At 66.3% G+C, this 54,224-nt stretch carries 58 protein-coding genes and 1 pseudogene (1 of these 59 running past the window's edge); 35 read left to right on the forward strand and 24 right to left on the reverse strand.

Going from position 1 to position 54,224, the window contains the following annotated elements:
- The 4 genes and pseudogenes from GM672_RS29740 to GM672_RS13230 all read right to left on the reverse strand — a co-directional run.
- Positions 1-604 (reverse strand): annotated as a pseudogene (locus tag GM672_RS29740) (hypothetical protein); the annotation flags it as partial.
- Positions 605-808: 204 nt separating this feature from the next.
- On the reverse strand, positions 809-1,660 hold the full coding sequence (locus GM672_RS13220; RefSeq protein ID WP_155471003.1) for a sulfurtransferase: 852 nt from the start codon (positions 1,658-1,660) through the stop codon (positions 809-811).
- Positions 1,661-1,678: 18 nt separating this feature from the next.
- Positions 1,679-2,602, reverse strand: coding sequence for a DMT family transporter (locus GM672_RS13225; RefSeq protein ID WP_155471004.1), 924 nt, complete (start codon positions 2,600-2,602; stop codon positions 1,679-1,681).
- A 67-nt stretch (positions 2,603-2,669) separates the two neighbouring features.
- Complete coding sequence (locus tag GM672_RS13230; RefSeq protein WP_155471005.1) at positions 2,670-3,800, reverse strand: aromatic ring-hydroxylating oxygenase subunit alpha; 1,131 nt, start codon at positions 3,798-3,800, stop codon at positions 2,670-2,672.
- Between the two features lie 332 nt (positions 3,801-4,132).
- Here GM672_RS13230 and GM672_RS13235 point away from each other — a divergent pair, with 332 nt between their 5' ends.
- From GM672_RS13235 to dxs, 3 genes are read left to right on the forward strand one after another with little or no spacing between them, the layout of a single operon-like run.
- A complete protein-coding gene (locus GM672_RS13235) occupies positions 4,133-4,384 on the forward strand; it encodes an exodeoxyribonuclease VII small subunit (RefSeq protein WP_155471054.1) in 252 nt (83 codons plus the stop codon).
- Entirely contained in the window at positions 4,381-5,277 is an 897-nt protein-coding gene (locus GM672_RS13240; RefSeq protein ID WP_155471006.1) for a polyprenyl synthetase family protein, read from the forward strand. The genes GM672_RS13235 and GM672_RS13240 overlap by 4 nt, the downstream gene beginning before the upstream one ends.
- The gene (gene dxs, locus GM672_RS13245; protein WP_155471007.1) at positions 5,278-7,146 is read left to right on the forward strand and encodes a 1-deoxy-D-xylulose-5-phosphate synthase; all 1,869 of its coding nucleotides are present in this window, start codon (positions 5,278-5,280) and stop codon (positions 7,144-7,146) included.
- 63 nt (positions 7,147-7,209) lie between these two features.
- Here the strand turns inward: dxs and GM672_RS13250 are convergent, their stop codons facing one another.
- A complete protein-coding gene (locus GM672_RS13250; RefSeq protein WP_211517361.1) occupies positions 7,210-8,412 on the reverse strand; it encodes an SGNH/GDSL hydrolase family protein in 1,203 nt (400 codons plus the stop codon).
- Between the two features lie 102 nt (positions 8,413-8,514).
- On the opposite strand from GM672_RS13250, the gene GM672_RS13255 reads away from it, so the two are divergent.
- The 4 genes from GM672_RS13255 (at position 8,515) to GM672_RS13270 (ending at position 12,080) form a co-directional block, all read left to right on the forward strand.
- Positions 8,515-9,444 (forward strand): LysR family transcriptional regulator, encoded by a 930-nt coding sequence (locus GM672_RS13255; RefSeq protein WP_155471055.1) that lies wholly within the window; start codon positions 8,515-8,517, stop codon positions 9,442-9,444.
- A 92-nt stretch (positions 9,445-9,536) separates the two neighbouring features.
- Positions 9,537-10,229, forward strand: coding sequence for a DUF4386 domain-containing protein (locus GM672_RS13260; RefSeq protein WP_170300053.1), 693 nt, complete (start codon positions 9,537-9,539; stop codon positions 10,227-10,229).
- A gap of 4 nt (positions 10,230-10,233) precedes the next feature.
- Positions 10,234-11,304 (forward strand): sensor histidine kinase, encoded by a 1,071-nt coding sequence (locus GM672_RS13265; protein WP_211517362.1) that lies wholly within the window; start codon positions 10,234-10,236, stop codon positions 11,302-11,304.
- On the forward strand, positions 11,301-12,080 hold the full coding sequence (locus GM672_RS13270) for a LytR/AlgR family response regulator transcription factor (RefSeq protein ID WP_170300054.1): 780 nt from the start codon (positions 11,301-11,303) through the stop codon (positions 12,078-12,080). The genes GM672_RS13265 and GM672_RS13270 overlap by 4 nt, the downstream gene beginning before the upstream one ends.
- A gap of 12 nt (positions 12,081-12,092) precedes the next feature.
- Here GM672_RS13270 and GM672_RS13275 read toward each other — a convergent pair whose 3' ends face one another.
- Positions 12,093-12,647 (reverse strand): cob(I)yrinic acid a,c-diamide adenosyltransferase, encoded by a 555-nt coding sequence (locus tag GM672_RS13275; RefSeq protein WP_155471010.1) that lies wholly within the window; start codon positions 12,645-12,647, stop codon positions 12,093-12,095.
- Between the two features lie 115 nt (positions 12,648-12,762).
- On the opposite strand from GM672_RS13275, the gene GM672_RS13280 reads away from it, so the two are divergent.
- From GM672_RS13280 to glcF, 3 genes are read left to right on the forward strand one after another with little or no spacing between them, the layout of a single operon-like run.
- On the forward strand, positions 12,763-14,253 hold the full coding sequence (locus GM672_RS13280) for an FAD-linked oxidase C-terminal domain-containing protein (protein WP_155471011.1): 1,491 nt from the start codon (positions 12,763-12,765) through the stop codon (positions 14,251-14,253).
- A 7-nt stretch (positions 14,254-14,260) separates the two neighbouring features.
- The gene (glcE, locus tag GM672_RS13285) at positions 14,261-15,310 is read left to right on the forward strand and encodes a glycolate oxidase subunit GlcE (protein ID WP_155471012.1); all 1,050 of its coding nucleotides are present in this window, start codon (positions 14,261-14,263) and stop codon (positions 15,308-15,310) included.
- Between the two features lie 7 nt (positions 15,311-15,317).
- A complete protein-coding gene (glcF, locus tag GM672_RS13290) occupies positions 15,318-16,577 on the forward strand; it encodes a glycolate oxidase subunit GlcF (protein ID WP_155471013.1) in 1,260 nt (419 codons plus the stop codon).
- Here the strand turns inward: glcF and GM672_RS13295 are convergent.
- Entirely contained in the window at positions 16,574-17,470 is an 897-nt protein-coding gene (locus GM672_RS13295; RefSeq protein WP_155471014.1) for an MBL fold metallo-hydrolase, read from the reverse strand. The two genes, glcF and GM672_RS13295, sit on opposite strands and share 4 nt — an antisense overlap.
- 119 nt (positions 17,471-17,589) lie before the next feature.
- Between GM672_RS13295 and GM672_RS13300 the strand changes: the two genes are divergently transcribed.
- Complete coding sequence (locus tag GM672_RS13300) at positions 17,590-18,564, forward strand: GlxA family transcriptional regulator (RefSeq protein WP_155471015.1); 975 nt, start codon at positions 17,590-17,592, stop codon at positions 18,562-18,564.
- Between the two features lie 10 nt (positions 18,565-18,574).
- Here GM672_RS13300 and GM672_RS13305 read toward each other — a convergent pair whose 3' ends face one another.
- Genes GM672_RS13305 through GM672_RS13315 form a run of 3 tightly spaced genes read right to left on the reverse strand, consistent with a single transcriptional unit; the run spans position 18,575 to position 21,265 of the window.
- Positions 18,575-19,081: a glutathione peroxidase gene (locus tag GM672_RS13305; protein WP_155471016.1), complete on the reverse strand. Its 507-nt coding sequence runs from the start codon at positions 19,079-19,081 to the stop codon at positions 18,575-18,577.
- Positions 19,081-20,217, reverse strand: a complete 1,137-nt coding sequence (locus tag GM672_RS13310; protein WP_155471017.1) for a PilT/PilU family type 4a pilus ATPase — start codon at positions 20,215-20,217, stop codon at positions 19,081-19,083. Before GM672_RS13310 ends, GM672_RS13305 begins: the two co-directional genes overlap by 1 nt.
- A gap of 4 nt (positions 20,218-20,221) precedes the next feature.
- Positions 20,222-21,265 (reverse strand): type IV pilus twitching motility protein PilT, encoded by a 1,044-nt coding sequence (locus GM672_RS13315; RefSeq protein WP_155471018.1) that lies wholly within the window; start codon positions 21,263-21,265, stop codon positions 20,222-20,224.
- 145 nt (positions 21,266-21,410) lie between these two features.
- On the opposite strand from GM672_RS13315, the gene GM672_RS13320 reads away from it, so the two are divergent.
- Genes GM672_RS13320 through GM672_RS13335 form a run of 4 tightly spaced genes read left to right on the forward strand, consistent with a single transcriptional unit; the run spans position 21,411 to position 23,606 of the window.
- Positions 21,411-22,118: a YggS family pyridoxal phosphate-dependent enzyme gene (locus GM672_RS13320; RefSeq protein WP_155471019.1), complete on the forward strand. Its 708-nt coding sequence runs from the start codon at positions 21,411-21,413 to the stop codon at positions 22,116-22,118.
- 2 nt (positions 22,119-22,120) lie between these two features.
- Positions 22,121-22,960 (forward strand): pyrroline-5-carboxylate reductase, encoded by an 840-nt coding sequence (proC, locus tag GM672_RS13325; protein ID WP_155471020.1) that lies wholly within the window; start codon positions 22,121-22,123, stop codon positions 22,958-22,960.
- 8 nt (positions 22,961-22,968) lie between these two features.
- Positions 22,969-23,358 carry a VOC family protein gene (locus GM672_RS13330; RefSeq protein WP_155471058.1) on the forward strand — a complete coding sequence of 130 codons (390 nt, stop codon included), beginning with the start codon at positions 22,969-22,971 and terminating at the stop codon, positions 23,356-23,358.
- Positions 23,355-23,606, forward strand: a complete 252-nt coding sequence (locus GM672_RS13335) for a hypothetical protein (RefSeq protein WP_155471021.1) — start codon at positions 23,355-23,357, stop codon at positions 23,604-23,606. Before GM672_RS13330 ends, GM672_RS13335 begins: the two co-directional genes overlap by 4 nt.
- Before the next feature lie 82 nt (positions 23,607-23,688).
- Here the strand turns inward: GM672_RS13335 and GM672_RS13340 are convergent, their stop codons facing one another.
- The 3 genes from GM672_RS13340 to GM672_RS13350 form a co-directional block, all read right to left on the reverse strand.
- Positions 23,689-24,063, reverse strand: a complete 375-nt coding sequence (locus GM672_RS13340) for an ElaB/YgaM/YqjD family protein (RefSeq protein WP_155471022.1) — start codon at positions 24,061-24,063, stop codon at positions 23,689-23,691.
- Positions 24,064-24,156: 93 nt separating this feature from the next.
- On the reverse strand, positions 24,157-25,038 hold the full coding sequence (gene ubiA, locus GM672_RS13345) for a 4-hydroxybenzoate octaprenyltransferase (protein ID WP_229427676.1): 882 nt from the start codon (positions 25,036-25,038) through the stop codon (positions 24,157-24,159).
- A gap of 23 nt (positions 25,039-25,061) precedes the next feature.
- Entirely contained in the window at positions 25,062-26,003 is a 942-nt protein-coding gene (locus GM672_RS13350; protein WP_155471024.1) for a hydrogen peroxide-inducible genes activator, read from the reverse strand.
- Between the two features lie 90 nt (positions 26,004-26,093).
- On the opposite strand from GM672_RS13350, the gene GM672_RS13355 reads away from it, so the two are divergent.
- Together GM672_RS13355 and GM672_RS13360 are read left to right on the forward strand one after the other, a co-directional pair.
- On the forward strand, positions 26,094-27,272 hold the full coding sequence (locus tag GM672_RS13355) for a PilT/PilU family type 4a pilus ATPase (protein ID WP_155471025.1): 1,179 nt from the start codon (positions 26,094-26,096) through the stop codon (positions 27,270-27,272).
- Between the two features lie 8 nt (positions 27,273-27,280).
- A complete protein-coding gene (locus tag GM672_RS13360) occupies positions 27,281-27,763 on the forward strand; it encodes an adenylyltransferase/cytidyltransferase family protein (protein ID WP_155471026.1) in 483 nt (160 codons plus the stop codon).
- A gap of 6 nt (positions 27,764-27,769) precedes the next feature.
- On the opposite strand, the gene GM672_RS13365 is transcribed toward GM672_RS13360, so the two are convergent.
- The 4 genes from GM672_RS13365 to GM672_RS13380 all read right to left on the reverse strand — a co-directional run bounded on the left by GM672_RS13365 (position 27,770) and on the right by GM672_RS13380 (position 30,438).
- Complete coding sequence (locus GM672_RS13365) at positions 27,770-28,228, reverse strand: DUF421 domain-containing protein (protein ID WP_155471059.1); 459 nt, start codon at positions 28,226-28,228, stop codon at positions 27,770-27,772.
- A 31-nt stretch (positions 28,229-28,259) separates the two neighbouring features.
- On the reverse strand, positions 28,260-29,144 hold the full coding sequence (locus GM672_RS13370) for a transposase (RefSeq protein WP_155471027.1): 885 nt from the start codon (positions 29,142-29,144) through the stop codon (positions 28,260-28,262).
- A 112-nt stretch (positions 29,145-29,256) separates the two neighbouring features.
- On the reverse strand, positions 29,257-29,727 hold the full coding sequence (trmL, locus tag GM672_RS13375) for a tRNA (uridine(34)/cytosine(34)/5-carboxymethylaminomethyluridine(34)-2'-O)-methyltransferase TrmL (protein WP_155471028.1): 471 nt from the start codon (positions 29,725-29,727) through the stop codon (positions 29,257-29,259).
- 18 nt (positions 29,728-29,745) lie between these two features.
- Positions 29,746-30,438 (reverse strand): ComF family protein, encoded by a 693-nt coding sequence (locus GM672_RS13380; RefSeq protein ID WP_371867065.1) that lies wholly within the window; start codon positions 30,436-30,438, stop codon positions 29,746-29,748.
- A gap of 94 nt (positions 30,439-30,532) precedes the next feature.
- Here GM672_RS13380 and GM672_RS13385 point away from each other — a divergent pair, with 94 nt between their 5' ends.
- From GM672_RS13385 to GM672_RS13410, 7 genes are all read left to right on the forward strand, one after another.
- On the forward strand, positions 30,533-31,459 hold the full coding sequence (locus GM672_RS13385) for a methyltransferase domain-containing protein (protein ID WP_155471030.1): 927 nt from the start codon (positions 30,533-30,535) through the stop codon (positions 31,457-31,459).
- A gap of 355 nt (positions 31,460-31,814) precedes the next feature.
- Positions 31,815-33,038, forward strand: coding sequence for a cytochrome c oxidase subunit II (coxB, locus tag GM672_RS13390; RefSeq protein ID WP_155471031.1), 1,224 nt, complete (start codon positions 31,815-31,817; stop codon positions 33,036-33,038).
- Positions 33,039-33,051: 13 nt separating this feature from the next.
- A complete protein-coding gene (ctaD, locus tag GM672_RS13395) occupies positions 33,052-34,671 on the forward strand; it encodes a cytochrome c oxidase subunit I (RefSeq protein ID WP_155471032.1) in 1,620 nt (539 codons plus the stop codon).
- A gap of 82 nt (positions 34,672-34,753) precedes the next feature.
- Positions 34,754-34,858 carry a cytochrome oxidase small assembly protein gene (locus GM672_RS28935; protein WP_211517363.1) on the forward strand — a complete coding sequence of 35 codons (105 nt, stop codon included), beginning with the start codon at positions 34,754-34,756 and terminating at the stop codon, positions 34,856-34,858.
- Between the two features lie 10 nt (positions 34,859-34,868).
- On the forward strand, positions 34,869-35,447 hold the full coding sequence (locus GM672_RS13400) for a cytochrome c oxidase assembly protein (protein WP_155471033.1): 579 nt from the start codon (positions 34,869-34,871) through the stop codon (positions 35,445-35,447).
- Complete coding sequence (locus GM672_RS13405) at positions 35,444-35,656, forward strand: DUF2970 domain-containing protein (protein ID WP_155471034.1); 213 nt, start codon at positions 35,444-35,446, stop codon at positions 35,654-35,656. The genes GM672_RS13400 and GM672_RS13405 overlap by 4 nt, the downstream gene beginning before the upstream one ends.
- Positions 35,657-35,675: 19 nt before the next feature.
- A complete protein-coding gene (locus GM672_RS13410) occupies positions 35,676-36,536 on the forward strand; it encodes a cytochrome c oxidase subunit 3 (RefSeq protein ID WP_155471035.1) in 861 nt (286 codons plus the stop codon).
- A 143-nt stretch (positions 36,537-36,679) separates the two neighbouring features.
- Here the strand turns inward: GM672_RS13410 and GM672_RS13415 are convergent, their stop codons facing one another.
- Complete coding sequence (locus GM672_RS13415; protein WP_155471036.1) at positions 36,680-36,880, reverse strand: twin transmembrane helix small protein; 201 nt, start codon at positions 36,878-36,880, stop codon at positions 36,680-36,682.
- A gap of 51 nt (positions 36,881-36,931) precedes the next feature.
- On the opposite strand from GM672_RS13415, the gene GM672_RS13420 reads away from it, so the two are divergent.
- From GM672_RS13420 to GM672_RS13440, 5 genes are read left to right on the forward strand one after another with little or no spacing between them, the layout of a single operon-like run.
- Positions 36,932-37,663: an SURF1 family protein gene (locus tag GM672_RS13420; RefSeq protein ID WP_155471037.1), complete on the forward strand. Its 732-nt coding sequence runs from the start codon at positions 36,932-36,934 to the stop codon at positions 37,661-37,663.
- On the forward strand, positions 37,638-38,252 hold the full coding sequence (locus tag GM672_RS13425) for an SCO family protein (protein ID WP_170300055.1): 615 nt from the start codon (positions 37,638-37,640) through the stop codon (positions 38,250-38,252). Before GM672_RS13420 ends, GM672_RS13425 begins: the two co-directional genes overlap by 26 nt.
- 15 nt (positions 38,253-38,267) lie before the next feature.
- Positions 38,268-39,398, forward strand: coding sequence for a COX15/CtaA family protein (locus tag GM672_RS13430; RefSeq protein ID WP_229417718.1), 1,131 nt, complete (start codon positions 38,268-38,270; stop codon positions 39,396-39,398).
- Entirely contained in the window at positions 39,398-40,291 is an 894-nt protein-coding gene (gene cyoE / locus GM672_RS13435) for a heme o synthase (protein ID WP_155471038.1), read from the forward strand. The genes GM672_RS13430 and cyoE overlap by 1 nt, the downstream gene beginning before the upstream one ends.
- A 4-nt stretch (positions 40,292-40,295) precedes the next feature.
- Positions 40,296-40,871 carry an SCO family protein gene (locus GM672_RS13440; protein ID WP_155471039.1) on the forward strand — a complete coding sequence of 192 codons (576 nt, stop codon included), beginning with the start codon at positions 40,296-40,298 and terminating at the stop codon, positions 40,869-40,871.
- 10 nt (positions 40,872-40,881) lie between these two features.
- Here GM672_RS13440 and GM672_RS13445 read toward each other — a convergent pair whose 3' ends face one another.
- Complete coding sequence (locus GM672_RS13445) at positions 40,882-41,856, reverse strand: alpha/beta hydrolase (RefSeq protein ID WP_155471040.1); 975 nt, start codon at positions 41,854-41,856, stop codon at positions 40,882-40,884.
- Positions 41,857-42,000: 144 nt separating this feature from the next.
- Between GM672_RS13445 and GM672_RS13450 the strand changes: the two genes are divergently transcribed.
- On the forward strand, positions 42,001-43,077 hold the full coding sequence (locus tag GM672_RS13450) for an AI-2E family transporter (protein WP_155471041.1): 1,077 nt from the start codon (positions 42,001-42,003) through the stop codon (positions 43,075-43,077).
- A gap of 12 nt (positions 43,078-43,089) precedes the next feature.
- Here GM672_RS13450 and GM672_RS13455 read toward each other — a convergent pair whose 3' ends face one another.
- From GM672_RS13455 to GM672_RS13465, 3 genes are all read right to left on the reverse strand, one after another.
- Positions 43,090-43,839, reverse strand: coding sequence for a DUF3108 domain-containing protein (locus tag GM672_RS13455; protein ID WP_155471042.1), 750 nt, complete (start codon positions 43,837-43,839; stop codon positions 43,090-43,092).
- A gap of 50 nt (positions 43,840-43,889) precedes the next feature.
- Complete coding sequence (locus GM672_RS13460) at positions 43,890-45,227, reverse strand: hemolysin family protein (RefSeq protein WP_155471043.1); 1,338 nt, start codon at positions 45,225-45,227, stop codon at positions 43,890-43,892.
- Positions 45,228-45,324: 97 nt separating this feature from the next.
- Positions 45,325-46,227 carry a LysR family transcriptional regulator gene (locus GM672_RS13465; protein ID WP_155471044.1) on the reverse strand — a complete coding sequence of 301 codons (903 nt, stop codon included), beginning with the start codon at positions 46,225-46,227 and terminating at the stop codon, positions 45,325-45,327.
- A 112-nt stretch (positions 46,228-46,339) separates the two neighbouring features.
- On the opposite strand from GM672_RS13465, the gene GM672_RS13470 reads away from it, so the two are divergent.
- From GM672_RS13470 to GM672_RS13490, 5 genes are all read left to right on the forward strand, one after another.
- Positions 46,340-47,389, forward strand: a complete 1,050-nt coding sequence (locus tag GM672_RS13470) for a DUF475 domain-containing protein (protein WP_155471045.1) — start codon at positions 46,340-46,342, stop codon at positions 47,387-47,389.
- Positions 47,390-47,570: 181 nt separating this feature from the next.
- Positions 47,571-48,146: a TerD family protein gene (locus GM672_RS13475; RefSeq protein WP_155471046.1), complete on the forward strand. Its 576-nt coding sequence runs from the start codon at positions 47,571-47,573 to the stop codon at positions 48,144-48,146.
- A 3-nt stretch (positions 48,147-48,149) separates the two neighbouring features.
- The gene (locus GM672_RS13480; protein WP_155471047.1) at positions 48,150-48,848 is read left to right on the forward strand and encodes a TIGR00266 family protein; all 699 of its coding nucleotides are present in this window, start codon (positions 48,150-48,152) and stop codon (positions 48,846-48,848) included.
- Positions 48,849-48,895: 47 nt separating this feature from the next.
- Positions 48,896-49,477 (forward strand): TerD family protein, encoded by a 582-nt coding sequence (locus tag GM672_RS13485; protein WP_155471048.1) that lies wholly within the window; start codon positions 48,896-48,898, stop codon positions 49,475-49,477.
- Between the two features lie 242 nt (positions 49,478-49,719).
- Positions 49,720-50,016 carry a hypothetical protein gene (locus GM672_RS13490; RefSeq protein WP_155471049.1) on the forward strand — a complete coding sequence of 99 codons (297 nt, stop codon included), beginning with the start codon at positions 49,720-49,722 and terminating at the stop codon, positions 50,014-50,016.
- Between the two features lie 48 nt (positions 50,017-50,064).
- Here the strand turns inward: GM672_RS13490 and GM672_RS13495 are convergent, their stop codons facing one another.
- On the reverse strand, positions 50,065-52,323 hold the full coding sequence (locus GM672_RS13495) for a PhoX family protein (protein ID WP_155471050.1): 2,259 nt from the start codon (positions 52,321-52,323) through the stop codon (positions 50,065-50,067).
- A 130-nt stretch (positions 52,324-52,453) separates the two neighbouring features.
- Positions 52,454-54,224, reverse strand: partial view of a CPBP family intramembrane glutamic endopeptidase gene (locus GM672_RS13500; RefSeq protein WP_155471051.1) — the 3' portion only. Its footprint extends 542 nt past the window's final position; only the last 1,771 of its 2,313 coding nucleotides appear in the window; the start codon falls outside the window, past its right edge; the stop codon is at positions 52,454-52,456.

The following is a 54,224-nucleotide window of genomic DNA, read 5'->3' on the forward strand; positions in this document are numbered from 1 at the left end:
TGCCGCGCACCGTCAGGTGGGCGCTGCCATTGCCGCCGGCGCCGCCGCCGGCACCGCCGGCGCCGCCCCGTCCCTCGGTCGTGACCAGCAGGCCTGCGTACGGAGAAGTCGTGCCGACGTCGGTAATGGCGGTGCCGTTGCCGCCTGCGCCACCGAGGGCCAGCGGACCGCCCGTGCCGGCCGTGCCCGTGCTGCCGCCGGCGCCGCCAAAGGCGCGCGTACCCACGACCATGGTTTCGAACCAGGCCGGATTGCCCGTGACACGCACGTTCACATCGGCACCGTTTCCGCCGGCCCCGGCCGCGCCGCCCGGTGCACCGTTTCCACCCGCGCCACCGGTCCCGCCGAAGCCGCTCAGGTCGAAACTGCGGCCGTCCTCGGTGTTCTGGTGGGTGGCGTCGCCGGCCAGCGTCAGGCCCGGAGCCGCGCCGCCGGCCGTGCCCGGTGCGCCCGGGGTGGTGCCATCGGTGCCCGGCGTGCCGGGGGCGCCGCGCACGGGCTCGGCATAGGCCTGGCTGACGGCGACCGCCAGCAGGAGGGGAATCAGGCGCAAGCCGTTTTTCGGGTGCGCAGCGGGGGAGAGGCGCGGCAAGGAGATTGGCATCTGGACGTATCCTGTAAGAGTATATGTGCCGGAAGGATCGCGCCGGCACTACGCAGCGGCACGATCATAGCTTGCCTTTATTGCATTGTCATTCGTACAATTTAACTAGCGTGATGCTAGTGACCGGAGCGGCGCTGGCCGCCGCGAGGGAAGGGAGCTGAAGACGCCATCCACCGGGCGGTGGATGGTCCAACTTGCCGGCGGCTATGCCCCGGTCGACACGGGGCGCGCCGGATCGGCGCACCACTCGGACCAGGAGCCCGGATACAGCGCGGCGCCCGGCAGGCCTGCCACTTCCAGCGCCAGCAGGTTGTGGCAGGCCGTCACGCCCGAGCCGCACTGCATCACCGCTTGCGACGGCGACGCGAACAGGGGCGCGAAGTCCGCCTTCAGCTGCGCGGCCGGCTTGAAGCTGCCGTCGGCCTGCAGGTTGTCCTTGAAGAAGCGGTTCCTGGCGCCCGGAATATGGCCGCCGACGGGGTCGATGGTTTCGTTCTCGCCCCTGAACCGGTCATTGGCGCGTGCGTCGACGACAGTGAAGGCCTGCGTCGACAGGTTCGCCAGCACGTCGCCGCTCGACACGGTGCGGGTCAGGGCAGGGCGGTCGGTCAACGTGCCCTGCGCACGGGGCGTCGCTTGCGTCGGCAAAGCCAGCCCCTGCGCCTGCCAGGCCGGCAAGCCGCCATCGAGCACGGCGACGGCCTCGTGGCCCAGCCAGCGCAGCAGCCACCACAGCCGCGCGGCGAACATGCCGCCGTGGGCGTCGTAGGCCACGACCTGGCTGTCGTCATCGATGCCGAAACGGCGCAGGGTCTCGACCAGGGCGGCCCGTTCGGGCAGCGGGTGGCGGCCGCGGAAGGTGGCGCCCTGGCCTGTTTTCGGTCCGGACAGGTCGTCGTCGATGCTGGCGAACTGCGCGCCGGGAATGTGGCCGGCCGCGAAGGCGTCGCGCCCGGACGCGGGGTCCATCAGGTCATGGCGGCAGTCGATGACGACCCAGCGCGGGTCGTCCACATGGGCCGCCAGGGTGGCGGCGTCGATCAGGGTCTGGTACATGCGCTCTCCTTACATGTCTTACACTTCGCTGGCGATGGGATCGGTGTCGGCAATGGCCTTGCCGCGTTCCGTGCTCTTCGTATTGTAGAACGTCGCGGCGATGCCGGAGGCGAGGATGATGCCGATGCCCAGCCAGCTGTGCCAGTCGAACACGTCGTTGAAGACGATCACGCCCCAGAAGCTGGAGAAGACGATGCCCGTGTACTGCAGGTTGGCCACCACCAGCGTCTTGCCGACGCGGTAGGCGCGCGTCATCGCCATCTGGGCCGCCGTGGCGCACAGGCCCATGCCCAGCAACAGCAGGAAGCCATGCATCGTGTTGAGCGAATGCCAGACCACGGGACCGCCGCCGGCCTGGGCCACGTGGCCGAACACGCCGGCCACCAGGTTGGTGGCGGCGAAGTAGAACACCACGCGGTATTCCGGCTCGCCCGCCAGGCCGAGCTTGCGCACCTGCAGGTAGGCCATGGCCGACAGCACGGAGGACACCAGCGCCACCAGCGCATCGAACAGCTGGTTCGCTTCGAACGCGGGGCGCAGCAGCAGCACGACGCCGACGAAGCTCATGCCGACGGCGATGATCAAGGGCCACTCGACCCGGTTCTTCGCATGCCACCAGCCGTGCGCGAACAGCCACACGGCGATCCAGATGGGCGCCATGTAGTTGAGGGTCATGGCGGTGGCCAGCGGCAGCTTGCCGATGGCGTAGAACCACAGCCACAGCGAGACCACGCCGATGAAGCCGCGCCACAGGTGGGCCATCGGCATGGTCGTCTTCAGGCTGCCGCCCTGGATGCGGATCATGATGAACAGGATCGTCATGCCCACGATACCCCGGTACATCACCAGCTCGGAGGTGGTATAGGTTTCCGAAGCCAGCTTGACGCAGACCCCCATGATGGCGAACATGAAACTGGCGAACAGCATCCACAGCGATTGCATTGACGATCCTTGAAATGAACAAGGGGACAGCTCGTATCCGATGCTGTCCCCTTGCTTGTATTACTGTTTATGGCTTGACACTGGTGAGATTGGCGTTGCCCGGCTCGATCCTGCTGCGGTACCACTCATGGAAGTGCTGCATGCCGTCTTCCATCGGCGACTGGTAAGGGCCGGCATCGGTCTGGCCTCGTTCCATCAGCGCGCGGCGTCCCGCATCCATGCGCAGGGCGATCTCGTCGTCCTCGACGCAGGTTTCCATGTAGGCGGCCCGCTCGGCGTCGACGAACTCGCGCTCGAACAGCACGATCTCCTCGGGGTAGTAGAACTCCACCACGTTCTTCGTGCGGTTCGGGCCTTCCGGCCACAGGGTCGACACCACCAGCACGTGCGGGTACCACTCCACCATGATGTTCGGGTAGAGCGTCAGCCAGATCGCGCCGTACGGCGGTGCCTCGCCGTTGCGGAACTTGAGCACCTGTTCCTGCCAGCGCTGGTAGGCCGGCGAGCCGGATTTCTTCAGGCCCCGGTTCACGCCCACCGTCTGCAAGCTGTAGTCCGCGCCGAATTCCCAGCGCAGGTCGTCGCACGTGACGAAGGCGCCCAGGCCCGGATGGAAGGGCTCGACGTGATAGTCCTCCAGGTAGACTTCGATGAAGGTCTTCCAGTTGTAGTCGCAGTGGTGCACCTCGACGTGATCGAGCATGTAGCCGGTGAAGTCCAGGTCCTTCGTGACGGACAGGTTCTTCAGCTTGTCCATCACGCTGTAGCCGTTCTGCTCGAACAGCAGGCCGTTCCAGCTTTGCAGCGTCGTCTTCGGCAGGTTCAGGCACGGCGTCTCGGGGAAGTGCGGCGCGCCGATCAGCTCCCCCTTCAGGTCGTAGGTCCAGCGGTGCAGCGGGCAGACGATATTGTCCGCATTGCCACGGCCATTGAACATCAGCGCCTGGCGGTGGCGGCAGACGTTGGACAGCACTTCGATGCCATTGGCATTTCGGACCAGCATGCGCCCCTCGTTTTCCGAAGCGAGGGTCGTAAAGTCGCCGAGGTTCGGCACCATCAGTTCATGGCCCACATAGCGTGGGCCGTTCTGAAACAATTGCTGCATTTCCCGCTGCAGGAGCGTTTCGTCAAAGTAGACGTGGACCGGAAGTTGCGCGTTCGAACGCGCCAGCCTGGAATGGGTACCCAGATCGGACATCCCAACCCCCCTTAATTAAAGTGCTGCAAACCAAGAAGAGACAGAATCCGCAAAGACCTGAATTCAGAGTATAAAAACGGTATTTCGGACAGAACCGGAGATTATAGCGCGGATGACGTAACTCTGCCGACAATTCTTCGCCCGAATCGCCATTGTGCCCCGTTCTCCACAGGGGGTGCGCCTGCTCCCTTGGGACTGGATAAAATAGCAACGGCGTTCCGCGCACGGCCGGTCTTTTTCGACCGGTTGGGAGAGTTTGTTCTAAAATAACGGGCTACACTGAGCGATTCGCTCGATACGAATCGAATTTATAAGTTTTTATGGTCAAGAAAATGAACGTCGACAACGGCGACAGCCCGGCCCGCCCGGCCAGCTTCGAGGAAGCGATGGCCGAACTGGCCCAGCTGGTCACGCAGATGGAATCGGGCCAGCTGCCGCTGGAAGCCTCGGTCGCCGCGTATGCGCGCGGCTCGGAACTGGTGAAGTATTGCGCCGGCCAGCTCGACAAGGTGGAATCGCAGGTGAAGATCCTCGAAGGCGACATGCTCAAGCCCTTCGCCGACGGCGACGAGGCGGGCCAATGAACGGCGCCTTCCAGGACTGGATGAAGAGCATCCAGGCCGGCATGGAGACCGATATGTCGGCCTACATGCCCGCCGCCGGCGTGGTGCCCGCCAAGCTGCACGAAGCGATGCGCTATGCACTGCTCGGTGGCGGCAAGCGCGTGCGCCCGCTGCTGGTGCACGCGGCTGGCGCCTTGACCGGTGCCGATGCGGGCGTGCTGTCGCGCGCCGCCGCCGCCGTCGAAATGATCCACGCCTATTCGCTGGTGCACGACGACATGCCGTGCATGGACGACGACGACCTGCGCCGGGGCAAGCCGACCGTGCACGTGGCCTATGATGAAGCGACGGCCCTGCTGGTGGGCGACGCGCTGCAGGCGCAGGCCTTCGACGTGCTGTCCGGCGCCGACACGGCGGCCGTGCCGCCGGCGCGGCTGGTGGCGATGCTCCGCCTGCTGGCGCAGGCCGCGGGGTCGGGCGGCATGTGCGGCGGCCAGGCTATCGACCTCGACAGCGTCGGCCTGGCCCTGACGCAGCAGCAGCTCGAACGCATGCACCAGCTGAAGACGGGCGCGCTGCTGCGCGCTTCGGTGGTGCTGGGCGCGCTGGCCGGCAAGGACCTGAGCGGGGAAGAACTGCATGCCCTGCACGACTACAGCCGCGCCATCGGCCTGGCTTTCCAGGTGGTCGACGACGTGCTCGACGCCACCGCCGATTCGGCCACCCTGGGCAAGACGGCGGGCAAGGATGCGGCTGACAACAAACCCACCTATGTCTCGATCCTCGGCCTGGAACCATCGATCGCCCTGGCGGAACAACTGCGGCAGGAGGCCCATGCGGCCCTCGCCCCATTCGGAGACAACGCTCTGCGTTTACGCGAACTCGCGGACCTGATCGTGCAGCGGAAGGCATAAATGAACCTGCTTGAAAACATCAATCACCCGGCCGACCTGCGCAAGCTGCCGCGCACCCAGCTCAAACCCCTGGCCGACGAACTGCGCGGCTTCCTGCTGGACGCCGTGTCGAAAACGGGCGGCCACCTGTCGTCCAACCTGGGCACGGTCGAACTGACGGTGGCCCTGCACTACGTGTTCAACACGCCGCAGGACCGCATCGTGTGGGACGTGGGCCACCAGACCTACTCGCACAAGATCCTGACGGGCCGGCGCGAACAGTTCCACACGCTGCGCCAGCTGGACGGCATTTCCGGCTTCCCCCGTCGCGTCGAAAGCGAATACGACACCTTCGGCACGGCCCACTCGTCGACGTCGATCTCGGCCGCGCTGGGCATGGCGCAGGCGGCCAAGATCAAGGGCGAGCACCGCCACGCCATCGCCGTCATCGGCGACGGCTCCATGACGGCCGGCATGGCCTTCGAGGCGCTGAACAACGCCGGCGTGCAGGAAGACGTCAACCTGCTCGTCATCCTGAACGACAACGACATGTCGATCTCACCGCCGGTGGGCGCGCTGAACCGCTACCTGGCGCGCCTGATGTCCGGCCAGTTCTACGCCGCCGCGAAAAACGTCGGCAAGTCCGTGCTGCCCGGCCCCGTGCTGGAACTGGCGAAGAAGCTGGAAGAACATGCCAAGGGCATGGTGGTGCCGGCCACGATGTTCGAGGAGTTCGGCTTCAACTACATCGGCCCCATCGACGGCCACGACCTCGATTCGCTGATTCCCACCTTGCAGAACATCCGCAACCTGAAGGGACCGCAGTTCCTGCACGTGGTGACGAAAAAAGGCCAGGGCTACAAGCTGGCCGAGGCCGAGCCGGTGCTGTACCACGGCACCGGCAAGTTCAATCCGGCCGAAGGCATCAAGCCGGCGCCGCCGTCGAAGATGACGTACACGGAAGTATTCGGCAACTGGCTGTGCGACATGGCCGCGTTTGACAAGCGCCTGGTCGGCATCACGCCGGCCATGCGCGAAGGCTCCGGCATGGTGCGCTTCCACGCCGAATACCCGGACCGCTACTTCGATGTCGGCATCGCCGAACAGCACTCGGTGACCTTCGGCGCCGGCCTGGCCTGCGAAGGCATGAAGCCCGTCGTGGCGATCTATTCGACCTTCCTGCAACGCGCCTACGACCAGCTGATCCACGACGTCGCGCTGCAGAACCTGGACGTGACGTTCGCGCTGGACCGGGCCGGCCTGGTCGGCGCCGATGGCGCCACCCACGCCGGCAACTACGATCTGGCCTTCCTGCGCTGCATTCCGAACATGGTCGTCATGGCCGCGTCGGACGAGAACGAATGCCGCCAGATGCTGACGACGGCGTATCACTACCCCGGCCCGGCCGCCGTGCGCTACCCGCGCGGCGCCGGCGTCGGCACTGCCATCGTGCAGGAACTGACCAGCATCGACCTGGGCAAGGGCGTTATCCGCCGCCAGGGCGAGCGCGTGGCCATCCTGGCTTTCGGCTCGATGGTGGCCCCAAGCCTGGCCGCGGGCGAACAGCTCAACGCCACGGTGGCCAATATGCGCTTCGTCAAGCCGCTGGACGTGGAACTGGTCAAGCAACTGGCCGCCGACCACGACTTCCTGGTCACGGTGGAAGAGGGCTGCGTGATGGGCGGCGCCGGCGCGGCCGTGGCCGAAGCGCTGGCCGAAGCGGGCATCGTCAAGCCGCTGCAGATCATCGGCCTGCCGGACAAATTCATCGACCACGGCGACCCGGCCAAGCTGCTGGCCAGCGTGGGCCTGGATGCCAACGGTATCGCCGCTTCGATCAAGGCGCGCTTCCTGAGCGGCGAGCCGCGGCTGGTGGTCAACAACGGCTGATGCGGTATCGGCCCGAAGAAAAGCGGCGCTTGCGCCGCTTTTTTTTCGGGCCGATTCCCTCGCTCAGCGCGCCAGCGCCTTCGCCGCCGTTTCGGCCATTGCCGCGTAGCCCGCATCGCCCGGATGCAGGTGGTCGCCCGAATCGTAGCGGGGCAGCAGGCGCGCCGGGTCGCGCGGGTCGCGCAGCGCGACGTCGAAGTCGGCCACCGCGTCGAACTCGCCGCCTTCGCGGATCCACCGGTTGACCTGCTGGCGTACCGCTTCCTTGGCGGGCTTGTAGTAGCCATGAAATGGCGTATCGGCCAGGGCGCCCCGGAACGGCAGCAAGGTGGCGCCGATGATCCGCACCTTGCGGGCCCGCGCCGCGGCGATCAAAGCGCGGTAGCCGTCGATCATGCGCTGTGCCGTCATCGCCGCATCGTGCGGCGCGAAAGCGCTGCCGGGCCAGCCGATATCGTTGATGCCGATGGCGACAACGACGGCCGTCACGCCCGGCTGGTCCAGCACGTCGTGTTCGAAGCGTGCGAGTGCCTTGTCGCCCATTTTCGCCGACAGCAGCCGCGCGCCCGAGATGCCGGCATTGGCCACCGCCACGCCGTCGCCCGCCAGCCGTTCGGCCAGCCGGTCGGGCCAGCGCCGGTCGCGCTCCGGCGTCGAGCCGTTGCCGTCCGTGATGGAGTCGCCGAAGGCCACCACGGTGCCACGGCCGCCGTCGACATGGACGGCACTGACGAAAGCGCGGCCCGTCAAGGCCCTGGCACCGGCCAGGCTGGCGGCGGCCGTGGCGTTGCCGGCGGCGATGCGGCCGGTCTGCTGGGCGCCCCAATGAAAGGTCGTCAGCGGGGCCCGACCGGGGTACCAGGCCGAGACCATCAGCCGCTCCAGTGGCGAGGTGGCGAAGTCCAGCGGGTCGGTGACGGCGTCCTGGCCGGGCGGGATCGTCACGCCGGCCTGGCCGGCAAAGGTCAGGGGCCGGCTGCCGGCCGGGTCGGCCTGACGCGCCACGCGCAGGGCACCCACCCGCAGCGGCGCGCTGCCGTAGCGGTTCGACAGCACGATGCGCAGCCGCGCGCCCCCTGTCGACAGGCGCAGGGTTTCGCGCACGGTCTGGCCGTCGACGGCGGCGGGTACGTTGGTGGGCAGCGCGAACGGGGCGTGCCATGAGGGCTGCGGCGCAGCCAGCCAGCTGGCTTGCCAGGCCGGCGCCGCCGTCGCGGTAGTGAATAGAAGCGCGACAAGCGCGGTGGCGAAATGGCGGATGAACATCGTGACCTCCTGATGAGTGATGCATTCATGGTCCGTCATTCCTGTTTGACGCGGTAGTGGCCGGATGCGACTATGCCTCATTCGAAAATGGAATGGGCACCGATGGATACGATGAAATCCCTGCGCTGGTTCGTCCGCGCCGTGGAACTGGGCAGCCTGTCCGCCGTCGCGCGTGAGGCGGGCACCACGCAGCCCACCGTCAGCAAGGCCATCGCTGCGCTGGAGGCGGAGCTTGGCGTGCGGCTGCTCGCGCGCACGACGGCCAGCCTTTCGCCCACCACGGAAGGGCAGCGCTTCCACGCGCGGGCCCAGGCCCTGCTGGCGGACTACGGCGAAGCCGTCCGCGACGTGCTGGGCCAGCAGGCGGCGATGCGGGGCCTGTTGCGGGTCAATGCGCCGGCCGCGCTGGGCCAGTTCCACCTGAACGCGCTGGTACTGGAATTCCTGGCCGCCCATGCCGGCATGGAGATCGAACTGATCCTGAACGACCGCATGGTCGACCTGGTGGAGGAGGGCGTCGACGTGGCCTTGCGCCTGGGCGGGCCGCTGCCGCCGGACGCGGTCGCGCGGCACGTGGCGGCGTCGCCCCGCTGGCTGGTGGCGGCGCCGGCCTACCTGGACCGGTATCGGGCGCCGGCCACGCCGCATGACCTGGCACGGCACAACCATGTACGCTTTGCCTGGCTGGCGCAGGGCGACGACGTCACGCTGACCGACGGCCAGGATGTCGTGACGGTGACGACCACCAGCCGCTACCGCGTCAACCATGCGCTGGCGATCCGCGACAGCCTGGCCATGGGCGCCGGCATCGGCCTGTGCCCGGCATGGCTGGTGCAGGACCTGCTGGCGGCCGGCACCTTGCGGCGCGTGCTGCCCCGGTGGCGCGGCGAAACCCAGCAGTTGCACCTGCTGTATCCGGGCCGGCGCTACCAGCCGGCGCGGGCGCGTGCCTTCGCCGATTTCGTCGGCGCGCGGCTGGCGGCCTTGCCCGGCTTCGAGGCGGCATCCGTGCTTCGTCCCATACCGCCGTGACTCGTCGCGCACCGCCGTGCTTCGTCGCATGGCGGATGCATCGTGGGCCCGCAGGGGCCATACTCGCCGCGACAACTGACGAAGGAGCGCATATGCATGAAGAAAAAAACCTGGGCCGGTTGATCGGGCTGATGATGCTGCTGGCGATGGCCGCCTCGATGGCCGGCTTCCTCGTCGTGCTGCCGCCGGCCTTTGCGGACCCGGGCTACCTGGCCAGCGCCGGCTCCCATGCAAGCCGGGTGCGTATCGGGGCCTTGCTGGTGCTGGTGCCGGCCGTGCTGATGCTGGGCATTGCGCTGGCCGGCTGGCCCACCTTCCGGCGACATGGCGAGCGCGCCGCCCTTGGCCTGCTGGCGCTGGCGGCCGCGGCGCTGGCCGTCACCATTGTCGAGCAAGGCCTGCTGCTGGCGATGCTATCCTTGAGCCAGGCCTTCGGCGCCGCCGGTCCGGCCGAACGTGCCGCCTTCGAGGCCGCCCGCGTGGTGGCGGGCCAGGCGCGCCATTGGGTGCACTATTTTTCCCTCTTTTCCGGTGGAGTCGCCAGCTTGATCCTGTATGCGCTGCTGTACCGCTCGCGCCAGCTGCCGCGTGCCTTGCCCGCCCTGGGCGTGGCAGCCGTGGCGCTGCAACTTGCCGCCATCCTGCTGCACGTGGGCGGGCAGGCCTTCGATTTCAACCTGGTGGCGCCGGCGGGCATCGGCCAGCTGGCCACCGCTTGCTGGCTGCTGGCAGTGGGCTTGCGCCCGCAGGCGGCAGCGCCGTACGCCGGTGCGGGGCTGGCGTAAAGCGATGACGGCCGCCCGTCTACCCATGCCGGCGACGCCGGCAGGCGTGCTGGCGCGGCGTCTTGCCGTCGCCATCACGGTGGCCTCCTTTGCCAGCATGCCACTGAGCCTGATCTGGGCGTCGCCGGCCACGCTGTGGCTGCGCGCGGTGGTGCTGGCCCTGGCGGCGGTGTTCGTGTTCACGGTGCTGGAGCGGTGGCCACGCCGCTTGCCGAAGCCCCTGGCACGGTGGGCGCTGCAGGTGGGCGGGCTGGCGCTGGCCATGCCCGTCACCACCCTGCTGATCTACCTGTTCTCCACCGCCGACGGCGCGCCGCCGTTCTGGACCCATTCCGAACGCGCCAGCGGCTTTTTCCTGCTGTCGCTGGCCGGCATGCTGGTGGCGCCGTGGACGGCACTGGCCGCGCTGGTGCGGCAGAAGGACGCGCTGGCGCGCCACCAGGCCCTGGCCTTCGACCTGGAACGCAGCGAGCTGGCGCGCCAGGCACTGGACGCGCGCCTGCACCTGATGCAGGCGCAGGTGGCGCCGCACTTCCTGTTCAACACGCTGGCCAATGTGCAGGCGCTGGTCGATGTCGGCTCGCCCCAGGCCCCGGCCGTGCTGCGCAGCCTGACGGCCTACCTGCGCGCGGCCGTGCCGCAGTTGCACGAAGGCGGCACTACCTTGGGACGGGAGGTGGAACTGGTGCGCGCCTACCTGGAGCTGATGCACATGCGCATGCCGGACCGGCTGCGCTTTTCGCTGCACCTGGATGAGTCGCTGGCCGGCGCGCAGTGTCCGGCCATGACCCTGTTGACCCTGGTCGAGAACGCCGTGCGCCACGGCATCGATCCCGGCGAAGACGGCGGCACCATCGACATCAGCATCGAGCGCCATGGCTCGCGCTGCGTGGCCCGCGTCAGCGATACGGGCGTGGGGGTGCAGCAGGGCGGCGTGCCGGGGACCGGGCTGGCCACCTTGCGCGAACGCCTGGCGCTGGCATTCGCGGGCCAGGCGCAGCTGCGGCTGACGGCGCGCCATCCGCACGGCGTCTGCGCCGAAGTCGAATTCCCCATCCAGGAGAACGCAGCGTGAACCCGCCCACCGCCTTGATCGCCGACGACGAACCCCTGCTGCGCGACGCGCTGGCGCGGCAACTGGCGCTAGCCTGGCCGGAGCTGCACATCGTGGCCCAGGCCCGCAACGGCCGCGAGGCCATCGAACAGTTCGAGGCGCTGGCGCCGGACATCTGCTTTCTCGACGTGCACATGCCCGGCATCTCGGGCGTGGAAGCGGCCAGCCGCATCGGCCGGCGCGCGCAGCTGGTGTTCGTGACGGCCTACGACCAGTACGCAGTGCAGGCCTTCGCGCAGGGCGCGCTCGATTACCTCGTCAAGCCGGTGGAGATGGCCCGCCTGGCCGAAACGGTGGTGCGCCTGCAGGAACGCCGCCGCGCCGCGCTGCCCGCCACGCAGACCGAGGCGCTGCTGCAGCAACTGGCGGCCCAGTTAAGGAAGGATGCGCCGCCCCGGCCGCTCAGCTGGGTGTATGCCCAGGTGGGGCAGGCATTGCGCCTGATCCCCGCGCACGCGATCGACTACCTGCGCTCGGACACGAAATACACGGCAGTAGCCTGGCGCGGCGACGACGGCCTGCCGGCCGAAGCGCTGGTACGCACGCCGCTGAAGGAACTGCTGGCCCAGCTCGACCCGGATCACTTCGTCCAGGTGCACCGGGCCGTGGCCGTCAACCTGCGCGCCGTCAGCCATATCACGCGCTGCAGCAACGAGACGGCGACCATCCACCTGAAGCACCGCGCCGAGGCGCTGCCCGTCAGCCGCACCTTCCTGCACCTGTTCCGGCAGATGTGAAGGGCCGGGAACTCAGCCGCGCTTGCGCTCGTGGTGCCACAGCACGTCGCTGCCGCCGGCAAAGCGGTTCAGCACGCGGGCCAGCACGAACATCAGGTCCGACAGGCGGTTGACGTACTGGCGCGGGTGGTCGTGGATGCTTTCGGCCTTGCCCAGCGCGACGATGCTGCGTTCGGCGCGACGGCACACGGTGCGGCATACGTGCGACAACGCGGCGGCGCGCGAGCCGGCCGGCAGGATGAACTCCGTCAGCGCGGGCAGGGTGGCATTGTATTTTTCCAGCAGCGCATCGAGGCGCTCGACATGCTCCTCCTTGATGAGCTGGTAACCGGGAATGCACAATTCGCCACCCAGGTCGAACAGGTCGTGCTGGATCGACACCAGTTCCTCGCGCAGCTCGTCCGGCATGGCCTCGCACAGCAGCACGCCCAGGTTCGAATTCAATTCGTCCACGTCGCCCATCGCCTGCACGCGCGCGCTGTCCTTTCCGGTGCGGCTGCCGTCGCCCAGGCCGGTAGTGCCGTTGTCGCCCGTACGCGTGGCGATTTTTGACAGTCGGTTACCCATATCGTCTCCTCTTCTTGAACGGAGCGAGGATACGACAAATTCAGCCGTGCAGGCTGCGTTTTTCCCGCCGATCCGGCATACAATCTTCACAAACGAACAATCCTGCATCCCCGACATGACACCCGCGACCCTGGACTTGCCCTACAGCGACGAACGCCTGCGCGATGTATCCGGGGCCCTGCGCGCCGTGCTGCCGGCCGCCTGCGTGCTGGACCGGCGCGAGGAAACCCGGCCCTACGAATGCGACGGCCTGTCGGCGTACCGCCAGCCGCCGATGATCGTCGTGCTGCCCGAGGACGAGGCCCAGGTGCTGGCCGTGCTGGCCGTGTGCCGTGCCCTGTCCGTGCCCATCGTGCCGCGCGGCGCCGGCACCGGCCTGTCCGGCGGCGCCATGCCGATCGCCGACGGCATCGTGCTGTCCACCGCCAGGCTCAATCGCATCGTGCAGCTCGATGCGTATTCCAGGACGGCCGTGGTGCAGCCGGGCGTGCGCAACCTGGCCATTTCGGAAGCGGCCGCGCCGCACGGCCTGTATTACGCGCCCGACCCGTCCTCGCAGATCGCCTGCACCATCGGCGGCAACGTGGCGGAGAACTCGGGGGGCGTGCACTGCCTGAAGTACGGGCTGACGGTGCACAACGTGCTGCGCGTGCGCGTGGCCACCATCGAAGGCGATATCGTGGAACTGGGCAGCGAGGCACCGGACGCGCCGGGGCTGGACCTGCTGTCCGTCTTCATCGGCTCCGAAGGCATGCTGGGCATCGTCACGGAAGTGACGGTCAAGCTGGTGCCGAAACCTGCCTGCGCGCGCGTCATCATGGCCTCCTTCGGCGACATCGTCACGGCCGGTAATGCGGTGGCTCACGTGATCGCGGCCGGCATCATCCCGGCCGGGCTGGAAATGATGGACCAGACCTCGGCGCGCATGGTCGAGCCTTTCGTCAAGGCCGGCTACGACCTGGAGGCGGCCGCCATCCTGCTGTGCGAGGCCGACGGCACGGCCGAGGAAGTGGAAGACGAGATTGCGCGCATGACGGCCGTCCTGCAGGCGGCCGGCGCGGGCGCGATCGCCGTCTCCACGACGGAAGCGGAGCGGCTGAAGTTCTGGTCGGGCCGCAAGAACGCCTTCCCGGCGGCCGGCCGCATCTCGCCCGATTACTACTGCATGGACGGCACCATCCCCCGCAAGAACCTGGCCCAGGTGCTCACGGGGATCGCGCAGATGGAAGTGAAATACGGCCTGCGCTGTGCCAATGTCTTCCATGCGGGCGACGGCAACCTGCATCCGCTGATCCTGTTCGACGCCAACGTGCAGGATGAACTGCACCGGGCCGAGGCCTTCGGCGCCGAAATCCTGGCCCTGTGCGTGGCCGTGGGCGGCACCATCACGGGCGAGCACGGCGTGGGCATCGAGAAGATCGATTCGATGTGCGTGCAGTTCCGCCCCGTCGAGCTGGCGGCCTTCTTTGCCGTCAAGCGGGCGTTCGACCCGGCCATGCTGCTCAATCCGAACAAGGCCATCCCCACCTTGCAGCGCTGCGCCGAATTCGGCCGCATGCGTGTGTCGAACGGCGCGCTGCCCCATGCCGGCCTGCCGCGGTTCTGAGGAGCGCATGAGCGACCAACTGGACTATTTCCGCGACCGCATCCAGGCCGCCACCGCCACGGCCACGCCGCTGCGCATCGCCGGCGGCGGCAGCAAGGACTGGTATGGCGGCGCCCTGGCCGGCGAGCTGCTCGATACCGGGGGACACCGCGGCGTCATCGACTATGAACCGACCGAACTGGTGATCACGACCCGCTGCGGCACGCCGCTGGCGCAGATCGAAGCGCTGCTGCTGGAACACCGGCAGATGCTGGCCTTCGAGCCGCCCCGCTTCGGCGCCGCCTCCACCATCGGCGGCGTCGTGGCGGCGGGTCTGTCCGGCCCGCGCCGCGCCACCGCCGGCGGCGTGCGCGACTTCGTGCTGGGCGCCCAGCTCATCGACGGCAAGGGCGAGCTGCTCAACTTCGGCGGCCAGGTGATGAAGAACGTGGCCGGCTACGACGTGTCGCGGCTGCTGGCGGGCTCGCTCGGCACCCTGGGCCTGATCGCCCAGGTGTCGCTGAAAGTGCTGCCGCTGCCCCTGGTGGAAACCACCGTGCGCTTCGAGCTGGACGAGATTGCCGCGCTGTCCCGGCTGAACGGGTGGGCCGGCCAGCCATTGCCGCTGTCGGCCAGCTGCTGGCATGGCGGCGTGCTGACGGTGCGCCTGTCCGGTGCCGAAGCGGCCGTGGCGGCGGCCCTGCGCAAGCTGGGTGGCGAACAGGTGGCGGATGCGGCGGCCTTCTGGACATCGCTGCGCGACCAGACGCACGGCTTCTTCGATACAGGCACCTTGTGGCGCCTGGCCCTGCCGCCGACAGCCAGCGCCCAGGTGCTGGGCGGCGAACAACTGATCGAGTGGGGTGGCGGCCAGCGCTGGCTGAAGGGCGCGCGCGCCGGCGCGGAGGAAATCCGCCGCAGCGTGGCGGCCGCCGGCGGGCATGCCACCCTGTATCGGGCGCCGGACAAACGGGCCGGCGCCTTCCACCCGCAAGGCGCCGCCATTGCCCGTATCAACGAGCGGCTGCGGCGTGCCTTCGACCCCGCCGGCATCTTCAATCGCGGCCGACTGTACTGAGACCACCATGCAAACCAACCTGGCGGACTTCATCCGCGACACGCCCGAAGGCATCGAAGCCGACAGCATCCTGCGCGCCTGCGTGCACTGCGGCTTCTGCACGGCCACCTGCCCGACCTACCAGCTGCTGGGCGACGAACTCGATGGCCCGCGCGGGCGCATCTACCTGATCAAGCAGGTGCTGGAGGGCGCGCCCGTCACGGGCGCCACGCAACTCCACCTGGACCGCTGCCTGACCTGCCGCAACTGCGAAACCACCTGTCCGTCCGGCGTGCGCTACGGCCGCCTGGCCGATATCGGCCGCGCCGTCGTCGAGGCGCGCGTGCCGCGCACCTTGCCGGACCGGATACGACGTTATGTGTTGAAGGAAGGCCTGTCGCGCAAGGCGCTGTTCGTGCCGGCGCTGCGGGTGGGCCAGGTGCTGCGCCCGCTGCTGTCGAAAGCCCTGCAGGACAAGGTGCCGCCGCTGCGGCCGGGCGGGGCAGGGCGCATGCCATCGCGCCAGCACGCGCGCAAGATGCTGGTGCTGGAGGGCTGCGTGCAGCCCGGCATGGCGCCGAACGTCAACGCGGCCGCCGCGCGCGTACTGGATGCCGTGGGCGTGCAGTTGCTGGTGGCACCGCAGGCCGGTTGCTGCGGTGCGCTGCGCTTTCACTTGAACGACCAGGACGGCGGGCGTGCCCAGATGCGCCGCAATATCGACGCCTGGTGGCCCTATCTGGACAATGTGGAAGCCATCGTCATGACCGCTTCCGGCTGCGGCGCCACGGTGCGCGACTATGGCCACCTGCTGGCGCACGATCCTGCCTATGCGGAAAAAGCGGCGCGCATCGCGGCGCTGACGCGCGACTTGTCCGAGGTGCTGGCGCCGTTCGCGGCCGAACTGGCGGCATTGAAGAAGGCGGGCGACGACGCGGGCGAGGTGGTGGCCTACCACCCGCCCTGCACCCTGCAGCACGGCCAGCAGGTGCGCGGCCATGCGGAAGGGCTGCTGCGCGCGCTCGGCGTGGACGTGCGGCTGTGCGGCGAATCGCACCTGTGCTGCGGCTCGGCCGGCACCTATTCGATGCTGCAGCCGGAACTGGCGCACCGCTTGCGCGAGCGCAAGCTGGCGCAACTGGCCGAGACGGGCGCGGCGCGCGTCGTGTCGGCCAATATCGGCTGCATCAGCCACCTGCAGTCCGGCACCGATACGCCGGTCGAACACTGGATCGAGCTGGTCGACCGCATCGTCGGGGGCGCGCCGCGCCGGCGTACGGACCCTTAAAACTCCAGCGTTTCGCCGTCGGCGGGAATGCGCACGCGGTCCTGGATGCCGTGCTGCTCCACGTGCGCCTTCAGTTCCTTGCGGCCCAGGGTCATGTGGTTGATCGCGTCCATGTGCGTGGCGACGATGGTGGCGCCGGGGATGGCCTGGTAAGCACGCAGTACGTCGTCCTTGCCCATGATGATGGCACCCGTGAAGCCGACCATGCGGGCGTCGCCCGTGTTCAGCACGATCACGTCCGGCTTGAAGCGGGCCAGTGCCTGGTCGACGTCCTGCCCCCAGACGGTGTCGCCCACCACGTACACCGTCTTCGCCCCCGGCGCCTGGAACACGATGCCCATCGCTTCGCCCAGTGCCTCGGCCAGGGGCTTCTTCCGGTACATGGCCGCCGTACCGTGCACGCCGCCTGTTTTCGTCAGGCGTACGCCTTCGAACGCCGTGTCCTGGCCCAGGATGCGTACGTTCGTGTAGCCCTGGCCGCGCACCAGTTTCGCGTCGCTCTCGTGCTGCACGAACAGCGGCATGGCCTTGGGGATGAAGGCATGGTCGCCGCCGTCCCAATGGTCCAGGTGCGTGTGGCTGACGATGACGGCATCGACGCCTTTGAGCACGTCTGACGCCGGCATCGGCAACTCGACGAGGGGATTGCGCAGCTGGCTGTTGAAGGTGCCGGGAAAGCCCGGGTACTTGCCTTTCGGTGCCAGGAAGGGGTCGACCAGGAAGGTCTTGCCCGCATAGTCGATTCTCAACGTGGCATTGCGGATCTGCTGGACCTGCACGGCCTGGCCTGCCGTGGGTGCCGCCGCCTGGGACGGCGCACCGGCACCGAGGAAGGCCAGGCCCAGCGACAGGGCCAGGGAGGTCAGCAGCTTGCGGGATTGGGTGGTTTTCATGGTTCTGCTCCATTGAGGTGGTTATCGGTAGCAGCATTGTGCGGCCGTCGCGGCCGGGATAAAATTGGCCCGGAAGCCAATTATCGAAACTTTCGGGCCAAGGCCCGCGACTGTCCATCATGACCAAGAAGCCCCCCGTCGTCGCACTGGTGGTGTACTCGAACTTCAGCCCCTTTCACTTCGCCGTGCCCTATCTGGTCTTCAGTGCACAGACGGCCGATGGGCCCCTGTTCGACCTGAAGATCGTGTCGTCGGGCGGACGCCAGATGGCGGCCGAACGGGCGTTGACGATGCAGCCCGATGGGGGACTGGAGCTGGCGGACGGCGCCGATATCCTCGTCGTGCCGGGGTGGGACGACCTCGATGCGCGGCCGGAGCCGGAGCTCGTCGATGCGATGGCGCGCGCCCATGCGCGGGGCGCCCACGTGGTGGGGCTTTGCTATGGTGCGTATGCGCTGGCCTATGCGGGCCTGCTGGACGGCCGGCGCGCATCGACGCACTGGATGGCCGAGAAGGATTTCGGCAAGCGCTTTCCCCGCATCCGGCTGGACATGAACGCCCTGTATGTGGACGAGGACAAGCTCATTACCTCGGCGGGAACAGGTGCCGGCCTGGATTGCTGCCTGTACCTGGTGCGCGAGTATTTTGGTGCCAGGATCGCCAACAAGGTCGCGCGCACCCTGGTGATCCCGCCGCACCGGGAAGGCGGGCAGGCCCAGTTCATCGAGCAGCCGATGGCGGCATCGACCCAGGATGCGCAGCTGAACCGCCTGCTCGACCACCTGCGCGCCAACCTCGACCAGGCCCACAGCATCGATGAGCTGGCGGCGCGCACGGCGATGAGCCGGCGCACCTTCACCCGCCACTTCAGCAAGGCCACGGGCATGACGGTGGTGGACTGGCTCGTCAACGAGCGCCTGCAGCGCTCGCGCGACCTGCTGGAGACGACGGCGCTGTCCGTCGACCGGATTGCCGGCCTGGCGGGATTCCAGACGCCCACGTCATTTCGCCAGCACTTCAAGAAGCGCTTCCACGTCAGCCCCCGGGACTGGCGCCGTACCTTCGGCGAGAAGGCTGCGGCCCGGCAGGGTTGACCGGGCCGCGTCAGGCGCGGGCAGGGGGCAGCAGGGCCTCGATATCGGCGGCGATGTCTTCGGGCTTCGTGGTGGGCGCGTAGCGGTGCGCCACGGTGCCGTCCGGCTTGACGAGGAACTTGGTGAAGTTCCACTTGATGCCTTCCGTGCCCAGCACGCCCGGCGCGCTCTGCTTGAGGAACTGGTACAGCGGGTGGGCGTTGGCGCCGTTGACGTCGATCTTGGCGAACAGGGGGAAGGTCACGCCGAACTTGGCGTCGCAGAAGGCGCCGATTTCCTCGTGCGTGCCCGATTCCTGGGCGCCGAACTGGTTGCACGGGAAGCCCAGCACGGCAAAGCCGCGCTCCTGAAAGCGTTCGTGCAGCTTCTCCAGCCCCGCGTACTGCGGCGTGAAGCCGCAGGCGCTGGCCGTGTTCACGATCAGCAGGGCCTTGCCATGGTATTGCGCCAGCTCGACGGGCTGGCCGGCCAGGCTGACGGCGGAAAAATCGAAGACGGTTTTCGCGGTAGTGTTCATCAGATCAGTCCCAAGTGTTCGGTGCCGGCCGACAGGTCGCGCGTTTTCGCGGCCTTGCCTTCGAGCTTGATGGCCAGCCGCAGGTCGTTGACGGAATCGGCGTTGCGCAAGGCATCCTCGTAGCTGATCTTGTCCGCCTCGAACAGGTCGAACAGCGACTGGTCGAAGGTCTGCATGCCCAGTTCGCGCGACTTCTTCATCAGCTCCTTGATCTCGTGCACCTGGCCCTTGAAGATCAGGTCCGAGATCAGGGGAGAGTTGAGCATGATTTCGATGGCGACGGCGCGCCCACGGCTTTCCTTGAGCGGAATGAGGCGCTGCGAGATCATGCCCTTCAGGTTCAGCGACAGGTCCATCAGCAGCTGCTGGCGGCGCTCTTCCGGGAAGAAGTTGATGATGCGGTCCAGTGCCTGGTTGGCGCTGTTGGCATGCAGGGTGGCCAGGCACAGGTGGCCCGTTTCGGCGAAGGCGATGGCGTGGTCCATCGTTTCGCGGTCGCGGATTTCGCCGATCTGGATTACGTCCGGCGCCTGGCGCAGCGTGTTCTTCAGCGCCACCGCCCAGTCTTCCGTGTCGACCCCCACTTCGCGCTGCGTGACGATGCAGTTGCGGTGCGGGTGGACGAATTCGACGGGGTCCTCGATGGTGATGATGTGGCCATGACTGTGCTCGTTGCGGTGCCCGACCATCGCGGCCAGCGTGGTCGACTTGCCCGACCCGGTGGCGCCGACCATGATGACGAGGCCCCGCTTGGCCATCACGACATCCTTCAGCACGGCCGGCAAACCCAGCTCGTCCAGGTCGGGAATGGCGCTGTTAATCGTGCGCAGCACCATGCCGACGGCGCTCATCTGAACGAAGGCGGAAACGCGAAAGCGCCCCAGGTCGCCCGGGCTGATGGCGAAGTTCGCTTCTTTCGTCAGCTCGAACGACGCGGTCTGCTTGTCGTTCATGATGGAGCGGGCCAGGTCGGTGGTGTGGGCCGCCGTCAGCGGCTGGGCCGACACGGGCGTGAGCTTGCCGTCGATCTTGATGGCCGGCGGGAAGCCGGCCGTAATGAACAGGTCCGAGCCTTTTTTGCTGACCATCAGGCGCAGCAGGTCGAACATGAATTTGGATGCCTGGTCGCGTTCCATGTGCTCAGCCCGGGAAGTTTTCGGGAATCTTCGCGGCCTGGCGGGCGCTAGCTGCCGAGATGACGTTGCGGCGCACCAGGTCCGTCAGGTTCTGGTCCAGGGTCTGCATGCCCACGTTGCTGCCGGTCTGGATGGCCGAGTACATCTGGGCGATCTTCGCTTCGCGGATCAGGTTGCGGATGGCCGGCGTACCCACCATGATTTCATGGGCGGCCACGCGGCCGGCGCCGTCCTTCGTCTTCAGCAGCGTCTGCGAGATGACGGCCTGCAGCGATTCGGACAGCATGGCCCGCACCATCTCCTTTTCCTCGGCCGGGAAGACGTCGACGATACGGTCGATGGTCTTGGCGGCCGACGAGGTGTGCAGGGTGCCGAACACCAGGTGGCCCGTCTCGGCGGCCGACAGGGCCAGGCGGATCGTCTCCAGGTCGCGCAGCTCGCCCACCAGGATCGCATCCGGGTCTTCCCGCAGCGCCGAGCGCAGCGCGTTATTGAACGACAGCGTGTGCGGCCCCACTTCGCGCTGGTTGATCAGGCACTTCTTCGATTCGTGCACGAACTCGATCGGGTCCTCGATGGTGAGGATGTGGCCGTACTCGTTCTCGTTCAGGTGGTTCACCATCGCCGCCAGGGTGGTGGACTTGCCCGAGCCGGTGGGGCCCGTGACGAGCACGAGGCCGCGGGGCTTCAGTGCGAAGTCGGCGAAGATGCGCGGCGCGTTCAGCTCTTCCAGGGTCAGGATCTTCGACGGGATGGTGCGCAGCACGGCCGAGGCGCCCCGTTCCTGGTTGTACGCATTGACGCGAAAGCGGGCCAGGCCGGGAATGGCGAAGCTGAAGTCCACTTCCAGCATTTCCTCGTAGGCCTTGCGCTGGCCGTCGTTCATGATGTCATAGATCATGCCGTGCACGTCCTTGTGCTCCAGCGGCGGCAGGTTGATGCGGCGGACATCGCCGTGCACGCGGATCATCGGCGGCAGGCCGGCGGACAGGTGCAGGTCCGAGGCCTTGTTCTTGACGGAGAAAGCGAGTAGTTCGGAGATGTCCATTTATAATCCAGTGAATATTTGAATAACAATGCAGGCTTCGATAACAATGCAGGCCGTATTGGAAGCGGGTGCTGGCAACGCAGATGGTGATAAATCTGCAAGCATCGGCGCGCACGCGGCCTTTACCGAAGCCGGATCGACGATTATGTCCACAATCACACAGAACATGCAAGCAGTCGGGCAGGCCATCGCGGCTGCCGCCCTGGATGCGCGGCGGCTGCGCGACAGCGTGCGTCTGCTGGCCGTGTCGAAGACCTTCGGCCCTGAGGCCGTCATCGAGGCGGCCGGCGCCGGCCAGCGTGCCTTCGGCGAGAACTACGTGCAGGAAGGCGTCGACAAGGTGCAGGCGCTGCGCGCGGCGCTGCCCGACGTGCCGCTGGAATGGCATTTCATCGGCCCCATACAGAGTAACAAGACGCGGCCCATCGCCACGCACTTCGACTGGGTCCATACGGTCGAGCGCGAGAAGATCGCCCAGCGGCTGTCGGAACAGCGTCCGGAAGAGTTGGGGCCCCTGAACGTGTGCCTGCAGGTCAATATCAGCGGTGAAGCCAGCAAGAGCGGCGTGGCGCCCGGCGACGTGGCGGCGCTGGCACGCAGCGTCGCCGCCCTGCCGCGCCTGCGCCTGCGCGGCCTGATGGCCATTCCCGAACCGACCGAGGATTTCTCCGCCCAGCGCGCTGCCTTTGCCGCGCTGCGCACCTTGTACGAGGAACTGCGGGCGCAAGGCTTCGAGCTCGACACGCTGTCGATGGGCATGTCGGCCGACCTGCGCGCGGCCGTGCTGGAAGGCGCCACCATCGTACGTGTCGGCAGCGCCATCTTCGGCGCGCGCCATTACCAACAAGGATGACCATGAAGATTGCATTTATCGGCGGCGGCAATATGGCCGCTGCCCTGATCGCCGGACTGGCCGGCAAGATCACGCCGGGCGCGAACATCCATGTCGTCGACCCGAACGCCGTGGCGCTGGAGCGGCTGCATGCGGGGCATGGCGTCACCACGGCCACCACCATCGACGCGGCCGTGACGGCCGCCGAAGTGATCGTGCTGGCCGTCAAACCCCAGAGCATGCGCGAAGTGACGGCGCAGCTGCTGCCCTTGCTGGGCAGCGCGGCGCGCGCGCCGCTGATCGTATCGATCGCCGCCGGCATCCGCGCGGCCGACCTGTCGCGCTGGCTGGGCGGCCACGATGCCATTGTCCGCTGCATGCCGAACACGCCGGCGCTGATCGGCATGGGCATCACGGGCATGGTGGCGTCGGGCGGCGTCAGCACGGCCCAGCGCACCCTGGCCGACCAGGTGCTGCAGGCCGTGGGCACGACGATGTGGCTGGACGATGAAACGCTGATCGATGCCGTCACGGCCGTCTCCGGCAGCGGCCCGGCCTATGTGTTCTACTTTATCGAAGCAATGGCGCGCGCCGGCACGGAGCTGGGGCTCACGCCTGAGCAGAGCCTGGCGCTGGCCAAGGCCACCTTTACGGGCGCGGCGGAGCTGGCGGCCCGGTCGGACGAGCCGGTGGCGCTGCTGCGCGAACGCGTCACGTCCAAGGGCGGCACCACGTACGCGGCCTTGACCAGCATGGAGCAGGGCGGCGTGGGGCCGGCCATCGCGGCGGCCGTGAAGGCGGCGGCGGCGCGGGGCAGGGAACTCGGCGACGAGCTGGGTCATGAGCCGGGAACGGCATCGTGAGCGCCGCCATGCTGCACCACCTGTCGCTGGGCGTGCGCGACCTGGCCGCCAGCGGCACCTTCTATGACGGCACGATGGGCGCGCTGGGATTCCGGCGCGTGTTCGAGGACGACGACGCCATCGGCTACGGCAGCGTGGACGACCAGGACATCCTGTGCCTGAAGCTGCGCGCCGACGCGGCGCCCCCCGGCGACGGCTTCCACCTGGCCTTCGCCGCGCCGACGCGCGCGGCCGTGGACCTGTTCCACTCGGCCGGCATGCTGGCCGGTGGCCGCGACAACGGCGCACCGGGCCTGCGCGAGGAGTACGGCCCGACCTACTACGCCGCCTTCCTGGTGGACCCGGACGGCTACCGCATCGAGGCCGTCACGAAGAACGAAGCGACGGTGGCGCCATGACGTCGATCCGGGGCAACCAGCGGCTCAAGGAGCTGGAACGCAAATGGTGGTTCGTCGCGCTGATCGCCGTGCTGACGACGTTCGTGACGCGCTACCTGCTCGCGGGGGCCGGCTTGCCGGCCGCGCCGGAGGGCTTCAGCGGCTTTGCCGTGTATGCCTTCTGCTTCCTCGGCGTGTGGAAGATGTTTGCGGGGCTGGGCTGGCTGGTGGGCCTGCTGTGCTTCGTGCCGGCCGCGCCGAAAGGCTGAGGGGCAGGCGATAAATGCCCGCGCGGTGCGGACAGGCGAAAAAAGGCCCGCGTAGCGGGCCTTTCCACGTGCATGCGCGAGATCAGTCGCGCGAGATGATCACGCCGAGCAGCAGGCCGACGACGCCGCCGACCAGCACGGATTTCCATGGATTGTCGTGGACATAGGTGTCGGTCGCCTGCGCCGCCAGCTTGGTCTTGGCCAGCACCGTGTCTTCCATCGTCAGCAGATTGGTTTTTGCCGTACGCAGCGTTTCCTGGAACTTCGTCTTCGCTTCGTTCAGGTCGTCGGCACCGGAATTGGCGGCGCCGCGCAGCCATTGCTCCGCGTCGCTGATTGCCGTTTTCAGGTCGCCCATCAGGCGTTCACGTGCCGCGCCGCTCTCATTGTTGCTGTCGAAAGTCTTGCCATTGCCGGTGCTTACGCCGCCGGCGGTCTGGTTTGTCGTCTGATCCATATTGGCCTCTTTTTTGGATTGAACAGCTGGAACGTTTAGTCTAGTCAGCGACGGTGTGCGGGCATTGTTGTGCCGCAATTTTTCTTAACGGAATCAACGCAGCGCAAAATCAAGCGCGATGCCGGCAAAAACCGCCGCTCCCAGGTAGTTATTGTGGCGGAATGCTGCAAAGCATGGCGCACGCTCGCGTCCACGGATCAGGAAGTAGTGATATACGGCACAGCCCGCCGCCACGACGAGGCCCGCGAGGAAGGGCAGGCCCAGGCCGAAATGGCGGCCCGCGGCCAGCAGGATGGCCAGGTGGACCACGTAGCACAGCATGACGATCGTCACGTCGTACCGGCCGAACGTGATGGCGGACGTCTTGATGCCGATCTTCAGGTCGTCGTCGCGGTCGACCATCGCGTACTCCGTGTCGTAGGCAACAGCCCAGAACACGTTGCCCAGCAGGAGCAGCCACGCGTAGGCCGGCACCGTGTCCTGCACGGCAGCGAAGGCCATCGGGATGCCGAAGCCGAAAGCGATGCCCAGGTAGGCCTGGGGAATGGCGAAGAAGCGCTTGAAGTAGGGGTAGGTGCCGGCAATGATGACGGCCGCCACGCTGAGCTGCTTGACGAGCGTGTTCAGTGGCAGGATCAGCAGGAAGGCCGCAATCGACAGGCCGGCGGCGATGGCGACCGCTTCCTTGCCGCTGATGCGCCCGCTCGTGATGGGGCGGTCGGCCGTGCGCTTCACGTGCCGGTCGATGTCCTGGTCGGCGTAGTCGTTGATGGCGCAACCGGCCGAGCGCATCAGGAGCGTGCCCAGCGAGAAGATGACGAGCAGGTGCCAGTCGGGCACGCCGCCGGTTGCCAGCCACAGCGCGGACAGGGTGGGCCACAGCAGCAGCACGGTGCCGATAGGCTTGTCGAGCCGCACCAGGCGGAAGTACAGGGACAGCTTGCTGGGGGCGGGCGGGGAGGACGAAGCGTGCACGGCGGAATCGGGATCAGGGTTGGTCAGACGGCGGCGTCGGCCGCCAGGGTGGTGACGCCGGGCAGCTCGCATTGCCCCACGGCGTCGATGACGGCATCGATGGCGGCCTTGCGGGTAAAGCTCTTGCGCCACACGATGACGACGCGGCGCGACGGCTGCGGTGCCTCGAATTCGCGGAACTGCAGCATGCCGCCGCGGGCGGCCATGTCCGGCACCGAGGCGCGCGGCAGCACGGTCAGGCCGATGCCGCTGGCCACCATGTGGCGGATGGTTTCCAGCGACGAGCCTTCGAAGGTGCGCTGCATGCCGTTGCCCGGCGTAGCAAAGCGCGCCATCTCCGGGCACACTTCCAGCACCTGGTCGCGGAAGCAGTGGCCGTTCCCCAAGAGCAGCATGGTTTCGCTCTTCAGGTCGTCGGCCGGGATGCGTTCCCGTTCGGCCCATGCATGGTGCTGCGGCATGGCAACGACGAAGGGCTCGTCGTACAGGGCCTGCATGGCCATGCCGTGGTCGGGCAGCGGCAGGGCCATGATGGCGGCATCGAGCTCGCCCTGGCGCAGCATCTCCAGCAGCTTGACGGTGAAGTTTTCCTGCAGGATCAGCGGCATCTGCGGCGTCTGGTCGATCATGTGCTTGACCAGCGGCGGCAGCAGGTAGGGGCCGATGGTGTAGATGACACCCAGGCGCAGCGGGCCGGACAGCGGGTCCTTGTTCTGCTTGGCCAGTTCCTTGATGGCGGCCGTCTGCTCCAGCACCCGTTCGGCCTGGGCCACGATCTGGGCGCCCAGGGGCGTCACGGAAATTTCGGCGCCGCCCCGTTCGAACAGCGTCACGCCCAGCTCATCCTCCAGCTTCTTGATGGCGACCGACAGGGTCGGCTGTGCCACGAAGCAGGCTTCCGCCGCGTGGCCGAAATGCCTGGCGCGGGCGACGGCGACGATGTACTTCAGTTCGGTAAGTGTCATAGGTGGTTTTGCCAGTGTGGGCCGGGGAGCGGTGATATTGTAACGGAATGCTCTGGCTATAATGAGCGAGAAACCCATAGCGAGGCGCGCATGTCATCCACTCTCGGTCCCGAAGAAGCCCAGGCCTATCTCCATAAATTGCTGAAGGCGATGCACCAGGTCGGTGGCTCGGACCTGTTCATCTCGGCCGACTTCCCGCCCAGCATCAAGTCGCAGGGCGCGATGAAGGCACTGAGCCAGCAGCGGCTGACGGGCGACGTCACGCGGGCGCTCGCCTACGCCATCATGAACGACAAGCAGCGCCGTGAGTTCGACGCGGAAATGGAGTGCAACTTCGCCATTTCCCTCCCCAACGTCTGCCGTTTTCGCGTCAACGTCTACGTCCAGCAGCAGAACGTGGCGATGGTGATCCGCACCATTGCTTCCGAGATCCCCACCTTCGAAAAACTGGAGCTGCCCGACATCCTGAAGGACGTCGTCATGACCAAGCGCGGGCTGGTGCTGGTGGTGGGCGGCACGGGTTCCGGCAAGTCGACGACATTGGCCGCCATGATCGATTATCGCAACGCCAATTCGGCTGGTCACATCATCACGGTGGAGGATCCGGTGGAATATGTCCACCGCAACAAGAACTGCCTGGTGACGCACCGGGAAGTGGGCGTGGACACGCACTCCTGGCACAACGCGCTGAAAAATACGTTGAGACAGGCGCCGGATGTGATTCTGATCGGCGAAATTCGCGACACGGAGACGATGGAGCATGCCATTGCGTTTGCCGAGACGGGCCACCTGTGCCTGGGCACCCTGCATGCGAACAATGCCAACCAGACGATGGACCGCATCATCAACTTCTTCCCGGAAGAACGGCGCAACCAGCTGCTGATGGACCTGTCGTCGAACCTGCGCGCCATCGTGTCGCAGCGGCTGGTCCGCACGGAGGACGGCAAGGGGCGCAAGGCCGCCATCGAGATCCTGCTGAACACGCCGACGATCGCGGAGATGATCTTCAAGGGCAACTTCCACGCGATCAAGGAAATCATGCAGAAGTCGCGCGAGCTGGGCATGTGCACCTTCGACCAGGCCCTGTACGAACTCTATAATAAGGGCTACATCTCGTACGAGGAGGCGCTGCGTAATGCCGATTCGGCCAACGGCCTGCGCCTGCAGATCAAGCTGCGGGGCGAGCGGGGCGAACCGGCCGGCGGCACCGCCCCCGGCAGCGCCCTCAGCATGCAGCTGGACGACGAGGAAGAAGATCCCCAAACGTGAAAGAGAACATGCCCCGTTTCGAAGAAAAAATCTGTACCCGTGCCGACCTGGCCGCCCGTGTCGCCGCGCTGCCGCAACCGGTCGTGCTGACCAACGGCGTGTTCGACATCCTGCACCGGGGCCACGTCACCTACCTGGCGCAGGCGCGCGAGCTGGGCGCGTCGCTGGTGGTGGCGGCCAATACGGATGCCTCCGTGAAGCGCCTGGGCAAGGGCGACGACCGCCCCCTGAACGGCTGCGATGACCGCCTGGCCGTGCTGGCAGCGCTGGAATCGGTCAGCCTGGTGGTGCCGTTCGATGAGGACACGGCGCTGGAAGTGGTGCTGCAGGCGCGTCCGCAGATCTACGCCAAGGGTGGCGACTACGACATGACGGCCATCCCGGAAGGGCAGGCCGTGCTGGCCTATGGCGGCCAGGCCGTGGCCATCGATTTCGAGCACGACCGCTCGACCAGCAAGCTGCTGGCCAAGGTCAGGACGTTCGGGAAATAAAAAGGTTTAGTTCTGCAGGATGGTGATCTTGCCATCCGCTTCCAGGAAAGCGCATTTCATCTTGTGCAGCGGGCAATCCGCCTCGCGCAGCGCCTGCTCGACGTCGCCTTCGGCCACCCGGCAGTTCTTGACGACGTCCGTAAAGATCTTGCCGTCGCGCCCCAGCAGCACGGGCACCCCGTCGACCAGCTCGGCGATCTTGCGGCTGCGCGACGTGGCGACGGCCAGGATCACGTTCAGCGCGATCAAGGTGGCGGCAATGATCATGCCGCCCGGCAGCGATTCGTCACCGCCATTCATCGAATTCGACACGGCCTCACTCAGCAGCATGACGATCAGCAAGTCGAACGGCGTGAACTGCCCGACGGTGCGCTTGCCCGTCAGCCGTACCATAATCAGCAGGAACAGATACACGATGGCGCCGCGGGCAATGAACTCCCACCACGGCAAATCCATGTCGAACATAGCGCCCCCATCCATGCACCGGAAAGCCTTCTTATACGGCTTTTGCTGCATTTATGCCAACACTGGAGGCCACCTCAAAGGCTGAGCTCGTGTCCACCTTGGGGTCAGACCCCGACATAGACACGAGCTCAGCCTTTAGGCACATGTCGTAACGACGCACCGCACGGCTTACTGTCTTGGACGAAACGCCGAAATGGCGTGCGATATCCTGCATGCTATAGGCCGTGGTGAAGTATGCACGTGCCATTGCTTCGTCGCGATCGGAAAATCGCGACTGATAGTCAGCAAGGGGGAGCGCCTCGCGTTTGCGTCGCGCTGCATCGTTGGATCCGCAGTCGGTCCAGTCCGCCAGCGGATTGGCTGCCAGCGCTTCCTGCCCGACAAAATGCCGGTAGCGCCTGATGGCGTGTTCGACATCCTTGCTGTCGAACATGCCCAGCAGCCATCCCATGTTCAGCCAAGGCAAAGGCGGAGCCAACCCGCAAAGATTGTTGTGGCTGCTCCAGCGCCATGCTTCGGGATGCTCGACGAGCCGCGCGCGAACGGGGTTCTGCGCAATGTAACGCGCAACTTCCAGCAACTGCGCATCCTTCCGGACCGGTACGGCATTAAATCTGCCTTGGACGACATGGCCGGTCAGCTGGTGCCGGAAATTGAATTTCTGAGCATATGTGCTGTTCAGGTAGTGCATCCCGTTCGACAAGTTACCTTCTACCGTTTCCACCAGCAGGTGATAATGATTCGTCATCTGGCAGAACGCATGTACGGAAAAGTTGTAGCGCTCCACCGTGGCAGCGAGGCGATCCTGCCAGGTGAGGAAGTCGCGTTCGTCCACGTAGATCGTCGCGCGGCGAACGCCACGCGTGGTGACGTGGTACAGCGCGCCGGGGTACTGGATGCGGGGAGGTCGGGCCATCCTCACAAGCTAGCAGGTCGAAAGGTTGGCGGGCTGAGCGATATCAGACTGCATGCTGCTGCCGAGACCGTGTCCATGTCGGGGTCTGACCCCACGGTGGACACGGACTGGGCTATGCCCCGCCGTCGTAACCCTGCTGCCGCCAGGCCTCGTAGACGACGACGGCGACGGTGTTGGAGAGGTTCAGGCTGCGGTTGTCCGGGCGCATGGGGAGGCGGATGCGCTGGGTGGTGGGGAAGGTTTCGCGGAATTCCGGGGCCAGGCCGCGTGTTTCGGAGCCGAAGACGAAGACGTCGCCCGGGTGGAAGGCCAGCTTGGCGAACGGGGTGGAGCCGTGCGTCGTCATGGCGAACATGCGGGCCGGGTCCGGCTGGACGTCGGCCAGGAAGGCGGCCCAGTCCTTGTGGACCTTCATGCGCGCGTATTCGTGGTAATCCAGCCCGGCGCGACGCAGCTTGGCGTCGTCCAGCGGGAAGCCCAGCGGCTCGATCAGGTGCAGCTGGGCGCCCGTGTTGGCACACAGGCGGATGACATTGCCGGTGTTCGGCGGGATTTCCGGGTTGACCAGTACGACGTGAAACAACACTCTCTCCTTGCGATTCTATTGATGGGGTGGCGTGCGCGCGAACACCAGGTTCGTGACGCGCGCCGCGCCGTGCCGTTTCAGCACGGCCGCCAGTTTCTGCAGCGTCTGGCCGCTGCTCATGACGTCGTCGACGATGCCGATATGTCGGCCTGCCACCTGGGCCCGGTCCGGCACGGCAAAGGCATGAGCGACGTTGGCGCGCCGGTCCGCGCCCCGCAGTGCACTTTGCGCCACGGTTTCCTGCACGCGCTCGGTCAGCCGGGGCGCGACGGCAATGCCGAGCAGCTTGCCCAGCGGCCGGGCGATCTCCAGCGCCTGGTTGAAGCCCCGTTCGGCCAGCCGGCCCGGCCCCAGCGGTACGGGGCACAGCAGGGCAGGGCGTTCGACGCCAGGTGCGTCCCGCATGGCCTGGGCCAGCAGCTCCGCAAACAGCCGCGCATGGACGAGGGCGCCGCCGAACTTCAATTCCAGCACGAGCCGGTCCAGCGGCATCGCATAGGACGCCGCGACGATGGTGGCATCGTAGGCGGGCCGCTCGGCCAGGCAGCGTCCGCACGGCAGCGGCGCCGCCGCGCCCGGTAGCGGCTCGGCGCAGACGGGGCAGCGCACCGGGTGGCCGGCGCCCGCGCCGAAGAACTGCGCATGGCAGGGCGGACACAGGGCATCGCGGCCGTGGGCGCCGCACAGGACGCAGCTGCACGGCAGCAACGTTGCCCATCCTGCCCGCCACCGGCCGCCCGCCATCGCGATTTGCTCCAAACAGGTAAACTGCGCACATTATCTCACCTGTACAAAGAAGACCATGCAAGTGCCCGCCAAGCCTCCGAAACTTTCCGCACCCATCGACGTCGACCGGGTGCGCCGGCTGTTCGCCCGACCGGCGCGTCTTGCCGAGGCCGATTTCCTGCGGCGCGAGATCGCCCATCGGATGCATGAGCGGCTGCAACTGGTGAAGCTCGTACCCCAGCGCGTGCTGGACGCGGGCTGCGGCACGGGGGCCGATCTGGCCCTGTTGCAGAAGACTTATGTTGCAGCGCAAGTGCTGGGCCTGGATGCGGCCGAGCCAATGTTGCGCTCGCTGCCGGGCCAGCCAGGCCGTCAGTCCGCCCTGAACCAGCTGCTGGGCAAGTTGCTGCCAGCCAAAAGCGGCATCGACCTGCTGTGCGGCGACTTCGCCGACTTGCCCCTGGGACAGAATAGTGTCGACCTCGTATGGTCCAACCTGGCCCTGCACTGGCACCCCCAGCCGGACCGCGTGTTCGCCGAATGGCGCCGCGTGTTGCGCCTGAACGGCCTGCTGATGTTCTCGTGTTTCGGCCCGGACACCTTCCAGGAGGTGCGCGAGGCCTTCGCCGACGTCGATCTGGCCCCCCATACGTTGCCATTTGTAGACATGCACGATTTTGGTGACCAGCTTGTCGAGGCCGGTTTTGCGACGCCCGTGATGGACATGGAAAAGCTCACGGTGACCTATGATGACGCCGCCAGGCTGCTGGCCGACGTGCGCGCGCTGGGCGGCAATCCGCTCACCACCGTGCGCCGGGGCCTGCTCGGCCGCGCGGCGTACACCCGCTTGCTTGCTGGGCTGGAGCGGCAACGGCGTGCCGACGGCAAGCTCGTGCTGACCTACGAAGTGATCTACGGCCACGCCTTCCGGCCGGCCCCGAAGGTGACGAAGGATGGCGAAGCAATCATCCGTTTCGACCCCTCGAAACGGCCGCAGCGATAGCATTTTCGGGGCCCTTTCATGGCGCGCTGCACCATTGCCAGCAAAACCACACGCTTGATAAGGCTAAGTAATAATGCTTATAATCCTTGACCAATTTGGCTACTTTTTTCCAACCGGACACAAACAAGTCCGGCAGATGACGTGGTCAACAACATAGCAAGGCATCAATAATCCGCACCATCGGTGTATTGTGTCTGCCGGTGGCGTGTCGAAGTTCCAGCCCGGTCCAAACAGCAACCCGCTGTGGTGTTCCCTCTGTAACTTTATGGTGTATTTATGCACGACGACCCACCGGCCACCGGCAGGTCGTCGCAGTCAAAAAATTTTTCTTATATCTTGGGTGGTTGGGGAAAACATGAAACTTGCGAAGCGACTTCAATCGTTGATGCCGGCACTGGCCTTGGCAACGGCATCCATGCCGGCCTGGGCACAGCCGGCGGCGACGGCAACCGGTACTTATCAGGCGGCCACGGGCGGTACCGGCGGCCCGATCGCCAACCAGCTGAACCTGCAGCCTGCGGCGACGCAGATCGCTTCGGAAATCTACAGCCTGCACAACTGGATGATGATCGTCTGCCTCGTCATCTTCGTGGCCGTGTTCGGCGTGATGTTCTATTCCATCTTCAAGCACCGCAAATCGGTCGGCCACAAGGCCGCCACCTTCCATGAATCCACCGCAGTGGAAATCGCCTGGACCGTCGTGCCCTTCCTGATCGTCATCGGCATGGCGCTGCCCGCTACCCGCACCGTGGTGGGCATGAAGGACACGTCGAACGCCGACATCACCATCAAGGCCACCGGCATGCAGTGGAAATGGGGCTACGACTACCTGGCCGGCGAAGGCGAGGGCATTTCCTTCGTCTCCAACCTGGCCACGCCCCGCTCGCAGGTGGGCGAACCGGGCATCAAGCCGACGGCCGCGCGCGGCGAGAACTACCTGATCGAAGTCGACAACGAAGTGGTCGTGCCGGTCAACAAGAAGATCCGCATCGTCACCACCGCCAACGACGTCATCCACGCGTGGATGATCCCCGCCTTCGGCGTCAAGCAGGATGCGATTCCCGGCTTCGTGCGCGATACCTGGTTCAAGTCCGAGCACACGGGCACCTTCCGTGGCAATTGCGCCGAGCTGTGCGGCAAGGAACACGCCTTCATGCCCATCGTCGTGAAAGTCGTGACGGCCGAGGAATACACGGCCTGGGTGGACGGCAAGAAGAAGGAAATGGCCGCGCTGGCGGACGACCCGAATAAGACCTGGACCATCGACGAGCTCAAGACCAAGGGCGAGAAGGTGTACACGGCCAACTGCGCCGTCTGCCACCAGGCCAACGGCAAGGGCGTGCCCGGTGCCTTCGCGCCGCTGGACGGCTCGGCCATCGTCAACGGCCCCAAGCCGCCCCAGATCGACGTGCTGCTGCACGGCCAGAAGAGCGGCAAGTACCCGGCCGAGATGCCGGCCTGGAAGCAGCTGTCGGATACCGACATCGCCGCGGTGATCACCTATACCCGGAACAACTGGTCGAACAAGCCAGCAGAGAACATCGTTCAACCGGCCGAAATTGTGGCAGCACGCAAGTAACAGGAGCTTCATCATGAGCACGACGACGATCGATCACGCACCCGGCCAGCACGATGCGCATGGCCACGACCATGGCCATGACCATGCTCACGACCACCCGACCGGCCTGAAGCGCTGGCTGTTCGCGACCAACCACAAGGATATCGGCAGCCTGTACCTGTGGTTCTCGTTCATCATGCTGCTGTCCGGCGGCGTGCTGGCGCTGATGATCCGCACCGAGCTGTTCCAGCCCGGCCTGCAGTTCTTCCAGCCCGAGTTCTTCAACCAGCTGACGACGATGCACGGCCTGGTGATGGTGTTCGGCGCCATCATGCCGGCCTTCGTGGGCTTCGCCAACTGGATGATCCCGCTGCAGGTGGGCGCCTCCGACATGGCATTCGCACGGATGAACAACTTCTCGTTCTGGCTGCTGCCGCCGGCGGCGCTGCTGCTGGCCGGGTCCTTCTTCGTGCCGGGCGGCGCCACCGCCGCCGGCTGGACCCTGTACGCACCGCTGTCGACCCAAATGGGGCCCGGCATGGACATGGCCATCTTCGCCATGCACATCATGGGCGCCTCGTCGATCATGGGCTCGATCAACATCATCGTCACCATCCTGAACATGCGCGCACCTGGCATGACCCTGATGAAGATGCCGATGTTCTGCTGGACCTGGCTGATCACGGCCTACCTGCTGATCGCCGTCATGCCCGTGCTGGCCGGCGCCATCACGATGACCCTGACGGACCGTCACTTCGGCACCTCGTTCTTCAACGCGGCCGGCGGCGGCGACCCCGTCATGTACCAGCACATCTTCTGGTTCTTCGGCCACCCCGAGGTCTACATCATGATCCTGCCGGCGTTCGGCATCATCTCGCAGATCATCCCGGCCTTTGCCCGCAAGCCCCTGTTCGGCTACGCATCGATGGTGTACGCCACCGCGTCCATCGCCATCCTGTCGTTCATCGTCTGGGCCCACCACATGTTCACCACCGGCATGCCGGTGACGTCGCAGCTGTTCTTCATGTACGCCACCATGCTGATCGCCGTGCCCACGGGCGTGAAGGTGTTCAACTGGATCGCCACGATGTGGAAGGGTTCCATGACGTTCGAGACGCCGATGCTGTTCGCCGTCGGCTTCATCTTCGTCTTCACCATCGGCGGCTTCACGGGCCTGATCCTGGCCGTGACGCCGATCGACATCCAGGTGCAGGACACCTATTACGTCGTGGCGCACTTCCACTACGTGCTGGTGGCCGGTTCGCTGTTCGCCCTGTTCGCCGGCTTCTACTACTGGGGCCCGAAATGGACGGGCTTCATGTACCCTGAGCTGCGCGGCAAGATCCACTTCTGGGTGTCGCTGGTGACGTTCAACATCACCTTCTTCCCGATGCACTTCCTGGGACTGGCCGGCATGCCGCGCCGTTATGCGGACTACCCGACCCAGTTCACCGACTTCAACGCCATCGTGTCGATCGGCGCGTTCGGCTTCGGGCTGGCCCAGGTCTACTTCCTGTTCTTCGTCGTGCTGCCGACCATCCGCGGCGGCCAGAAGGCGGCCGACAAGCCATGGGAAGGCGCCGAAGGCCTGGAGTGGACCGTACCGTCGCCGGCACCGTTCCACACCTTCGAAACGCCACCGCTGGTGAAGTAAACCAGTGCAGCGCGGGCCGCGCCAACCGGTGCGGCCCGCCTGCAGCGCCGCCGACTTGCAGCAACCCTGAAATGGAAGTGCCATGCCGTCCAAGAAGCCGAACAACCTGCGCCTGGCCCTGATCATGGGCTCGATCGCCTTGCTGTTCTTTGCCTCCGTGTTCGTCAAGCGGCTCTGGTTGAGCTGAGGGAGACGCCATGAACGAGCCGGAAGAGCGCGAATCGAACCGCAAGCTGCTGGGCAAGCTGGCCGTCGTCGCCGTCATGATGTTCGGCTTCGGCTATGCGCTGATCCCCGTCTACCGCCACCTGTGCGAGGTGCTCGGCCTGAACCAGCTGACCCAGAAGGACGGCACGGTGGCGGCGCCGACGAACACGCAGATCGACAAGAGCCGCAGCATCACCGTGGAACTGGACAGCAATGTGCAGGGCACCCTGCGCTTCCGCCCGACCCAGCGCAGCGTCACCGTGCACCCGGGCGAAATGGCGACGGTGGTGTACGAGGTGGTGAATTCGCAGTCGCGGCCCGTGACGGCGCAGGCCATCCCCAGTTATGCGCCGCAAAGCGCCACGCCCCACTTCAAGAAAGTGGAGTGCTTCTGCTTCCGGCAGGAGACCCTGCAGGCCAACCAGGCCAAGCAGATGCCGGTCGTGTTCTACCTGGACCCGGCCTTGCCGAAGGAGGTCAAGACGATCACGCTGTCGTACACCTTCATCGAGATCGGCGGCCTGGATAAATCGGCCGCCGCGGCAGGCGGGGAGCGGGTGGCGCAATGAGCGGCAAGGGGAACCAAGGGGACAAACCCTCGTTCCTGTATTCGCTCAAGGCGGTGCTGTGGTCCTTCGTCGGCCTGCGCCGCAAGAGCGACTACGAGCGCGACGATGTGAAGCTGAACCCGATCCACGTGATCGTCGCCGCGCTGCTGGCCGTTGCGCTGTTCATCGGCATATTGATTACTGTCGTCAAATTTGTGGTTTCAAAATAGAGTTCACGAGGAGATGAAAATGAGTTCGAATAACGCGACGGCACCGTACTACTTCGTGCCCGGCCCCTCCCGCTGGCCGATGCTGGGGGGCGTGTCGATGCTGGTCACGATGATCGGGGCATCGGGCTGGGTCAACGACGCCGCCTGGGGCCAGGTCCTGTGCCTGGTGGGCATTGCCGCCATGCTGGCCGTGCTGTTCGGCTGGTTCGGCGACGCCATCGGCGAATCCGAGAAGGGCCTGTACAGCAAGCGCATCGACTATTCCTTCCGCTGGTCGATGGGCTGGTTCATCTTTTCCGAGGTGATGTTCTTCGCCGCCTTCTTCGGCGCCCTGTTCTACGCCCGCGTCATCACGATGCCGTGGCTGGGCGACCTGGATAACAAGCTGATCTGGCCCGACTACCTGCCCCAGTGGGGCAATGCGGGACCGGCCGGCGTGATCGACAACTTCAACACGATGGGCCCGTTCCCCATCCCCACCATCAACACGGCCCTGCTGCTGGCGTCGGGCGTGACCCTGACGATCGCCCACCACGCCCTGCAGGCGGGCAAGCGCGCCAAGACCATCGGCTGGCTGGCCGCCACCATCCTGCTGGGCTTTGTGTTCATGGGCTTCCAGGCCTACGAATACATCCATGCCTACAGCGAACTGAACTTGAAGCTGACGTCGGGCATCTACGGCTCCACCTTCTTCATGCTGACGGGCTTCCACGGCTTCCACGTGACGATGGGCGCCATCATGCTGTCGGTCGTGCTGTTCCGCCTGATGAAGGGCCACTTCACGGCCGAGCACCACTTCGGCTTCGAAGGCGCGGCCTGGTACTGGCACTTCGTCGACGTCGTGTGGCTGGGACTTTATGTCGTAGTGTACTGGCTGTAAGGCAGCGTTATAATCGGCGCGCCTGATTGCAAAGCCGCAGCGGGTTCAACCCTGCTGCGGCTTTTTGTTTGGCGGCGGCCGGCCGGATATTGCTGAAAAAATGGGGACAGACCCCATTTTTCAAGCAACACCCGCCTGCGGCGTCAGCGGATGCCGGTAGGGTGGATATAGCCGAAGTGGTTGGCGACGAGGATCAGCGCGAACAGAAGCACGGAAAAGCCCACGCGCAGCGCCAGGGCGTGCAGGGTGCGCTTGCTGCCGCCCTTGTCGCGCATCAGGTAGTACAGGGCGGAACCGAGGCTGCCGATGATCAGGATGAAGGCAATGGCGACGAGGATTTTCATGGAAGCGGCAGCCGTGGCGAACAAGGCTTCATTGGGTAAGGCTTCATTCTAATGCGGATCGCATTCCGTTTTAAAACCATTCCCTTCGTCGCCACCGTGCTGCTGGTGGCGCTGGGCATCGCGCTGGGCCAGTGGCAGACGCGCCGGGCCGAAGGCAAGGAAGTCCTGCAGGCGCGCCTGGCTGCCGCGAACGCCGCGCCGCCGCTGCGGCTCGGTGCTGCCAGCATGCCGCTGGCGCAGGCCGAATACCGCAAGGTGGCCGTGCGCGGCACGTTCGTCGCCGGCTGGCCCGTCTACCTGGACAACCGTCCGCAGGCGGGGCGCGCGGGCATGTACCTGCTGATGCCGTTGAAAATCGACGGCAGCGACATGCACGTGCTGGTGCTGCGCGGCTGGCTGCCGCGCGACCCGGCCAACCGCCAGCGCATCGCGCCGTACCCGACGCCCGCCGGCAGCATCGCCATCGAGGGCATCGCGCGGCGCGACCCCGGCCACGTGCTGCAACTGGGCGCGGACCCGGCGCTCAAGCCCGGCGCCATCGTCTCCAATGCCGGCGTGCCGCAAGTGGCCGCCGCCACCGGCCTGCGCTTCCAGCCTTTCGTGCTGGAGCAGGCTTCGCCTGATGGCAGCGAGGGAACGCTGGTGCGCGACTGGCCGGCACCGGCACTGGGCGTGGATAAACATCGTGGCTATGCATTCCAGTGGTACGCACTGGCGCTGATGGCCTTCCTGTTCTTTGTCATTACCGGATTGATAAGTGGAAGCAAACAAGCTCGCAACTGAACCGACTCCGCAGCAACGCCGCCGCGGCCGCTGGAAACTGCTGGCCGTGCTGGCCGTCTGCGCCTCGCCGCTGCTGGCGTCGTACTTCACGTACTACGTCATCAAGCCCACGTCGCGCAGCAACTACGGCACCTTGATCGACCCGCGCGCCCACCCGGTGCCGCCGATGGCGACGACGACGCTGGCGCAGGAGCCGCTGGCCCTGGAATCGCTGAAAGGCAAGTGGGTGATGCTGAAGGTGGGCGGCTCGGACTGCGCCAAGGACTGCCAGGACCAGCTTTTCACGATGCGCCAGCTGCGCACCATGCAGGGCAAGGAGCGCGAGCGCATCGAGCGGGTCTGGCTGATTACGGACGAGGCGCCGCTGGAAACCATGCTCCTGCGCGTGAACGACGGCACCCGCATGCTGCGCGCGCCCGCCGGCACCGTGGCCAAGTGGCTGCCGGTGGAGCAGGGCGGCGACGCCAGCGCCCATATCTGGCTGATCGACCCGCAAGGGAACCTGATGATGCGCTTCCCGAAGAATCCCGATCCGGCGCGGATGAAGAAGGACATCTCCAAGCTGCTGAAGGCCTCCGCCGTCGGCTGAAGGAAAACAAGACCCATGCTGCATACCACCCTGGCCCAGATGGCCATCACGGCCCTGATCGTCGCGCTGCTGCCCCTGTCGATGGTCTGGATCTCGAAGGATGTCGACAAGTACCGCAAGCTGGTCTGGATCAGCGTCTTCCTGACCTTCGACCTGATCGTCTTCGGCGCGTTTACCCGGCTGACCGATTCGGGCCTCGGTTGCCCCGACTGGCCCGGCTGCTACGGCCTGGCCAATCCCTTCCTGGCGCACGAGGAGATCCGGGCCGCCGAGGCGCTGATGCCAACCGGGCCCGTGACAATGGTCAAGGCGTGGATCGAAATGATCCACCGCTACCTGGCCATGGGTATCGGCATCCTGATCATGGCGATGATGGCCGTGTCGTGGTACCGCTGGAAGAAGGGGCGCGACAGTGGTGCCGGGCGTGCCGGCTACGAGCCGGGCTATCCGACGGCGCTGTTCCTGTTCGTCTGCCTGCAAGGCGCGTTCGGCGCCTGGACCGTCACCTTGAAGCTGCAGCCCGTGATCGTCACGATGCACCTGCTGCTGGGCATGGGCCTGCTGGCCATGCTGGCCTGGCTCGGCGGCCGGCAGGATCAGGCACTGCGGCCGATGGCGGCAGTGGGCACGCCACGTACCGGACTGCCCGGCCTGCGCCGGCTGGCCGTGGCGTCCGGCCTGGTGCTGCTGGTGCAGCTGTTCCTGGGCGGCTGGGTCAGCACCAACTACGCTACCCTGGCCTGCACCGAGTTCCCCCTGTGCGGCGGCAAGCTGGTGCCGGAGATGGACTTCGAGCATGGGTTCCACCTGTGGCGCGAGCTGGGCAAGACGGCGGCCGGCCACTACTTGCCGTTTTCCGCGCTGACGGCCGTGCACTGGGTGCACCGCAATTTCGCGCTGGTGGTCGTGCTGGTGCTGGGCTGGACGGTGGCACGGGCCTGGCGCTTCGCGCCGCTGCGGCGAATCGCCCGCGGCATCGCCATCGTGCTGGTGCTGCAGGCGCTGACGGGCGTGGCGACGATCTACCTCAATTTCCCGCTGACCATCGCCGTGCTGCATAACGCGGGTGCGGCCGCCCTGGTGCTGCTGCTGACCATGTTAAACTACCGGGCTAAGTTTCTAGCCGATGCCCCCGCCCCCCACTGATGACCACCCGCGCCGCCACCCATAAACAGAGCCACCGCATCGCCCAATACTGGGCGCTGACGAAACCGCGCGTGACGCAGCTGGCGGTGTTCTGTGCCGTGATCGGCATGTTCCTGGCCACCGACGGCCTGCCGGACTGGCGCGTCGTCATTGCCGCCACCGCCGGCATCTGGCTGCTGGCCGGCGCGGCCTTCGCCGTCAACTGCCTGGCCGAGCGGGAGATCGACGCGCGCATGGCCCGCACGGCGCGCCGCCCGATGGCGCTGGGCGACATCAGCGTCACGCAGACCGTCGTTTTCTCGGCCGTCATCGGCGGCGCCGGCATGTGGATCCTGTACACGCTGGTCAACCCGCTGACGATGTGGCTGACCTTCGTCACCTTCGTCGGCTACGCCGTCATCTACACGATGATCCTGAAGCCCGCTACGCCGCAGAACATCGTCATCGGCGGGCTGTCCGGCGCCATGCCGCCCGCGCTGGGCTGGGCCGCCGTCGCCAACGACGTGCCGATGCAGGCCTGGCTGCTGGTGCTGATCATCTTCCTGTGGACGCCGCCGCACTTCTGGGCGCTGGCCATGTACCGCCGCGACGACTACGCCAAGTCCGGCCTGCCGATGCTGCCCGTCACGCACGGCATGTCGTTCACCCAGTTCCACGTGTTCCTGTATTCGATCGCGCTGGCCGCCACCACCCTGCTGCCGTTCGCCGTGCGCATGAGCGGCCTCATTTACCTCGTCAGCGCCATCGTGCTCGATGCGATATTCCTGTGGTACGGCTGGCGCATCTACAAGCACTACACCGACATGGTGGCCCGCAAGGCCTTCACCTTCTCCATCGTCTACCTGTCGCTGCTGTTCATCGCGCTGCTGGTGGACCATTACATTCCTCTGTGATCCCATGAAAAAACTGCTCGCCGTGCTGTGCATGCTGATGATCCTCGTGGGCTGCGCCGAAAAGCGCGCGGCGTTCACCAATACCGATATCACGGGCCTGGATTACGCCAAGGGCTTCTCGCTGAAGGACCATACGGGCAAGCCCGTCACGCTGGAGAGTTACAAGGGCAAGGTGGTGGTGGTGTTCTTCGGCTTCACGCAGTGCCCGGACGTGTGCCCGACGACGATGTCGGAAATGGCAGCCGTGATGAAGGAGCTGGGCCCGCAGGCGGACCAGGTGCAGGTGCTGTTCGTGACGCTCGATCCGGAACGCGACACGCAGGAGCTGCTGGCCCAATATGCCCCTGCCTTCGACAAGCGCTTCGCCGGACTTTACGGCACGCCGGCGGAAATCGCCACGACGGCCAAGGAATTCAAGGTGTTCTACCAGAAGGTGCCGGGCAAGACGCCGGACACCTACACGATCGACCACACGGCCGGCAGCTATGTGTTCGACAAGCAGGGCAAGGTACGCCTGTTCCTGCGGCATAACCAGGGTCCTGCGCCCATCGTGCACGACCTGAAGCTGCTGTTGTCGTAACGGGCCGGCCTCAGGCGGCATCCTTGCGCGACTGATCCAGCCTTGCGCCGACCCAGGCCTGGGCGTGCGCCAGCACCGCCCTGGCCATCGCCGTCGGGAAGTGAATGAACCCGTGCGGCGCCTCCGGCACCCGCCACGCCTCGGCCTCGCCGGCCGCGCTCCAGCGCCGCGCCATCTCGACCGTGTCGTCCCGCAGCGGGTCCTTCTCCCCCACGAACAGCAAGGCCGGCGGCAGGCCGGCCAGGTCGCCGTACAGCGGTGACAGGGGCGCCGCGCGCCGCTGCGCCTCGTCCAGCCCGGGTGTCAGCATCGCCAAGCCTTGCAGCATGCCTGGCCCGTCCAGCACCAGCGTATCGGCGCCGGCCTGGCGCACGCTGGCCGTGCCGGTCAGGTCGTACACGCCGTAGTACAGCAGGGCGCCCTGCACGCGGCGCAGCAGCGCCGGCCAGGCCTTCAGCCGCAGCAAGGTGGCGGCGGCCAGGTGGGCGCCGGCCGACTCGCCGACGACGATCACGGGCAGGCCGGCATACTCGGGCAGGCCGTCGCCCAGCAGCCAGCGGGCCGCCGCCAGGCAGTCGTCCATGACGTCGGCCAGCGGCGTGCCCGGCACCAGCCGGTAGTCGACCGACACCACCGCCACGCCGCAGGCATTCATCAAGCCGGTATTCAAGTCGTCGTCCATCTGCGCATTGCCGATCACCCAGCCGCCGCCATGGATATCGAGCACCACGCCCCGCACCGGGCCGTCAGGCCGCAGTATCCGCACCGGCACCCGCAGGCCTTCCGTGACGGCCATGCGCTGTTCCAGCGCGATGCCGGCGCGCGCCAGCTTGCGATCGCCGCCCACCTGCGCCAGGTGCAGCAGCGACTGGATCAGCACGGGCGCCAGCCGGTTACGGATGCGGAAGCGCGGTGCCCACGCCAGCTTGCGATTGAGGCGGCGCGCTTCGTCCAGCGCCGGTTCGTCGAGGGGGAAGGGTTGCATGCGTGCTTTCAAGTCAGACCAGGCCCTATCGTAAAGGGTGTTCAGGCGGCCAGTGCGCACGACTGGAACCAAAATACATTCGTGCGATGGGCCTTGGTTTCCTGCTAAGCTTGAACGCCTGCAAACCGCCGCCACATCCCCCGCATGGAAAAACGCTTTCAACCGTATAGCCGCCTGGCGGCCATCGTCTTCCTCGTGGTGGGCTGCCTGTGGGTGCTGCGCCCCTTCCTGCCGGCCATCCTGTTCGCCTGCGCCATCACCATCTCCAGCTGGCCCCTGTTCCTGCGTCTGCAGGCGCGCCTGCGCGGCCGGCGCACGGCGGCCGCCACCGTCATGACGATTTCGCTGATCCTCGTGATCATCCTGCCGCTGGCACTGGTGACGTGGAACGTGGCGGACAACGCGGGCCAGTTCTACCGGGGCCTGCGCGACGCGCTGCAGGCCGGCCACCTGGCGCCGCCCGACTGGCTGCGCCAGGTGCCGGTGATCGGCGAGATGATGGACAACTACCTGCGTGGGCTGATCAGCAGCCGCGAGCAGCTGATCGACTTGGCCAAGCGCTATATGGAGCCGGCCCGGCACTTCCTGCTGGGCGGCGGCATCGTGCTGGGGAGCGGCGTGGCCCAGGTCAGCCTGGCCGCCTTCGTCAGCTTCTTCCTTTACCGTGACGGCGCCACGTTGCTGCAGGCGCTGTCGGTCGGCATGGACAAGATCATGGGCGAACACGCCATCGCCGTGGCCGAAACGGTCAGCCGCACGGTGCGCGGCGTGATGTACGGCTTGCTGGGCACGGCGCTGGCGCAGGCCGCCGTGGCGGCGGTCGGCTTCCTGATCGCCGGCGTGCCGGCCGTGGCCTTGCTGGCGGTGGGTACCTTCCTGTTTTCCCTGGTGCCGGTGGGGCCGCCCCTGATCTGGGGCGGCGCGGCCATCTGGCTGTTCAACCAGGGCAGCACGGGCTGGGGCATCTTCATGATCGTCTGGGGCGTGTTCCTGATCAGCGGTGTCGACAACGTGGTCAAGCCGATGCTGATCAGCCGGGGCTCCAGCCTGCCGTTCCTGCTCGTGCTGCTGGGCGTGATGGGGGGCGTGCTGGCCTTCGGCTTCGTGGGCCTGTTCATCGGCCCGACCCTGCTGGCCGTGGCCCTGGGCCTGCTGCGCAACTGGACCGACGTGCACCCGGTGGTGGCGCCGGGCCGGCGGCGCGACGACCACGCCGCCTGAAGCGCCGGCGCGCTAGTCGATCAGCGCCTTGATCAGCAGGCGCCCGTCCGGCATGCGGCTTTCCTGGCGCACCATCAGCTGGGTGCTGCGGGCGAACCAGAATTTCGACACGGTGCCGGGCTGGTTGTAGTCCGTCGTGACGACCCAGCAGTCGACCGGGCCGGCCGGGCCCGCGATCAGCTCGCTGCCGGCCACGCGGAAGGTGTAGCGCGCCGGAGCGGCCGCGCCGCCCGGGTGGTACAGGGCCAGCTGCACTTCATAACCCTGGCCCAGCGGCAGCGCCTGCAGCAGCTCGATATCGGCCTCGAAATTGAAGACCGGTTCGGCCAGGGTGACGGCCAGCGCCTTCTGCGTATTGGCCGGCAGGTCCGGCAGGCCCGTGACCTTGTCCGGCGCGAAGGCGAAGCCCTCCACGGTCTTCTTGCCGTCCTTCTGCGTGATGCGGGTGTGCGCCAGCGGACGCAAGGTGCCCATTTCGAACGAGGAATCGAGCCACTTCACGGAAGGCGCCTTGCCCGCCGCATCCCAGCGCTGGCGCAGCTGCACGGTCTTGCCGTCGATGCGCAGGTCGCGCTGCCAGATGTCGATCGGCGTGTTGCTGTCGGCCGCCTGCAGATAGCGCAGGTAGCGGTGGCTGCCTTCCTTGAGCATGTGGAAGCGGGGCAGCGGAGAGCCTGCCGCCACGTACTGGGGCGCGGCATGGGCGGCGGCGGCGGCCAGCAGCAGGGCGGTGGGGAACAGGTGGCGGCAGGTGCGCATCATTTACCTTATTGAAAAAGCATCAGCGCACATTAAAGCACAGTCAAGCCCAGTCAGTCGTGATCGTCGCTGTCTTCCGCCGCCAGGCGCGGGATCACTTTCACCAGCAGGATGCGGGGGCCGTTCATCTTCTTCACCACCAGGTCGAAGCGATTGAAGCTTACGCGCTGGCCCTGTTTCGGGATATCGCCCAGCTTGAGCATGATCAGGCCACCGACGGATTCGACTTCGTCCAGGCCCAGTTCCTCGTTCTCGATATCGATGCCCAGCATGCGTTCGAGCGAGAAGATGGGCAGGCTGGCCTTGCCGATCAGGGCGCCGTCCGGCTGCTTGAGCCAGTCGTTTTCGTTCAGGCGGAATTCGTCGTGGATCTCGCCCACCATTGCCCCCAGCAGGTTGTCCAGGGTCAAAAAGCCGATCGGGCGCTTGCCCTTCTCGCCGATCAGGGCGAAGTGGGGCGCGCCTTCGCGGAAACGCCGAAACAGGTCGATGGCCGGCGTGCGCGCCGAGAAGGTCTCCACCGGGCGCAGGAAGGACGTGAACGACGTGATGGGTTTTCCCGACTGCTGGGCGAAGAACAGGTCCTTCAGGTGCACCATGCCGGGCACGGTGATGCCGTCCGCGTCGAAGTAGGGGTAGCGCGAGAAGCGGTTGCGCACTACCGTCTGCAGGTTCTCCTCGAGCGACTTGGTGGCGTACAGGGCGATCACCTCGTTAATCGGGCGCATCAGGTCCGACACGCGCAGCTGCGAAAAGTCCAGCGAATGGGCCAGGATATTGCGTTCGTCCTTGTTGAAATGCTCGCCCGGCTGGCTGGTGCGCAGGATCAGTTTCAATTCGTCCGTCGAATAGTGGGCATCGTGGCCGCCCGCGCCGTGCAGGCCGGCCAGCTTGAGCACCATGTTGGCGCTCTGGTTGAGCAGCCAGATGGCCGGGTACATCATCCAGTAGAAGGCGTACAGCGGCAGCGCGCTCCACACGCCCACCACTTCGGGCAGGCGGATCGCCAGCGACTTCGGGGCCAGTTCGCCCACGACGATGTGCAGGAAGGAGATGGTGACGAAGGCGAAGATGAAGGAAATCGTGTGGATCACTTCCGGCGACGTGATGCCGATGGCGGCCAGCAGCGGCTCGAGCAGGCTCGCGAAGGCCGGCTCGCCGATCCAGCCCAGGCCCAGCGACGCGAGCGTGATGCCCAGCTGGCAGGCCGACAGGTAGGCGTCGAGCTCACCGTGCACTTTTTCGAGGATGCGCCCTTTCAGCCCCTGCGTCTTGGCGATGGCGCGCACGCGGGTGCGGCGCAAGGTGACAATGCCGAATTCGGCGGCGACGAAGAAACCGTTGAGGGCGACAAGCAGGAAGGCAAGCAGGACAAGCAGGAGGTTGTGCATAGAACGCACTGGAAGCGGGTAGTTGAAAGCATCATCTTATCCGACCTGGGCCGCTGCCAGCGCGAATTAGGCCTTTTGGCCGGCCCTGGCAGCCGATTCAGGCAGCGAACAGGCCGCTGTTGGCTGTCAGGATGGCTTCCACGGCCGGGTGGCGGATGCGCCGTTCGCTTGACAGCGCGTAGAACTGTTCGCGCAGTTCCGGCGCGCCGCCCACGGGCACGGCATTGAACTGGCCGCGCAGATCCTGTTCCAGGCCGGCCGGCGCGAAGAACAGGCCGCGCCCGTCCCGCCCGAAGGTGTTGAGCATGGCGTTGTCCTCGAATTCGCCGACGATGTCGGGCCGCACCTCGTGCTTGAGCAGCCACTCGTCGATACGGCCGCGCAGCGCGTTGTTCCGCGTCGGCAGCAGCATCGGCGCGCCCGTCAGGCTGCGCGGGAAGTTGCGCCCGTACTTGCGCGCCAGCGGGGCGGTACCGAACAGCATCATCTCGCTTTCCCCCAGCAAGTGGCTGAACACGCGCAGGCTGGCCGTGGCGCGCACGGTGCGGTCCGTCAGCACCACATCGAGCTTGTGCAGCGCCAGGTCGGCCAGCAGCGTTTCGAATTCGCGCTCCACGCAGATGAGCTTTACGGGAGCGTCGATGCCGAAGGCCGCCTGCAGCAGGCGGTTGGCGATCAGCTTGGGCAGCGAGTCGGAAATGCCCACCGTCAGGCGCGTGCGGCCCACGTCGGCCTCGTTCAGCGCTTCCTGCATGCGGTCGCCCAGCTCGAAGATCTGCTCGGCATAGGTCAGGGCCACGCGGCCCGCGTCGGTGGGCACGAGGCGCCGGCCCTGCTGGGTCAACAGCGACTTGCCGAGCGATTGCTCCAGCGCGGCCAGCTGCGTGCTGACAGTCTGGATGGCCAGGCCGAGGCGCTCGGCGGCCCGGGTAACGCTGCCTTCGGCGGCCACGACGCGAAAGAAATACAGGTGGCGAAAATTGATTCCGGTGGCTTTCATCAGAGTGTGACGTTCCTGTTTTTACGAAGTTAAGTTCCGATTATCTTCTATTTTTCAAAACCCGCAAGTTGATTACACTGCTGGTCATTGATTAATAACAAAGGAATTCGGGATGAAGCACTTCAGGATGTCGTTCCTGGTCTCCTTCGTCTGCCTGGCAGTGGCAGCGTGGTGGGGTTGGGAAAAGGGTGGTTTGACGGGGGCATTGTCCGCATTGGGCATCGCGGTGATCTTGAGCGTCATGGAAGTGTCGCTGTCGTTCGATAACGCGGTGGTCAACGCGTCCGTACTGAAGACATGGGATGAGTTCTGGCAGAAGCTGTTCCTGGGTATCGGCATCATCATCGCCGTCTTCGGCATGCGCCTGCTGTTCCCGCTGGTGATCGTGGCCGTCGCGGCCGACATCGGCCTGACGGAAGTGTGGACGCTGGCACTGAACAACCCTGACGAGTATTCGCGTCACCTGACCAACCACCACGCGGAAGTGGCGGCCTTCGGCGGCATGTTCCTGCTGCTGGTCTTCCTGAACTTCCTGCTCGACCATGAGAAGGAAATGCACTGGCTGGGCAACGTCGAGAAGAAACTGGGTTCGCTGGGCAAGGTCTCGTCGATCTCCGTGATGGTGGCCCTGGGCGTGCTGCTGGGTAGCCTGAGCCTTGTCGAGGAAGCGCAGAAGTTCGTCGTGCTGATCTCCGGCCTGTGGGGTGTGCTGATCTACGTCGGCGTCGATGCGATCTCGAACTTCCTGGAAAAAGAGGAAGAGGGCGGCTCGAACGTGGGCGATATGGTCAAGAAGGGCGGTATCGGCGGCTTCCTGTACCTGGAAGTGCTGGATGCTTCGTTCAGCTTCGACGGCGTGATCGGCGCGTTCGCCATCACCAAGGACGTCGTGATCATCATGCTGGGCCTGGCGATCGGTGCGATGTTCGTGCGTTCGATGACGGTCTACCTGGTCCACAAGGGCACGCTCGACCAGTACGTCTACCTGGAGCACGGCGCGCACTATGCGATCGGTATCCTGGCAGTGATCATGTTGGCGAGTATGAAGTTCCATATTCCCGAGATCTTCACCGGCCTGATTGGCGTGGCCTTCATCGTCGCCTCGCTGTGGTCCTCGGTAAGGTACCGCAAGCAGCAGGCCGCGATGGCGGTGCCGGCGTAAGGACGTGGTAACGGGGCGGCGTGAATGCCGGCCCCAAGGTAGGAAACGGGCGGCACCGCCGCCCCAACGTAAGAAAGGGGCGACAACGCTCCGTAACGAATCACGGCGCGCTCAAGACACCAGCCCGTCGTGTGTGCAAGTGGGTGTCTCTTTTAACGATAAAACCGAAGGAGTATCAATCATGGCAATCAGTCTGCAAAAAGGCGGCAACGTCAACCTGAGCAAGGAAGCTCCCGGCCTGACCCAACTGACGGTCGGCCTGGGCTGGGATGCACGCAGCAGCGACGGCGCCGCGTTCGATATCGACAGCTCGGCATTCCTGCTCAAGACGGACGGCAAGGTTCGCGCCGACCAGGACTTCATCTTCTACAACAACCTGAAATCGACCGACGGCTCCGTGGAGCACTCGGGCGACAATCGCACCGGCGTGGGCGAGGGCGACGACGAAACCGTGCGTATCGACCTGTCCCGTGTGCCGCCTGAAGTCGAGCGCATCGCCGTCTGCGTGACGATCCACGATGCCGATTCGCGCCGCCAGAACTTCGGCCAGGTGCAGAAGGCCTTCATCCGCTGCGTCAACAGCGCCACCAACCAGGAAGTGGCCCGCTACGACCTGTCCGAAGACGGCTCGGCCGAAACGGCGATGGTGTTCGGCGAAGTCTATCGCAACGGCGCCGATTGGAAGTTCAAGGCCGTCGGCCAGGGCTACAAGGGCGGCCTGGGCGCGCTGGCTTCGTCGTTCGGCGTTTCGGTATAAGCCATGCCGACCTTTACCGTGACGGGGGACGTCGATCCCTTCCTGCACGTGTCGATGCGGCAGGGCGAGAAGATCTACTGCGAATCGAACGCGATGGTGATGATGGAATCGGCGCTCGAGCTGAAGGGACGCATGAGCGGCGGCATCGGTGCCGCCCTGATGCGCACCTTCGCCAACGGCGAATCGTTCTTCCAGCAGCATATCGAAGCGGTAAAGGGCGACGGCGACTGCCTGTTGTCGCCGACCTTGCCCGGCGCGATGCAGGTGGTCGATGTCGGCCAGCGCCAGTACATGCTCAGTGACGGCGCCTTTGTCGCCGCCACGTCGGGCGTGGACCTGAAGGTGCGCACGCAGAACGTCGGCAACGCACTGTTCGGGCAGAGCGGTGGATTCTTCATCACCGAGACGACCGGCAGCGGCCAGCTGGTGGTGTCGGGCTTCGGTTCGATGTCGCAGCTGGAAGTGGAACCGGGCAAGGACATCGTCATCGACAACGCCCACGTGGTCTGCTGGGACAGCGCGCTGCGCTATGAAATCTCGGTGACGACGAACCAGAGCGGCGGCTTCCTGGGCAACCTGGTGAACAGTGTCACCAGCGGCGAAGGGATGGTGCTGCGCTTCTCGGGCGCCGGCAAGGTGCTGGTCTGCTCGCGCAACCGCGACACGTTCGTCGCATGGCTCAACAAGGGCCGCCAGGCATAAGCAGTACGGGAGGGGCACGTCCCCTTCCGCAATCGAGGAGGTATGAAATGTCAGTGAATTTGACGAAGGGCCAGAAGATTTCTCTGGACAAGGAAGCCGGCGCCACCCTGACCCGCGTGGTCATGGGCCTGGGCTGGGATGCCGTGAAGAGCAAGGGTTTCATGGGCTTCGGCGCCAAGAGCGCCGACGTCGACCTGGACGCCTCGTGCGTGCTGTTCGATGACACCAACAAGCCGCTCGACGTGGTCTGGTTCCGCCAGCTCAAGAGCCGCGACGGCAGCGTGTCGCACTCGGGCGACAACCGCACCGGCGCCGGCGACGGCGACGACGAACAGGTCACCGTCAACCTGCAGCAGGTGCCGCCGAACGTGAAGAGCATCGTCTTCACCGTGAACAGCTTCACGGGCCAGAGCTTCGCCCAGGTGGAGAACGCCTACTGCCGCCTGATCAACGCGGACAACAACAAGGAAGTGGCGCGCTTCAACCTGTCCGTGCAGGGCAACCACAATGCCCAGCTGATGGCCAAGCTGTACCGCCACAACGGCGAGTGGAAGATGCATGCGATCGGCGAGAACGGCGCCGGCCGCACCTTCGACGAACTGATGCCGCAGATCGCGCAGCACCTGTAATCGCACCGGGGCGCCGCGCGCGGCGCCCCGCTTTGCGCTATCGAACGGGCGTTATCGAAGCAGTTTTATCGAATCGGCTTTACCGAACCGGCTTTACCGAATTTGCAGCATGTACCGGGTTTCACCCGCGCCTGCCCCATGGCGCGCTTCCCTTTGCGGTGGTCCAGGCAACTGGCCCACCGCTTTTTTTTGCGCTTTTGCGGTATGCTGCGCCACTTCGCCACCACCTCGCCACAGCCCGCATGAAACTCCTGCAAGCCCTGTTCCTGCTGGCCGCCTTTCTCTGCATTCTGTGGGGCCCCGCCGTCGTGATCGCGCGCCGCCAGATGCGGCGCGGCCAATACGGCGGCGCGCGCCACCTGCGCTTCGTCCTGCCGGCCCAGGTATTGCTGGTGCTGGGCCTGGCGGCCACGGGCGAATGGATCGACGCGGGCAACCCGGCCGCGATGCTGGTGGGCGTGATCGCGGCTACCAGCGCGCTGGGCGCGCTGGCCATGCAGGGGCTCAATGCGCTGGGGCGCTGGCGCCGGCGACCATGAAAAAAAGCCCGCTTCGCAGCGGGCTTCGTGTCTTACGCGAAGGCGTCGTCAGGTGCCGATGCGGCCGCCGTCGTTCTTCGTGATGACGATGGTTGCCGAGCGGGGACGCTTGCCGGCGCCGTAGCCGGCGTTGCTTGGCCACTGGCTGGTGTACTTGCTTGGATCGGCGATATTGGCCAGCGACGTGTTTTCACCCGGGTGCTGGATGTTGACGAACAGCGCCTTGCCATCCGGCGTTTCCGTGATGCCGGTGATTTCCGAACCCACCGGGCCGACCAGGAAGCGCTTGAGCGTGTCGGCGCTGGCCTTCTTGCCCACGAAGGTATCGACGGCCAGCTTGCTGCCGTCGGCCTTGTCGTAGGTCAGCGTGGTCTTGGCGCCGTCGCCCACCTGGCCCGGCAGGGCGGCCAGCATCATGCAGTTGGTGACGTCCGTGTAGGCGCCGTCATCGGTCTGGATCCAGCAGATGCCGGTGCTCTTCAGGAATGCCAGGCCGTCCGGGCTGGAGAAGTCCTGGTCCGCCGTCAGCGAGGACAGGTTGATCTTGGTCGCGTCGGCGCCGCTTTCCGCGCCGAACAGGTAGACGTCCCACGTGAAGCTGGTGGCGGCCGCGGCGCCCGTGCCTTCCTTGAAGCGGATGATATGGCCGTTCGGGTTGCCGTTCTGCGCGCTGCTGCCCTTCATGTCCGTGTAGGCACGCGGGTTGGCCGAATCCGGCGGCAGCTGCGACGAGCCCGTGGCGTTGACGTTGCGGTTCGAGTTGTTCGTCAGCGTGTAGTAGATCTCGCCGTTGGCCGGGTTCACCGAGCACCATTCCGGACGGTCCATCTTCGTCGCGCCCACCGCGTCGGCGGCCAGGCGGGCATTGACCATCACGTCGGCCAGGTCGGCGAACTTGTAGGCGGCGTAGGCCTGGATCTGCGGGTGGCTCGGCGACAGCTCGATCCACTGGCCGGTGCCGTCAGAGTTCAGCTTGGCCACGTACAGCTTGCCCGAGTCCAGATACTTGTCGCCGGTGGCGATGCGGTCCGCCGGCGTGGCATCCGCGGCCGACCACGCGGTGGCCGAGACGAACTTGTAGATGTATTCGTTGCGCGAGTCGTCGCCCATGTACACGGCCAGCGGCTGGCCGGCGGTGACGACGCCGAAGGCGGCGCTTTCATGGGCGAAGCGGCCCAGGGCGCTGCGCTTCTTGGCCGGCTTGGTCTTGTCGTACGGGTCGACTTCGATGATGTAGCCCTGGCCGTTCATCTCGTTGCGGTAGTCGTCGCTGCCGTTGGTCGAGGTGCCCTTCTTGCTGATGTCCCAGCGCTGGTACTTGTCGTCCGTGCCGCCCGTTTCCCAGCCGTGGCGCGACGTGGCGCCCTGGTTGCGGCCGTAGCGGCGCAGCGAAGCGACGCTCTTGTCGTTGCCGCGCGCGGCATCGTCGGTTGCCGAGCGGACGAAGTAGCCGGACCAGTTTTCCTCGCCCGACAGGTAGGTGCCCCATGGCGTACGGCCATTGCCGCAGTTGTTCAGGGTGCCGCGGGTGCGCGTGCCGTCCGGCGAGAACTTCGTGACCAGGAGCGGATTGCCGCGTGCCGGCCCGCCGATTTCCACTGCCGTCAGCGGCGTGATGCGGCGGTTGAACGTGGAATCGATGACGGTGGCCCAGCTGGTGCCCGTCTTTTTCACTTCGACGACGCTGATGCCGTGCAGCGCCATTTCCTTGTCCACTTCCGTGCCCGGGCGCGGCAGGCTCGTGGTGCCGCCGTTGACGTGGATGAAGTGGGACGACAGCTTCTCGTCCGTGGTCGCTTCGTGGTTCACGGCCAGCACGCCGCGGTCGGACGCCGTCGTCGAAGGCGTGCCGGTGCCGGACAGGGCGAAGAATTCCATGCCGTCGTGGTGGTCGCCCGCGCGGTTGTCGAAATCGGTGTCGGTGCCGTCGTTCTTGTAGGCCGGCGTTGCCGCGCGCAGCGGATCGCCCAGGCCGTAGATGACGGTGGCGGTGTAACCGGCCGGCACGCTGACGGCGTCGGCCAGGCTTTTCGGCACGGCGGCAAAGGCCAGCAGTTTTTCAGCCGACACCGGCGGGGTCGGGGTCGTCACCGGTGGCACGACGGCCACCGGGTCGTCGTCGGAACCGCCGCAGCCGGCCAGGCCCATGCCGCCCAGTACCGCGCTCGCCGCCGTGGCGAAGCCGCCGCGCAGCATATTGCGGCGGCTCAGGCGGGCGCCGAGTACGGTGTTGAAGTGGTTCGCATCCTTGCTGTCGGTGTCGTCCGCCATGGTGGGCGTGAGCGTCAAGTCGTTCGGCTTGTTCATTGCTGGGTCCTATGCCTGGTGGGTTACAAAACGACCGGATTGTAGTGGTGGAAAATGACCGGTTGATGACCAAACGATATCTTGGTGAATCGTTTGTTATCGTGTTGTAAGCCATTGGCACGGCCGGGAACTACCCCGCCTGCACCGCCATCATCGCGATGTTGTACAGCGCATGCGTCAGCATGGCGGCCAGCAGGCCGCCGCCGCGCACGAAGGCCCAGGCGGCGGCACAGCCCAGCGCGAACACGGGCAGCATCGCCAGCGGCGGGTGGATCACGGCGAAGACGGCGGCGCTGGCCAGCACGGCGGGCAGCAGTGCCATCGAGCGCCGCAGGCCGTTGAAGATCAGGCCCCGGAAGATGAATTCCTCGAACACGGGGGCGGCCACGCTGGCCAGCGCGACCAGCCAGGCGATGCGCCCGTCGACGTCGACGGCGGGGAGGGCGACGCCGAAGTGGCGCAGCGCCGTCATCCAGGCCAGGCCGATGGCAATGGCCGGCAGCGCGCAGCCCACACCCCAGGCGAGCGCTTGTTTCACGTCGGCGCCGCCTTGCAGCAGCGCAGGCACGCCGGTGGTGCCCGTGCGCCAGAACAGCAGGCGCGCCAGTCCGTAGACGACGGCCCCGGCGATGGTGAAGGCCAGCGCCATGTCGCGCAGGACGGGCGGGCCGTCGCCGTCGCGCAGCACGGCAAAGACGAGGGCCTGCACGGCGAAGAACATTACGGCCGCCGCCATGCCGTCGGCCGCTGAGACCCGCCGCGGTGGTGCGGCCGTGGGGTCGAGCAGGAAGGGCAGTTCGTCGCGTGCCTTCTGCCACAACGCCAGCGCCAGCATCGCCACCAGCACGACGACGGCCAGCCTGTGCGCCCAGGCCTGGGTGTACAAGCCATAGCCATACAGGCTGGCCAGTACCATGTAAAGGTAGACGTAGGTGGGGCGCAGGCGGGTTGCCGGCTCGGGCGCGAGCGGGTCGCTGGCCCACACGCCCAGCGCCACGGCGATCAGCGCGAAGATGGGCATGCCGGCCGCTACCTGGGCCACCAGCACCAGCAGTTGCGTGTCGATCCGGGTGCCGTACCACAGGCCGACGCCGAACACGGCGGCCGGGTAGAGCAAGGCCAGCGCGGCCCACAGCTGGGCCTTCTCCTTCAGCATGCGCGCCAGCGGGTGGGGGAAGGTGTACAGCAGCCACAAAGCCTGGCCTTCCGTATTGATGGTCTGGAAGGCCGACAGCACCAGCACGTAGCTGCCCAGGCCGAAGGCGATCGAGGCCAGCAGCCTGGGGTCGCTGCCCAGCTGCGTGGTGTCGCGCAGGGTGCCGGCAAAGAACAGCTGGCTGGCGACGATGATGATGGGGATCAGCAGGCTTTGTACGAGGAAGTTGCGGTCGCGTGCCAGCAAACGCAGTTCGCGCCGCTGCAGCGGCGTGCCGGGCAGGATGCAGAGTGGGGCCAAGGCGGGGGCCGAGGCGGTAGCCCTGGCCCGCCCCGATTCGCGCGAGCCGGCGGCCACCACGCCGTTGGCCAGCTGGCGGCGCAGCAGGGCGATGCCGCCCACCAGCAGCAGTGCCACCTCAAACGCCAGCAGGGCCGGCGCGAACGCTGAGGCGCCGTCCAGCCACTGCACCACGAGGCCGGGCGGGGTCCAGAGAGTCCAGGACGGGAAGGCGCGCGCCCAGCCGACGGCGATGCCATCGCCCGGCAGCGACAGCGAAATGGTGACGTACACCAGCGGCATCGCCGCGACCGACACGGCCGCTTGCAGGTTGCGCAGCTGCGATGGCGCCAGCGACAGGCGCAGGCCCGTGTCGGCGACGGTGCGGGCCAGGGCGGACGGCGCCAGCAGCGCGAAAGTGGCGGCGGTGGCCGCAGGCACGGCCCACCAGCGCAGGCCGCCGTAC

Source organism: Pseudoduganella buxea, from assembly GCF_009720835.1.
GTDB lineage: Bacteria > Pseudomonadota > Gammaproteobacteria > Burkholderiales > Burkholderiaceae_D > Rugamonas > Rugamonas buxea.

Excerpts from the sequence above, each read along its gene's own strand:
- GM672_RS13275 (WP_155471010.1), bottom strand. The coding sequence starts at position 12,647 with ATGGGTAACCGACTGTCAAAAATCGCCACGCGTACGGGCGACAACGGC.
- GM672_RS13265 (WP_211517362.1), top strand. The coding sequence starts at position 10,234 with ATGACGGCCGCCCGTCTACCCATGCCGGCGACGCCGGCAGGCGTGCTG.
- coxB (WP_155471031.1), top strand. The coding sequence starts at position 31,815 with ATGAAACTTGCGAAGCGACTTCAATCGTTGATGCCGGCACTGGCCTTG.
- GM672_RS13385 (WP_155471030.1), top strand. The coding sequence starts at position 30,533 with ATGCAAGTGCCCGCCAAGCCTCCGAAACTTTCCGCACCCATCGACGTC.
- dxs (WP_155471007.1), top strand. The coding sequence starts at position 5,278 with ATGAACCTGCTTGAAAACATCAATCACCCGGCCGACCTGCGCAAGCTG.
- GM672_RS13470 (WP_155471045.1), top strand. The coding sequence starts at position 46,340 with ATGAAGCACTTCAGGATGTCGTTCCTGGTCTCCTTCGTCTGCCTGGCA.
- GM672_RS13490 (WP_155471049.1), top strand. The coding sequence starts at position 49,720 with ATGAAACTCCTGCAAGCCCTGTTCCTGCTGGCCGCCTTTCTCTGCATT.
- GM672_RS13485 (WP_155471048.1), top strand. The coding sequence starts at position 48,896 with ATGTCAGTGAATTTGACGAAGGGCCAGAAGATTTCTCTGGACAAGGAA.
- GM672_RS13370 (WP_155471027.1), bottom strand. The coding sequence starts at position 29,144 with ATGGCCCGACCTCCCCGCATCCAGTACCCCGGCGCGCTGTACCACGTC.
- GM672_RS13455 (WP_155471042.1), bottom strand. The coding sequence starts at position 43,839 with ATGATGCGCACCTGCCGCCACCTGTTCCCCACCGCCCTGCTGCTGGCC.
- GM672_RS13260 (WP_170300053.1), top strand. The coding sequence starts at position 9,537 with ATGCATGAAGAAAAAAACCTGGGCCGGTTGATCGGGCTGATGATGCTG.
- GM672_RS13430 (WP_229417718.1), top strand. The coding sequence starts at position 38,268 with ATGCTGCATACCACCCTGGCCCAGATGGCCATCACGGCCCTGATCGTC.
- GM672_RS13295 (WP_155471014.1), bottom strand. The coding sequence starts at position 17,470 with ATGAAAACCACCCAATCCCGCAAGCTGCTGACCTCCCTGGCCCTGTCG.
- GM672_RS13305 (WP_155471016.1), bottom strand. The coding sequence starts at position 19,081 with ATGAACACTACCGCGAAAACCGTCTTCGATTTTTCCGCCGTCAGCCTG.
- GM672_RS13410 (WP_155471035.1), top strand. The coding sequence starts at position 35,676 with ATGAGTTCGAATAACGCGACGGCACCGTACTACTTCGTGCCCGGCCCC.
- GM672_RS13340 (WP_155471022.1), bottom strand. The coding sequence starts at position 24,063 with ATGGATCAGACGACAAACCAGACCGCCGGCGGCGTAAGCACCGGCAAT.
- GM672_RS13230 (WP_155471005.1), bottom strand. The coding sequence starts at position 3,800 with ATGTCCGATCTGGGTACCCATTCCAGGCTGGCGCGTTCGAACGCGCAA.
- GM672_RS13365 (WP_155471059.1), bottom strand. The coding sequence starts at position 28,228 with ATGTTCGACATGGATTTGCCGTGGTGGGAGTTCATTGCCCGCGGCGCC.
- GM672_RS13315 (WP_155471018.1), bottom strand. The coding sequence starts at position 21,265 with ATGGACATCTCCGAACTACTCGCTTTCTCCGTCAAGAACAAGGCCTCG.
- GM672_RS13250 (WP_211517361.1), bottom strand. The coding sequence starts at position 8,412 with ATGTTCATCCGCCATTTCGCCACCGCGCTTGTCGCGCTTCTATTCACT.
- GM672_RS13495 (WP_155471050.1), bottom strand. The coding sequence starts at position 52,323 with ATGAACAAGCCGAACGACTTGACGCTCACGCCCACCATGGCGGACGAC.
- GM672_RS13355 (WP_155471025.1), top strand. The coding sequence starts at position 26,094 with ATGTCATCCACTCTCGGTCCCGAAGAAGCCCAGGCCTATCTCCATAAA.
- glcF (WP_155471013.1), top strand. The coding sequence starts at position 15,318 with ATGCAAACCAACCTGGCGGACTTCATCCGCGACACGCCCGAAGGCATC.
- GM672_RS13235 (WP_155471054.1), top strand. The coding sequence starts at position 4,133 with ATGAACGTCGACAACGGCGACAGCCCGGCCCGCCCGGCCAGCTTCGAG.
- GM672_RS13445 (WP_155471040.1), bottom strand. The coding sequence starts at position 41,856 with ATGCAACCCTTCCCCCTCGACGAACCGGCGCTGGACGAAGCGCGCCGC.
- GM672_RS13300 (WP_155471015.1), top strand. The coding sequence starts at position 17,590 with ATGACCAAGAAGCCCCCCGTCGTCGCACTGGTGGTGTACTCGAACTTC.
- GM672_RS13240 (WP_155471006.1), top strand. The coding sequence starts at position 4,381 with ATGAACGGCGCCTTCCAGGACTGGATGAAGAGCATCCAGGCCGGCATG.
- GM672_RS13255 (WP_155471055.1), top strand. The coding sequence starts at position 8,515 with ATGGATACGATGAAATCCCTGCGCTGGTTCGTCCGCGCCGTGGAACTG.
- proC (WP_155471020.1), top strand. The coding sequence starts at position 22,121 with ATGAAGATTGCATTTATCGGCGGCGGCAATATGGCCGCTGCCCTGATC.
- GM672_RS13280 (WP_155471011.1), top strand. The coding sequence starts at position 12,763 with ATGACACCCGCGACCCTGGACTTGCCCTACAGCGACGAACGCCTGCGC.
- GM672_RS13475 (WP_155471046.1), top strand. The coding sequence starts at position 47,571 with ATGGCAATCAGTCTGCAAAAAGGCGGCAACGTCAACCTGAGCAAGGAA.
- GM672_RS13440 (WP_155471039.1), top strand. The coding sequence starts at position 40,296 with ATGAAAAAACTGCTCGCCGTGCTGTGCATGCTGATGATCCTCGTGGGC.
- GM672_RS13415 (WP_155471036.1), bottom strand. The coding sequence starts at position 36,880 with ATGAAAATCCTCGTCGCCATTGCCTTCATCCTGATCATCGGCAGCCTC.
- GM672_RS13480 (WP_155471047.1), top strand. The coding sequence starts at position 48,150 with ATGCCGACCTTTACCGTGACGGGGGACGTCGATCCCTTCCTGCACGTG.
- GM672_RS13350 (WP_155471024.1), bottom strand. The coding sequence starts at position 26,003 with ATGACACTTACCGAACTGAAGTACATCGTCGCCGTCGCCCGCGCCAGG.
- GM672_RS13400 (WP_155471033.1), top strand. The coding sequence starts at position 34,869 with ATGAACGAGCCGGAAGAGCGCGAATCGAACCGCAAGCTGCTGGGCAAG.
- cyoE (WP_155471038.1), top strand. The coding sequence starts at position 39,398 with ATGACCACCCGCGCCGCCACCCATAAACAGAGCCACCGCATCGCCCAA.
- GM672_RS13460 (WP_155471043.1), bottom strand. The coding sequence starts at position 45,227 with ATGCACAACCTCCTGCTTGTCCTGCTTGCCTTCCTGCTTGTCGCCCTC.
- GM672_RS13360 (WP_155471026.1), top strand. The coding sequence starts at position 27,281 with ATGCCCCGTTTCGAAGAAAAAATCTGTACCCGTGCCGACCTGGCCGCC.
- ctaD (WP_155471032.1), top strand. The coding sequence starts at position 33,052 with ATGAGCACGACGACGATCGATCACGCACCCGGCCAGCACGATGCGCAT.
- GM672_RS13320 (WP_155471019.1), top strand. The coding sequence starts at position 21,411 with ATGTCCACAATCACACAGAACATGCAAGCAGTCGGGCAGGCCATCGCG.
- GM672_RS13225 (WP_155471004.1), bottom strand. The coding sequence starts at position 2,602 with ATGCAATCGCTGTGGATGCTGTTCGCCAGTTTCATGTTCGCCATCATG.
- GM672_RS28935 (WP_211517363.1), top strand. The coding sequence starts at position 34,754 with ATGCCGTCCAAGAAGCCGAACAACCTGCGCCTGGCCCTGATCATGGGC.
- GM672_RS13310 (WP_155471017.1), bottom strand. The coding sequence starts at position 20,217 with ATGGAACGCGACCAGGCATCCAAATTCATGTTCGACCTGCTGCGCCTG.
- GM672_RS13420 (WP_155471037.1), top strand. The coding sequence starts at position 36,932 with ATGCGGATCGCATTCCGTTTTAAAACCATTCCCTTCGTCGCCACCGTG.
- GM672_RS13335 (WP_155471021.1), top strand. The coding sequence starts at position 23,355 with ATGACGTCGATCCGGGGCAACCAGCGGCTCAAGGAGCTGGAACGCAAA.
- glcE (WP_155471012.1), top strand. The coding sequence starts at position 14,261 with ATGAGCGACCAACTGGACTATTTCCGCGACCGCATCCAGGCCGCCACC.
- GM672_RS13330 (WP_155471058.1), top strand. The coding sequence starts at position 22,969 with ATGCTGCACCACCTGTCGCTGGGCGTGCGCGACCTGGCCGCCAGCGGC.
- GM672_RS13450 (WP_155471041.1), top strand. The coding sequence starts at position 42,001 with ATGGAAAAACGCTTTCAACCGTATAGCCGCCTGGCGGCCATCGTCTTC.
- GM672_RS13465 (WP_155471044.1), bottom strand. The coding sequence starts at position 46,227 with ATGAAAGCCACCGGAATCAATTTTCGCCACCTGTATTTCTTTCGCGTC.
- GM672_RS13405 (WP_155471034.1), top strand. The coding sequence starts at position 35,444 with ATGAGCGGCAAGGGGAACCAAGGGGACAAACCCTCGTTCCTGTATTCG.
- GM672_RS13220 (WP_155471003.1), bottom strand. The coding sequence starts at position 1,660 with ATGTACCAGACCCTGATCGACGCCGCCACCCTGGCGGCCCATGTGGAC.